The 57,671-nt window shown below is 37.9% G+C and carries 54 protein-coding genes (1 of these 54 running past the window's edge); 32 read left to right on the top strand and 22 right to left on the bottom strand.

The genetic code is table 11. From position 1 onward, the window contains the following. The 4 genes from EHQ58_RS16460 to EHQ58_RS16445 form a co-directional block, all read right to left on the bottom strand. Positions 1–554 carry the start of an MATE family efflux transporter gene (locus EHQ58_RS16460; RefSeq protein WP_135625466.1) on the bottom strand. 838 nt of this gene lie to the left of the window's left edge, so only the first 554 of its 1,392 coding nucleotides appear in the window; it begins with the start codon at positions 552–554; its stop codon lies beyond the left edge, outside the window. A gap of 11 nt (positions 555–565) precedes the next feature. Continuing rightward, the gene (locus EHQ58_RS16455) at positions 566–1,582 is read right to left on the bottom strand and encodes a sensor domain-containing diguanylate cyclase (protein WP_135625009.1); all 1,017 of its coding nucleotides are present in this window, start codon (positions 1,580–1,582) and stop codon (positions 566–568) included. A gap of 89 nt (positions 1,583–1,671) precedes the next feature. After that, positions 1,672–2,277 (bottom strand): adhesin Lsa19, encoded by a 606-nt coding sequence (gene lsa19 / locus EHQ58_RS16450; RefSeq protein WP_135625008.1) that lies wholly within the window; start codon positions 2,275–2,277, stop codon positions 1,672–1,674. A gap of 78 nt (positions 2,278–2,355) precedes the next feature. Beyond that, positions 2,356–2,988, bottom strand: coding sequence for an ankyrin repeat domain-containing protein (locus EHQ58_RS16445; RefSeq protein ID WP_135625007.1), 633 nt, complete (start codon positions 2,986–2,988; stop codon positions 2,356–2,358). Positions 2,989–3,171: 183 nt separating this feature from the next. On the opposite strand from EHQ58_RS16445, the gene EHQ58_RS16440 reads away from it, so the two are divergent. The 4 genes from EHQ58_RS16440 (at position 3,172) to EHQ58_RS18780 (ending at position 8,304) form a co-directional block, all read left to right on the top strand. Beyond that, complete coding sequence (locus EHQ58_RS16440) at positions 3,172–5,814, top strand: PAS domain S-box protein (RefSeq protein WP_135625006.1); 2,643 nt, start codon at positions 3,172–3,174, stop codon at positions 5,812–5,814. Between the two features lie 67 nt (positions 5,815–5,881). After that, entirely contained in the window at positions 5,882–7,723 is a 1,842-nt protein-coding gene (locus EHQ58_RS16435; protein ID WP_135625005.1) for a carbamoyltransferase family protein, read from the top strand. An 8-nt stretch (positions 7,724–7,731) separates the two neighbouring features. Beyond that, entirely contained in the window at positions 7,732–8,139 is a 408-nt protein-coding gene (locus EHQ58_RS16430; RefSeq protein WP_135625004.1) for an SxtJ family membrane protein, read from the top strand. Positions 8,140–8,151: 12 nt separating this feature from the next. After that, positions 8,152–8,304: a DUF5989 family protein gene (locus tag EHQ58_RS18780; protein WP_167883667.1), complete on the top strand. Its 153-nt coding sequence runs from the start codon at positions 8,152–8,154 to the stop codon at positions 8,302–8,304. A gap of 4 nt (positions 8,305–8,308) precedes the next feature. Here the strand turns inward: EHQ58_RS18780 and EHQ58_RS16425 are convergent, their stop codons facing one another. Genes EHQ58_RS16425 through EHQ58_RS16415 form a run of 3 tightly spaced genes read right to left on the bottom strand, consistent with a single transcriptional unit; the run spans position 8,309 to position 12,047 of the window. After that, positions 8,309–9,466, bottom strand: a complete 1,158-nt coding sequence (locus EHQ58_RS16425) for an SGNH/GDSL hydrolase family protein (protein ID WP_135625003.1) — start codon at positions 9,464–9,466, stop codon at positions 8,309–8,311. Between the two features lie 35 nt (positions 9,467–9,501). After that, on the bottom strand, positions 9,502–10,437 hold the full coding sequence (locus EHQ58_RS16420) for a response regulator (RefSeq protein WP_246047405.1): 936 nt from the start codon (positions 10,435–10,437) through the stop codon (positions 9,502–9,504). Then, a complete protein-coding gene (locus EHQ58_RS16415) occupies positions 10,434–12,047 on the bottom strand; it encodes a sensor histidine kinase (protein ID WP_135625002.1) in 1,614 nt (537 codons plus the stop codon). Before EHQ58_RS16415 ends, EHQ58_RS16420 begins: the two co-directional genes overlap by 4 nt. 101 nt (positions 12,048–12,148) lie before the next feature. On the opposite strand from EHQ58_RS16415, the gene EHQ58_RS16410 reads away from it, so the two are divergent. Then, positions 12,149–13,219 (top strand): quinone-dependent dihydroorotate dehydrogenase, encoded by a 1,071-nt coding sequence (locus tag EHQ58_RS16410; protein ID WP_135625464.1) that lies wholly within the window; start codon positions 12,149–12,151, stop codon positions 13,217–13,219. Further along, positions 13,220–14,398, top strand: a complete 1,179-nt coding sequence (gene rlmD / locus EHQ58_RS16405) for a 23S rRNA (uracil(1939)-C(5))-methyltransferase RlmD (RefSeq protein WP_135625001.1) — start codon at positions 13,220–13,222, stop codon at positions 14,396–14,398. On the opposite strand, the gene EHQ58_RS16400 is transcribed toward rlmD, so the two are convergent. Next, positions 14,395–15,351, bottom strand: a complete 957-nt coding sequence (locus EHQ58_RS16400; protein WP_135625000.1) for a carbon-nitrogen hydrolase family protein — start codon at positions 15,349–15,351, stop codon at positions 14,395–14,397. The two genes, rlmD and EHQ58_RS16400, sit on opposite strands and share 4 nt — an antisense overlap. Positions 15,352–15,504: 153 nt before the next feature. Between EHQ58_RS16400 and EHQ58_RS16395 the strand changes: the two genes are divergently transcribed. From EHQ58_RS16395 to EHQ58_RS16370, 6 genes are read left to right on the top strand one after another with little or no spacing between them, the layout of a single operon-like run. Then, on the top strand, positions 15,505–16,713 hold the full coding sequence (locus EHQ58_RS16395) for an argininosuccinate synthase (RefSeq protein ID WP_135624999.1): 1,209 nt from the start codon (positions 15,505–15,507) through the stop codon (positions 16,711–16,713). A 2-nt stretch (positions 16,714–16,715) separates the two neighbouring features. Next, entirely contained in the window at positions 16,716–17,201 is a 486-nt protein-coding gene (gene coaD / locus EHQ58_RS16390; protein ID WP_135624998.1) for a pantetheine-phosphate adenylyltransferase, read from the top strand. 16 nt (positions 17,202–17,217) lie between these two features. Beyond that, the gene (locus EHQ58_RS16385) at positions 17,218–19,326 is read left to right on the top strand and encodes a cation:proton antiporter domain-containing protein (RefSeq protein ID WP_135624997.1); all 2,109 of its coding nucleotides are present in this window, start codon (positions 17,218–17,220) and stop codon (positions 19,324–19,326) included. Positions 19,327–19,368: 42 nt separating this feature from the next. Then, complete coding sequence (locus EHQ58_RS16380) at positions 19,369–19,782, top strand: nucleoside-diphosphate kinase (protein ID WP_135624996.1); 414 nt, start codon at positions 19,369–19,371, stop codon at positions 19,780–19,782. A 44-nt stretch (positions 19,783–19,826) separates the two neighbouring features. Next, positions 19,827–20,771 (top strand): polyprenyl synthetase family protein, encoded by a 945-nt coding sequence (locus EHQ58_RS16375; RefSeq protein WP_135624995.1) that lies wholly within the window; start codon positions 19,827–19,829, stop codon positions 20,769–20,771. Further along, a complete protein-coding gene (locus EHQ58_RS16370; RefSeq protein WP_135624994.1) occupies positions 20,752–21,522 on the top strand; it encodes a TlyA family RNA methyltransferase in 771 nt (256 codons plus the stop codon). The genes EHQ58_RS16375 and EHQ58_RS16370 overlap by 20 nt, the downstream gene beginning before the upstream one ends. Here EHQ58_RS16370 and EHQ58_RS16365 read toward each other — a convergent pair. Both EHQ58_RS16365 and EHQ58_RS16360 read right to left on the bottom strand, forming a co-directional pair. Beyond that, on the bottom strand, positions 21,515–21,880 hold the full coding sequence (locus EHQ58_RS16365; RefSeq protein WP_135624993.1) for a response regulator: 366 nt from the start codon (positions 21,878–21,880) through the stop codon (positions 21,515–21,517). The two genes, EHQ58_RS16370 and EHQ58_RS16365, sit on opposite strands and share 8 nt — an antisense overlap. A 110-nt stretch (positions 21,881–21,990) precedes the next feature. Next, positions 21,991–22,860 carry an alpha/beta fold hydrolase gene (locus EHQ58_RS16360; RefSeq protein ID WP_246047404.1) on the bottom strand — a complete coding sequence of 290 codons (870 nt, stop codon included), beginning with the start codon at positions 22,858–22,860 and terminating at the stop codon, positions 21,991–21,993. A gap of 25 nt (positions 22,861–22,885) precedes the next feature. On the opposite strand from EHQ58_RS16360, the gene EHQ58_RS16355 reads away from it, so the two are divergent. From EHQ58_RS16355 to EHQ58_RS16340, 4 genes are read left to right on the top strand one after another with little or no spacing between them, the layout of a single operon-like run. After that, positions 22,886–24,367 (top strand): two-component system sensor histidine kinase NtrB, encoded by a 1,482-nt coding sequence (locus EHQ58_RS16355; protein WP_135624992.1) that lies wholly within the window; start codon positions 22,886–22,888, stop codon positions 24,365–24,367. Further along, positions 24,360–25,868, top strand: a complete 1,509-nt coding sequence (locus EHQ58_RS16350) for a hybrid sensor histidine kinase/response regulator (RefSeq protein WP_135624991.1) — start codon at positions 24,360–24,362, stop codon at positions 25,866–25,868. Before EHQ58_RS16355 ends, EHQ58_RS16350 begins: the two co-directional genes overlap by 8 nt. Beyond that, positions 25,862–26,857 carry an aminoglycoside phosphotransferase family protein gene (locus EHQ58_RS16345; RefSeq protein WP_135624990.1) on the top strand — a complete coding sequence of 332 codons (996 nt, stop codon included), beginning with the start codon at positions 25,862–25,864 and terminating at the stop codon, positions 26,855–26,857. The genes EHQ58_RS16350 and EHQ58_RS16345 overlap by 7 nt, the downstream gene beginning before the upstream one ends. Next, positions 26,854–27,573: an NTP transferase domain-containing protein gene (locus tag EHQ58_RS16340; protein ID WP_135624989.1), complete on the top strand. Its 720-nt coding sequence runs from the start codon at positions 26,854–26,856 to the stop codon at positions 27,571–27,573. The genes EHQ58_RS16345 and EHQ58_RS16340 overlap by 4 nt, the downstream gene beginning before the upstream one ends. 6 nt (positions 27,574–27,579) lie before the next feature. On the opposite strand, the gene EHQ58_RS16335 is transcribed toward EHQ58_RS16340, so the two are convergent. Then, positions 27,580–28,926: a glucose-6-phosphate isomerase gene (locus EHQ58_RS16335; protein ID WP_135624988.1), complete on the bottom strand. Its 1,347-nt coding sequence runs from the start codon at positions 28,924–28,926 to the stop codon at positions 27,580–27,582. Between the two features lie 87 nt (positions 28,927–29,013). On the opposite strand from EHQ58_RS16335, the gene galK reads away from it, so the two are divergent. Both galK and EHQ58_RS16325 read left to right on the top strand, forming a co-directional pair. Further along, positions 29,014–30,168, top strand: a complete 1,155-nt coding sequence (galK, locus tag EHQ58_RS16330; RefSeq protein WP_135624987.1) for a galactokinase — start codon at positions 29,014–29,016, stop codon at positions 30,166–30,168. 1 nt (position 30,169) lies between these two features. Next, positions 30,170–30,559, top strand: coding sequence for an STAS domain-containing protein (locus tag EHQ58_RS16325; protein WP_135624986.1), 390 nt, complete (start codon positions 30,170–30,172; stop codon positions 30,557–30,559). A 105-nt stretch (positions 30,560–30,664) separates the two neighbouring features. Here the strand turns inward: EHQ58_RS16325 and mtnP are convergent, their stop codons facing one another. Then, the gene (gene mtnP, locus EHQ58_RS16320) at positions 30,665–31,528 is read right to left on the bottom strand and encodes an S-methyl-5'-thioadenosine phosphorylase (protein WP_135624985.1); all 864 of its coding nucleotides are present in this window, start codon (positions 31,526–31,528) and stop codon (positions 30,665–30,667) included. Positions 31,529–31,628: 100 nt separating this feature from the next. Here mtnP and EHQ58_RS16315 point away from each other — a divergent pair, with 100 nt between their 5' ends. Beyond that, complete coding sequence (locus tag EHQ58_RS16315) at positions 31,629–33,056, top strand: DUF4139 domain-containing protein (protein ID WP_425460493.1); 1,428 nt, start codon at positions 31,629–31,631, stop codon at positions 33,054–33,056. A gap of 69 nt (positions 33,057–33,125) precedes the next feature. Continuing rightward, complete coding sequence (locus EHQ58_RS16310; RefSeq protein WP_135624983.1) at positions 33,126–33,581, top strand: MarR family winged helix-turn-helix transcriptional regulator; 456 nt, start codon at positions 33,126–33,128, stop codon at positions 33,579–33,581. Here the strand turns inward: EHQ58_RS16310 and EHQ58_RS16305 are convergent. After that, on the bottom strand, positions 33,578–34,849 hold the full coding sequence (locus EHQ58_RS16305) for a formylglycine-generating enzyme family protein (RefSeq protein WP_135624982.1): 1,272 nt from the start codon (positions 34,847–34,849) through the stop codon (positions 33,578–33,580). The two genes, EHQ58_RS16310 and EHQ58_RS16305, sit on opposite strands and share 4 nt — an antisense overlap. A 95-nt stretch (positions 34,850–34,944) precedes the next feature. On the opposite strand from EHQ58_RS16305, the gene EHQ58_RS16300 reads away from it, so the two are divergent. Then, positions 34,945–35,556 (top strand): ACT domain-containing protein, encoded by a 612-nt coding sequence (locus tag EHQ58_RS16300; protein ID WP_135624981.1) that lies wholly within the window; start codon positions 34,945–34,947, stop codon positions 35,554–35,556. Here the strand turns inward: EHQ58_RS16300 and EHQ58_RS16295 are convergent. Then, positions 35,553–36,182 carry an Lcl C-terminal domain-containing protein gene (locus EHQ58_RS16295; protein ID WP_135624980.1) on the bottom strand — a complete coding sequence of 210 codons (630 nt, stop codon included), beginning with the start codon at positions 36,180–36,182 and terminating at the stop codon, positions 35,553–35,555. The genes EHQ58_RS16300 and EHQ58_RS16295 overlap by 4 nt on opposite strands. A gap of 143 nt (positions 36,183–36,325) precedes the next feature. Between EHQ58_RS16295 and EHQ58_RS16290 the strand changes: the two genes are divergently transcribed. Both EHQ58_RS16290 and EHQ58_RS16285 read left to right on the top strand, forming a co-directional pair. Continuing rightward, complete coding sequence (locus EHQ58_RS16290) at positions 36,326–37,606, top strand: homoserine dehydrogenase (RefSeq protein ID WP_135624979.1); 1,281 nt, start codon at positions 36,326–36,328, stop codon at positions 37,604–37,606. A 10-nt stretch (positions 37,607–37,616) separates the two neighbouring features. Next, entirely contained in the window at positions 37,617–37,988 is a 372-nt protein-coding gene (locus EHQ58_RS16285; RefSeq protein WP_135624978.1) for an STAS domain-containing protein, read from the top strand. 3 nt (positions 37,989–37,991) lie between these two features. Here EHQ58_RS16285 and hflX read toward each other — a convergent pair whose 3' ends face one another. Continuing rightward, a complete protein-coding gene (gene hflX / locus EHQ58_RS16280; RefSeq protein ID WP_135624977.1) occupies positions 37,992–39,587 on the bottom strand; it encodes a GTPase HflX in 1,596 nt (531 codons plus the stop codon). Between the two features lie 68 nt (positions 39,588–39,655). Between hflX and EHQ58_RS16275 the strand changes: the two genes are divergently transcribed. Beyond that, positions 39,656–41,560 (top strand): HEAT repeat domain-containing protein, encoded by a 1,905-nt coding sequence (locus tag EHQ58_RS16275; protein ID WP_246047403.1) that lies wholly within the window; start codon positions 39,656–39,658, stop codon positions 41,558–41,560. Here the strand turns inward: EHQ58_RS16275 and EHQ58_RS16270 are convergent. The 4 genes from EHQ58_RS16270 to EHQ58_RS16255 are packed head-to-tail and all read right to left on the bottom strand — an operon-like array spanning position 41,557 to position 45,601. Beyond that, entirely contained in the window at positions 41,557–41,958 is a 402-nt protein-coding gene (locus tag EHQ58_RS16270) for a response regulator (protein ID WP_135624976.1), read from the bottom strand. The genes EHQ58_RS16275 and EHQ58_RS16270 overlap by 4 nt on opposite strands. Next, positions 41,955–43,850 (bottom strand): ABC transporter ATP-binding protein, encoded by a 1,896-nt coding sequence (locus EHQ58_RS16265; protein WP_135624975.1) that lies wholly within the window; start codon positions 43,848–43,850, stop codon positions 41,955–41,957. Before EHQ58_RS16265 ends, EHQ58_RS16270 begins: the two co-directional genes overlap by 4 nt. Beyond that, positions 43,851–44,411: an anthranilate synthase component II gene (locus EHQ58_RS16260; RefSeq protein WP_135624974.1), complete on the bottom strand. Its 561-nt coding sequence runs from the start codon at positions 44,409–44,411 to the stop codon at positions 43,851–43,853. A gap of 23 nt (positions 44,412–44,434) precedes the next feature. Beyond that, the gene (locus EHQ58_RS16255) at positions 44,435–45,601 is read right to left on the bottom strand and encodes an acyl-CoA dehydrogenase family protein (protein WP_135624973.1); all 1,167 of its coding nucleotides are present in this window, start codon (positions 45,599–45,601) and stop codon (positions 44,435–44,437) included. Positions 45,602–45,727: 126 nt separating this feature from the next. Here EHQ58_RS16255 and EHQ58_RS16250 point away from each other — a divergent pair, with 126 nt between their 5' ends. The 5 genes from EHQ58_RS16250 to EHQ58_RS16230 all read left to right on the top strand — a co-directional run bounded on the left by EHQ58_RS16250 (position 45,728) and on the right by EHQ58_RS16230 (position 51,631). Then, on the top strand, positions 45,728–46,471 hold the full coding sequence (locus EHQ58_RS16250; protein WP_135624972.1) for a YebC/PmpR family DNA-binding transcriptional regulator: 744 nt from the start codon (positions 45,728–45,730) through the stop codon (positions 46,469–46,471). A gap of 157 nt (positions 46,472–46,628) precedes the next feature. Further along, a complete protein-coding gene (locus EHQ58_RS16245; RefSeq protein WP_210412845.1) occupies positions 46,629–47,939 on the top strand; it encodes an EAL domain-containing protein in 1,311 nt (436 codons plus the stop codon). Between the two features lie 26 nt (positions 47,940–47,965). Next, positions 47,966–48,850 carry a response regulator gene (locus tag EHQ58_RS16240; protein WP_135624970.1) on the top strand — a complete coding sequence of 295 codons (885 nt, stop codon included), beginning with the start codon at positions 47,966–47,968 and terminating at the stop codon, positions 48,848–48,850. Between the two features lies 1 nt (position 48,851). Next, positions 48,852–49,634 (top strand): enoyl-CoA hydratase/isomerase family protein, encoded by a 783-nt coding sequence (locus EHQ58_RS16235; protein WP_135624969.1) that lies wholly within the window; start codon positions 48,852–48,854, stop codon positions 49,632–49,634. Between the two features lie 53 nt (positions 49,635–49,687). Then, a complete protein-coding gene (locus EHQ58_RS16230; RefSeq protein ID WP_135624968.1) occupies positions 49,688–51,631 on the top strand; it encodes a M23 family metallopeptidase in 1,944 nt (647 codons plus the stop codon). Here the strand turns inward: EHQ58_RS16230 and EHQ58_RS16225 are convergent. Beyond that, positions 51,618–52,385, bottom strand: a complete 768-nt coding sequence (locus EHQ58_RS16225) for a glucose 1-dehydrogenase (protein ID WP_135624967.1) — start codon at positions 52,383–52,385, stop codon at positions 51,618–51,620. The two genes, EHQ58_RS16230 and EHQ58_RS16225, sit on opposite strands and share 14 nt — an antisense overlap. Positions 52,386–52,496: 111 nt before the next feature. On the opposite strand from EHQ58_RS16225, the gene purB reads away from it, so the two are divergent. The 3 genes from purB (at position 52,497) to EHQ58_RS16210 (ending at position 56,059) form a co-directional block, all read left to right on the top strand. Next, positions 52,497–53,798 (top strand): adenylosuccinate lyase, encoded by a 1,302-nt coding sequence (gene purB / locus EHQ58_RS16220; protein WP_135624966.1) that lies wholly within the window; start codon positions 52,497–52,499, stop codon positions 53,796–53,798. Positions 53,799–54,354: 556 nt separating this feature from the next. After that, the gene (locus EHQ58_RS16215; RefSeq protein WP_135624965.1) at positions 54,355–55,152 is read left to right on the top strand and encodes a class I SAM-dependent methyltransferase; all 798 of its coding nucleotides are present in this window, start codon (positions 54,355–54,357) and stop codon (positions 55,150–55,152) included. Positions 55,153–55,270: 118 nt separating this feature from the next. Beyond that, positions 55,271–56,059, top strand: coding sequence for a ceramidase domain-containing protein (locus EHQ58_RS16210; RefSeq protein WP_135624964.1), 789 nt, complete (start codon positions 55,271–55,273; stop codon positions 56,057–56,059). A gap of 163 nt (positions 56,060–56,222) precedes the next feature. Here the strand turns inward: EHQ58_RS16210 and EHQ58_RS16205 are convergent, their stop codons facing one another. Together EHQ58_RS16205 and EHQ58_RS16200 are read right to left on the bottom strand one after the other, a co-directional pair. Next, positions 56,223–56,882 carry a hypothetical protein gene (locus EHQ58_RS16205; RefSeq protein WP_167883666.1) on the bottom strand — a complete coding sequence of 220 codons (660 nt, stop codon included), beginning with the start codon at positions 56,880–56,882 and terminating at the stop codon, positions 56,223–56,225. A gap of 8 nt (positions 56,883–56,890) precedes the next feature. Next, positions 56,891–57,574: a hypothetical protein gene (locus EHQ58_RS16200; protein ID WP_135624962.1), complete on the bottom strand. Its 684-nt coding sequence runs from the start codon at positions 57,572–57,574 to the stop codon at positions 56,891–56,893. Positions 57,575–57,671: the final 97 nt, after the last annotated feature.

The raw sequence follows: 57,671 nt of genomic DNA, 5'->3' as shown, positions 1-57,671 counted from the left end.
ATCCAAAGTACTTTCATAGCGATGGCTGCGTCTCCTGCTCCCCTAAAGACTGCATTTAACATAAACAAAAGTACGATTACCAGGTTTCCACCTAACATCCATTTCATATAATGGAAACCATTTTCCATTATCCATTGATCCGCACCCATTAAGGCTAGTAAGTCCTGGGCGAAAAAAATCCCGGCAATCGAAAACGGAATGGAGGCAATAATTCCAATGATGATCGCCTGAACAGCCGTTGTGGCTGCCTTTTCTTTTTCCTTTTCACCAATCCGCCGCGCGACAATCGCCGTGATTGAAAAAGTTAACCCCATGGCGATCGAGTACAGCAAAAAGAGATACGTTTCTGTCAGACCGACAGTCGCAACAGCAGAGGGGCCTAATTTGCCCACGAAAAATATATCTACAACTGCAAATACGGACTCAAGGACTAATTCTAAAACCATTGGCACAGAGAGTAAGAAGATCGCTTTGCGCATACTCACTTCCGTATAATCAGCCTCCGATCCGGAAAGCGCGTCTTTCAGTTCGGTCCATAGGGAGGCACCTGTAATATCAAAAATCTTCATTTAGTCCTCGCTTTTCTTTCCCGTTTATTTTTATACAATCGAGTGTCCGCAATTTCCATCAGATTTTCCGCCTCCACAGCGTCATCCGGGTAGATGGCAACTCCCGCACTGGCTCTCAGGCTCAACTTTGTTTTCTCAAAAGGTATATCCCCTTCTACTCGGTTGACTATCTCGAATATCTTTTCGTTTAGAGAATTGTCATGTGTCTGAGTTTTTAATAGAATAGCAAATTCATCTCCGCCTAATCTAGCTACTATGCAATCATTTCCTGCTTCGTTGTTAAGTCGTTCCGCAAATTTGGTTATGAAATAATCACCCGCGGCATGCCCGTATGTATCATTGACATACTTTAAACCATCAAGATCCGACATACCGACTGCGATTTTTAATTGTGAGCGTTCTGCTTTTGCAATGCAGATCCTAAGATTATCAAAGAAGGCAGATCGATTGAACAATCCAGTCATCGAGTCATGGCTAGCATGATAAGAAAGGGAATCAATTTGCATCTCCTTCTCCGCCCATCGGAAGGCATTATATAGAGTTGCGGCCATCGTTCCAGAAAAGAGTTTCAAATAGGAGGCAATATGTGCATCGAAGGCATCAATATTTGGAGAGAGAATTTTCAATACCCCTATGACTTCACCATCAAAAAATAAAGGTTGTACGATCATTGATCTCAAACCAACTCGCCTACATGCCATTAGGTTTACCCGAGGATCTGTTTCGGAATCGGAACAAATGAGTGTTTCCTTGGTTTCTATGCTTAATCCCGAAAAACTTCCCTTTCTGGGAATTCTTAAGCCAAGTTGAGATGTTGAAGATCCTGAGGTTGCCCTGTAAACTAAATCATCAGCTTCTAATAATTCAAGTACCACTCCTGCCGATCCTGTCAATTCTCGCGTTCGATCGGAGATTAACTGTATCAATGAGGCAACATCAGGTTTTGCTGAAGCAAACTCCGTTTGTAGATCGAGCAACTTCTCTAATTCAAGTGCGGAAAATTGTCCAGGCATAAAGGCAAATTTGGCAGAAACAAAATTATAAACAAGTAATATTGTTCATAATTTTGTTTCCTTAGGTTTACCGATTTGGAAAAAAGTTTTTATTTCATCTGATCAATTTGACTCATCGCATCAAGTTCGCCCTGTTTTGCAGGTCTTACCTTCCATTCCTTTGCTTTTGGATCGATATCTAAGGCCTGACCTTTTTCAATTAAAATCGCTACACCATCAGCCTTTCTCATAATTTCTACGGCACCATCTCTTACGGCAAAGGTTCCCAATTCTGATTCTTTATTCACTTGTCCCCAAAATTCCGTGCCGCGGACTGCAGCCACCACTGTTGGCGTTGAGACTCTCAATGTCTGACCCTTATTTAGTTTTGCCGCTTTTACTAAAATATTTCCATCAGATACATTGAACTCTAGATGGTCAGCAGAGACTTGAGAAAGTTTCACATTGGTACTTCCTAACATTCTCATGGTTCCTAAATCCGATGCCAAATCGAGTATCGCGTCCTTGGCGGTAGTCACTGTTTCTGATTCAGGAATTGTATCAAATGTCTTTAGTTTCGCCGTTGCACCAGAGCGCTCTGCTTCACCTTTTAAAAAAGCAACATTGAAGCTAAAAGTTTTCGCAGTCTGTTGCGAGCCACAATTCAATACCAAAGATAACAAGATTCCTAGACCTATTAATATTTTAAGTTTCATGATTCATTCTCCCATAGTTAGATGGAATTCAAATTCTTGAACCTAGTTCGTTTATCATTTATTATGCATTTTATTTTTTTATTTTGCGCCCGCAGCCTGAAGCAGATTCGCGATTTCAAAATGTCCTTCACTCGTTGCTTCTGTTAAAGCTGTTCCACCAAAATGATCGACACTATTTAAATTCGCTTTTGCCTGAATCAAAATTTTGACGATATCAAGATACCCATTGCTTGAGGCATACATTAGAGCAGTTGCACCCAACTTATCCTGAAAGTTTACATTTGCTTTTTGTTCTATCAAAATTTGTACAATGTCAGTATATCCATTAAACGAAGACCAAATGAGTGCCGTTTTATGATCCTCATTTTTTGCGTTGATATCAGCTTTTGCCTCTAATAACATTTTTACGATGGCTGTGTGGCCGTACATAGATGCATAGATCAAGGGCGTAGTACCGTCTTTACTTCTTTCATTGACATTTGCACGAGCCATGATTTGGGAATGGACTACGGGACCGTTTCCAAATATGGACGCGGAGAGCAGAGGCGTATTGCCTTCATTTAATTTCCCGGAGCTATCAATTGTCGAATCTGATATTTTAAAATCTGATTTGTTGTAGATTGGATCGGTTCGCTTCTTATTGGCTGGTTTCGTAACGCATGAGACGAAAAGCGAAAAAAACAATATGAGATATAAATCTAAAAATTTCATGCCAATTTAGAGCTTCGACATTTAATCTTTTTCTGTCCAACCGATCTTCAATAAAATCATTTATTTTTCTTTACTCACCAAAATCCTAGTTTAAGAATTAAATAAATTCTGATTCATTTGATTGAATTAATTTACGTGGAAGATAAGCTTTTTTGATCCGCACTAAAAAGGACAGGGAGAATTTTGGAAAATCAAAAAAAAAAGACAATTCTCCTCGTTGAAGATGAATCGCTTCTCGCGATGACCACTACAAAAATATTAAAATCCTTTGGCTACCATGTAACAGGAGCTATTTCAGGAGAAGAGGCAGTAGATAAAGCATCAAACGATAAATCCATAGACCTGATCCTAATGGATATCGATTTGGGGCCAGGGATTGATGGTTCCGAGGCTGCATCCATCATTCTTAAAAAACGACATTTACCCATTGTTTTTCTTACTTCCCACTCGGAAGAAGAGTACGTAAACAAAGTAAAAAAGATAACTCGGTATGGTTATGTTCTTAAAGGATCGAACGATTTTGTTTTACGTGAGTCCATACAAATGGCGTTTGAGCTATTTGATAAGTATGAAGAGTCCCTTCGTAGTGAACAGGCTTTAAAGTCCATTTCGCAAGGTGTTCTTATCGCAGGACTAGATCGTAAGATCATACAAGCTAACGATGCCTTCTTAACAATTACTGGATACGTGAGAGAAGAGGTTATTGGCAAAACCTGTCAATTCCTTCAGGGTCCGAAGAGCGATCCTATTACTATCTCACGAATTCGCAAATGTCTAAATGAGAACCAAGAGTTCTCTGGTGAAATTTTAAATTACAAAAGGAATGGTGAAATTTTTTGGAATGATCTTACTATTTCACCTGTCTTAAATGACCAAGGCGAGCTCATCAATTTTATTGGCGTAACTAGAGATGTTACGGATCGAAAAAAAATAATAGAAAGTTTTCAAATGCATGCAGAGAACTTTCTTTTTAATAATGTTTTCCAATTTGTTCCCTTCCCATTATCCCTTACTACTATTGAATTCGGAAATTTCCTCGCACTCAACAAAGCAGCCGAAGAAATTTTTGGATACAAACAAAGTGAAATTTTAGGCAAATCAGCAAACGAATTAATGATTTGGTACCATCCAGCAGACCGTGACAAAATCATAGATACAATAAAGACTCAGTCTTATATTAAAGATTTTGAAACTCAAATCAAAGATAGATCGGGCAATCTTCGTTGGATTTCCTTCTCTGGTCAATTTCTGGAGGTAAATGGCATATCTTGTCTATTATCTGGCTCCATTGATATCACATCCCGAAAGGCACAAGAAAGAGAAAGAGAGATCGAAACAAAGATACTCGAACACGTTGCCAAAGGGGGCAATCTCGATATGCTACTTAGTGAAATAGTCCTCTGTTACGAGGAATTGTTTCCTGATGCAATCGGGTCTGTTCTATTGCTTGATCCCACGGGAAAGTATTTAGTTCTCGGTTCCGCACCTAACTTACCAGATGAGTTTAATCGAAATATTAATGGTTCACCAATAGGTCCTTCCTCTGGTTCGTGCGGTACAGCAGCATACACAAAAAAGGTGACTATCGTCGCAGACATAGCAAATGATCCGTTATGGTTGGATTATAAACAATTTGCCTTGCCCCATAATCTTCTTTCCTGCTGGTCGGTTCCCATCATCGGAAGTAACGGTCTAGTCTTAGGAACTTTTGCTTTTTATTCGCATACGATCCGTATTGCGACAGAATTAGAAATATCAGCACTCGAAAGGGGCGCACACTTAGCAAGAATTGCCATCGAAAGAAATATTGCATCGGAAATTTTATTCGAGAATAAAAATAGATTCAAAACATTATTCGAACAAGCTGCTGTTGGCGTTGCTGAACTCGAAACGTTAACAGGAAAGTTTATTAGAATTAACAAAAAATATTGCGAAATACTTGGCTACAGCGAATCCGAGATGTTGCATCTAGATTTTATGAAAATTACTCACAAGGATACTCTACAAGCGGATCTAGATGGAATGAGTAAATTAATTTCCAATGAAATTAGGGAATACTCAGTGGAAAAACAATACATTCGGAAAGATCAAAAACTTTGTTGGGTTCATTTAACAGTTTCTGCCATGTGGGAGCCAGGAAGTAAGCCAGATTATCATATCGCAATCGTACAGGACATTACAGAGAGAAAAATTAATGAACAGAAAATCAATGACCTTCTCTCAGAAAAGGAAATTCTCATCAAAGAAATACATCATCGGATCAAAAACAACATGAGCGTCGTGCATAGTTTGCTTGATCTTCATGCCTCTAATTTGAAAGAGCCATCTGCTATAAACGCCTTAATGGACGCTAGTAGCAGAGTTCAATGTATGTCTATGTTATACGACAAATTATATAAATCGCCCGATTTTAAAACAATGTTTACAGAGGATTATATTTCAGAGTTGGTAGATGAAATCATAGGAAATTTTACGAATGGGAAATCCGTAAAAATTAGAAAACGGATACAAAACTTTGAGTTGAGTGCGGAAAAATTTCAACCTTTAGGGATCATCCTCAATGAGTTATTAACAAACACTCTAAAATATGCATTTCCCGGTGGAGGAGAAGGTCTTATCACCATCTCGCTCACGCTTGAAAATGGGACAGTTTCTCTTGAGGTTTCAGACAATGGGGTTGGTCTGCCGAATTCAGTTGATTTCTCTATTTCTACAGGTTTCGGGTTAAACTTAGTCAAAATGTTAAGTATCCAGCTCTATGGAAATCTAAATCTGGAGCGAAAAAAAGGCACTAGCATCCGAGTGACTTTCCCGTATGAACGATAGGTCAGCTCCAAATCTTGCACTTTATTAACATTGACATGAAGATTAAAATTTCGAACCTTATTTTATCATGTCTGACGAATACCTACTTGGCATTTCTGCCTATTACCATGACAGTGCTGCTTGCCTTCTAAAAAACGGAGAGGTATTTGCAGCCGCTCAAGAAGAACGATTTACTCGCAAAAAACACGATTCAAGATTTCCAAGCTCAGCGATTCAATACTGCCTTACTGAAGCAAATATTACCGTTGATGAACTAAGTAACGTTATCTTTTATGACAAACCTCTTGTTAAATTTGAAAGACTTCTAGAGACTTACTTGGCATATGCACCGAAAGGTCTGATATCTTTTTTTGCATCTATGCCCATTTGGCTCAAAGAGAAACTTTTTCTAAAAAGCACATTGCAAAAAGAATTAAAATTACTCTCTCCTACAAAATCCTTTCCGAAAATTTTATTTTCTGAACATCACCAAGCTCACGCAGCATCTACTTTTTTTGTAAGCCCATTTGAAAAGTCGATTGTCTTGTGTCTCGATGGAGTGGGAGAATGGGCGACCACCTCAGCCTGGATAGGTGATGGAAATAAACTAACACCTCTATGGGAAATAGATTTTCCTCATTCTATTGGCTTATTGTATTCCGCGTTCACTTACTATACTGGATTCAAAGTGAATTCAGGTGAATACAAAGTGATGGGGTTAGCACCCTATGGGGAACCTAAATACGTTGACCTAATCCTTAAACACATCCTTGATTTAAAAGAAGACGGAACCTTCCGATTGAATATGGAATATTTCAATTATGCGGCCGGTCTTACGATGACAACAGATAAGTTTCATAAATTATTTGGGGGTCCTCCTCGTAAAAGTGAATCAACATTAACGCAGAAGGAAATGGATTTAGCACGTTCGGTACAAGAAGTGACTGAAGAAGTCATGCTTCGCTTAGCTAAGTCGGCAAGAAAAGAAACAGGAATTGCAAATCTTTGTCTTTCGGGCGGAGTCGCGTTAAATTGTGTTGCCAATGGGAAAATTTTGAAAGCTGGAATCTTTGACGAAGTCTTCATCCAACCTGCAGCCGGCGATGCAGGTGGTGCCTTGGGTGCTGCTCTATGCGCGCATTATGAATATAAAAAACACCCAAGAGTCGTTAACAAATTAGATTCTATGAACGGTTCTTATCTTGGACCTGCATTTTCAAACGAATCCATTCAAACCTCCTTAGATAAATTAGGTGCTAAATATTCCAAACATACGAATGATACTTTAGATGAGAAACTTGCCAAAATTTTAGCTGAAGGTAATGTAGTTGGTTATTTCCAAGGTCGGATGGAATTCGGGCCACGAGCTTTGGGAGGACGTTCGATCATTGGAGATCCTCGAAATCAAAAAATGCAATCTGTGATGAATTTGAAAATTAAATACCGAGAAAGTTTCCGACCTTTTGCTCCAGCTGTGTTAGCTGAAAAAGTATCCGATTATTTCGATATCAAATCAAAAAGCCCTTATATGCTTATAGTTGCCGATGTTTTAAAAAAACATAGGATAGAAATGACACAGGAACAAGAGAAACTATTTGGTATCGAAAAGTTAAACGTTCCAAGATCCTCTCTTCCGGCTATCACTCACGTAGATTATTCGGCCAGGATTCAAACCGTCCATTCGGAAACGAATCCAAGATTCTATTCACTATTGACTAAGTTTGATCAGTTGACTGGCTGTCCGGTCCTTGTAAACACTTCCTTCAATGTAAGAGGGGAACCAATCGTTCATACCCCTGAAGATGCCTTCAGATGCTTTATGCGAACCGAGATGGATTTTCTCGTATTAGAGAATTTTATCTTAGATAAAAAAGAACAAACACCGATTGAAAAAGATGATTCTTGGAAAGACGAGTTTGAGTTGGATTAAAGGTACCTATGAAGAACGAAAAACATAACCCAAGCTCTCAGGATTTAAAAAAGTTTTCTTATATTGTGGGAGGAGTCCTTTCCGTTGTTTTTGGAGGATTCATACCATACTTAAATCGAGGCTCTTGGAATCCAATACTTGTTTCTATCGGATTGGGAATTCTATTAATAGGACTTGTCTTTCCAAAAGGTTTATTCTATCCGTATAAGCTTTGGATGTTGATCGGTGAAACCTTAGGTTGGATTAATACACGAATTATACTTTCTTTTATCTTTTTCTTTTTGTTTACACCGATAGGAATTATTAAAAAGATATTTGGAACTGATTCAATGAAAAGAAAATTGGAACCGAAAGCAGATACATATCGCATCGTTTGTTCCGAGCGACCGGCTGAACATATGGAAAGGCCATTTTAAAGGAAAATCAAAATGATAGAATTATTAAAAGATTTATGGGACTTCTTAAAAATCCGCAAAAAGTTTTGGCTTGCTCCCATCATTCTCATATTACTTTTGCTAGGTGCACTTTTAGTCCTAACACAGGGATCTGCGATCGCCCCTTTTATTTACACACTTTTTTAGAAAATTATTTCAAAGGGAAAGATTTTTGTATTTCTAGTGCAAAAATCTTTCCGAAAGTTTCATGCCCTTTCCGATTCCAATGCGCGTCATAAGGGAAGTATAAATCCTCAGGTTTTTTATCCCATAATAAACTAGTCGTATTAAGGCATGATATTTTATTAGTGTCACAGAATTTAGTTATGTTTTGAAAATGAGGATTGATAGACTCTAGATTTTTAATACTTTGATTTTTCTCCAATCCGAGTATCCCTCCTTTTGCAAAAAATTCTTTTGCAGGAATGTAAATAATGCCTAATTCAATTTGTTGGTCTTTCAAAAGATTATAGATTAAATTTAGGTAGTGAAGTTCTTTTTCCAGTCTCGTTTTCCATTGTTTTTCAGAGGGTTTCAGATAAAATTCAAACTGTCCGTTGTATTTTTTTGAAATTTCCTCACCGAGGGGAAGGAGAGTGCCATATTTAACCAAAGATTCCTGGTGTGAAAGCTGAGAAATCTTTGGTTCTCGACCTTCTTTAAAGTATAATATAGGTTCCACTCCTCCCTTAATGAATTTTGTGGCTCGTTTCAAAAGACGAAAGATGGAACTCTCTTTCACTTGGTTGTATAGATAAGTTCCCGCCATACGAGCAAAAACAGGTTTTTTGGGCGAAGGTCTTCCTTCATGAAGATTCATAAATGGCTCAAATTTTTCTATATCATCAAGATCATTATCAAACAATTGTAAAAATACTTTCTTAGGTTTAAAAAGGGTAATATATTTCTGTAGATGGATGTACATCAAGGAAGGACAGGATCCATGAACTCCCATGTTGCGGATCTGCATCTCTTCGCTTAACAATTTATTTGCGACGGAGGTAAATGTTTCTGATTCTTCTACTCCCCATCCTTCCGAAAACGAATCACCCATTAAGAGAATCGGGTAATTCTCAAAGGCAAGATTTTGCCGACCTCCAAATTCATTTGTCTGAACGGAAACTTTATATTCTTCAGAAATTACGATCCCCTTTTTATTTGGATACATAGTAAATAACATTTGGTCGTCATATGATTTTACGAAAACCTGCTCGGGATCAAAGGCAGATAATATTACTTCAGTTAAAATTAGGTATACAAGTGAGAGGACTAAGTAAGTGGTTATTTTTCTTGCAATTTTGTTTTTCATCGAAATTGTCCGGTTAGGATTGTTTAAATGCTAAATTAGGATTCTTGAAAGTCAGTTAATAGTTCACTACTATTTCCAGTTAACATGATCGTGATAATGGCTTTTGATCCTTCATCTTCATAGGTTAAATCATCAAACGAAAGTTTCCTTGCCATAAATATTCCGCGTCCATGTGTTTTGAAAGCATTTTTGGTCATAGCTTGTAAGGATAAATATTTCCGCCAATCAAATCCCTTACCCTGGTCTTTTATGATGATTTCAATTTTATCATGACTTTTCGTAAATAGGACTTGTACAAATTTTTCCTTATATTCAGGAAGATTCAATCTATGAAAGATTTCTTCCATTAACTTATCATTATTATGTAAGTCTGTTTTTTCTTGATAAGAAATACCTAGATTTCCATGTTCTATGGCATTGTTTAAGATTTCCATGATCCCCGTTAATACTCTTTCTGGATCGGGACATGCATTCGCTAAAATAGGTGCTAATTCGTGAGATTCTTTAATGGATTTAATGCGAAACTCTCCATTTACTAAATGTCTTAGAGCTCCCATCCCCTTATGAAGGTCTTCTTTTGCTTTGAGTAACTTTATATAATGCTCTACGGCAGTCTGGACAATAGTTACAAGTAATGCACGCGAATAAGGTTTCGTTAAATAATAGAAAGCTCCCGCATCGAGTCCGTCAGTCATGTCAGTCACGCCACTCATTGCCGTTTGAAAGATAACAGGTATATCTCGCCATTTTTCTGAGTGCTTAATCTTCCGGAGAAGCTCAATGCCGTCCATCTTTGGCATCAAACGATCGAGTATGATGGCAAAAAATAAAAACTCATTACGATTTAGAATGGCTAAAGCCTCTTCCCCATCTCTCGCCTTCACAATATTAAATCCTTTATCACTCAAAGATTCATCAATGATCATAAGATTTATAGATTCATCATCGACAGCTAATAAATTCATGGTCATATGAAATCTCCTTGTTTTATAGGAAGAATTAAAGTAAAAATTGCACCGCCTTCTTCGTGATTGTCTGCATACAGAAGCCCGTTATGGTCATTTACAATCTCTCTGGAAATTGAAAGTCCAAGACCAGTGCCTTTCGTACCAGCCTTCACTTGCCGTGATTGGATGAATTTTTCAAATATTTTGTCTAAATCTTCTGGAGGAATTCCTGGCCCGAAATCTCTAATTTGCAGACCTATCCCTTTAACATACTGAGTTTTCTTTAAGGGAATAAATTCGCTATTTATTTTTTTGATCTCAATACTGGTATTATCTGGGATGAATTTTAATGCGTTAGAGATAATGTTTCGCAGAACCTGCTGAATTCTCTCTAAATCAAATTCAGATTCCCAACGCTCCTCCGAATCATCAATTCGAACAAGGATATGTTTTTTGTTCATGATTACGGCCATTTCATTAATAACATACTTTAAGGTATCCTTTAGACAATTCTTTTCATATACATACCTCATTTTACCAGATTCTAGTTTGGCGAGATCTAATAAATTTTCAAGTAGGTCTAATAGTCTTTTACCAGAAGAATCAATGATTTGAAAATATTCTTGGATTTTTTCCGGATTGGCTGTAAATGCTTTTAAATTTCCTAATTCCGCATAACTTAAGATTGCATGGATCGGTGTTTTGAGTTCATGCGATATATTCGCTAAAAAAAGAGACTTCATATAGGATGCATCTTCTGCGACTTCCTTCGCTATCTTCAAATCAGAAGTTTGTTTTTCGACTAACTCTTCTAAATGATTTCTGTAATGAAATATCTCTTGTTCTTGAAGGCGCCTAACGGTAATGTCCCGTATAATACCTGTATACATAGTTCCAGAATTTGTTTTAAACTCTCCAATTGACAATTCACAAGAAAAAATTGTATCATCTTTTCTTCTTGCAACCAATTCTTTGGGAGCTTGATTTGAAAAAATTGAATCTGAAGAATAGTAATCTTTCGCTGTTGCATACTCTGCGTTTTCTGTTAAGGGCAAAATGAGTTCAATCGATTGATTCAAGACATCAGTTTGTTTATAGCCAAAAGCTTTTTCTGCTGCCTTGTTAAAAAACTGGATTTTGTCCTCGCTGTTAATGATTACTATGGAATCTGCTGCATTTTGAGCCATAGAAAGAAATCTTGATTCACTTTCTAAAAATGCAGCTTCAAGTCGTTTACGTTCTGTTATATCTCGATGTGTAGAGACAATAAATCCATCATAGAGGACAACAAATCTCGCCTCGGCATGTCTCGTTTCCTGTGAGGATATAAATTTATACTCGTTCCAAAAAACTTGGTTTTTTTTATTTTGTAAGTACCGAATTGCCTCTTCGGCTATGACACTTAAGTATCCAGGAAGACCTTCGCTATGATGTTTTCCGATAAATTCCGAGGGGTTTTTCTCAAAATTCAAATAGCGAGATGGTTTGTAGTCTACTATGATGCCATCGGTCGTAAACTTGAGCCAGAGATCTGGATTGGAACGCATTAAGTTTTCCAACTCGCGTAATACATCCTCTGGAGGAAAGACCTCAGGAGTTTGCCAAATTCTAGTATTAAGTGGATCTTGATTCATTCTTGAAAAATGGATTTGAAATCAGCTTACAATCTTTCCCGTATTTCGGAAAGAAATTGTAAGAAAACTATAAGAAAAAAGGCTGATCTTTGGAACATGACGTGATCTACCAAAGCCTGATTAAACCTATACTTTTTCAACTGGATCCCGAATCGGCGCATCATTTTGCAGCTTCCCTTTTAAATCTCTCTAGAAGGATTCCCTTTTTCTATTCTTCTCTCCAAACCATACTGGAATACCGCTCCCCCAGGCTTCGTCAATCTATATGGGGTTTAGAATTTGGAAATCCAGTGGGTGTTGCCGCGGGATTTGATAAAACAGGAGAACTTTATCCTTCACTGATCCATATGGGTTTTGGTTTCGTAGAGATTGGAACTGTTACTGCAAAGCAGCAGCCAGGGAATGAAGCACCTAGATTGTTCCGTTACCCAAATCAAATGGCGCTTATCAACCGTATGGGATTTAATAATCCTGGCGCTGACAAAGTAGAAGTTACCCTCCAGAAACAAAAAAAAACAGGCATTCGAGGGGTCAATGCGGGCAAATCAAAGGTTACTCCCATGGAGGAAGCCATTCAAGACTATAATTATACACTCAAAAAACTTACGCCATATGCAGATTATGCGGTAATCAATGTCAGCTCACCAAATACTCCTGGATTGAGAAATCTACAGAATAAGAATGCACTCATAGGACTGATTGATGGGATTCAAAAGGAGTTCGGACCCAAATTCCCAATTCCATTATTTTTTAAATTTGCCCCTGACCTTACTCTTCAAGAATTGAAAGAAAATCTCGAAGTATGTCTTCACTATCGCATTGATGGAGTGATCTTAACAAATACTACCTTAAATAAAGAATCTTTGGGGCCAGGCCCACATCCTGAAGGCGGACTTTCAGGAAATCCATTATTCGAACGCGCATTAGAATTTGTAACCGAAGCATACAAGATTGTAGGCGGAAAGATACCGATAGTAGGAGTAGGCGGGATCGATTCTGGTGAAAAAGCTTTAAAGATGATGTTAGCTGGCGCAAGTTTACTTCAAATATACACAAGTTATATTTTCCAAGGTCCCTTTTTGCCTTCAGAAATATGTTCTTATCTAGACAAATACCTCCGCTCAAATAAGTTTAAGCATATCTCTGAAATCATAGGACTCGATCACAAATAAATGAATAAAATCCATTGTACGCACTTTGGTCTTTGCGGAGGATGCACTTCTCTCAACTTAGAGTATGGTAAAGAGTTAAGGAAAAAAGAAACCCTAGTAAGAGAAATGTTCGCCGATCTTCGGCATCTTCAATTTCGCCCGATATTAGCCAGTCCAAAGTCGGAACTGTATAGATATAAACTACAATTACCCTTTGGTCGAAGAGTCATTGGAAAAAAAGTGATTACAACCATTGGACTTTTCAACCAAGAATCTACTTTTATCGTAGACCAAACGGAATGTTTGATTCAAGAGCCCGCGCTTTCCGAAATTACTCAGGCTGTCAAACTTTGGGCAAGAAAAGAAGCTCTACCTCCCTATAATGAAAAATCTCGAAAAGGGATTTTGAAGTATTTAGTTGCTCGTAAATCTTTTTCAACGAATGAAATCTTAGTGGGCATTGTTACCAACCAAGAGGAAATACCGTATCCGAAGGATCTATCAAAAAGACTTCACAATCACATAACGGATCGTATAGGTAAATCTGGCAAATTTGGCAAGCTCGTCGGAATTGTTCAAAACATTAACACTCGTCATACTAGCATGGCACTTGGCAAGGACGAAAATTTGTTATGGGGCAGACCATATATAAATGAATTTATTGGAAAGTTTAAGTTTCGAGTGGGACTTTCCACATTTTTACAAGTAAATCCTGCCCAAACACCGAGTCTTTATAACCTCATTCTTGATGAAATTTCTCCAGGAGATCGAGTGATTGATGCTTACTCTGGTATAGGAACGATCGCACTGTGGATATCTGGCGTTGCTCGGGAGGTTTTAGGATTAGAAGATAATCCAAATTCACATAAGACTGCCATCGAAGCCTTGAAAGTGAATCATATTCGAAATGTAAGGTATAGGCGAGGCCGCGTGAATGAAACACTGCCAAGTATAATTAACAAGGATTTTAACGTAATCGTTATCGATCCGCCTCGAACTGGTATCGGAGAAGAAGTCGCTAATATCATATCTGACTCTAACATTCAAAAAATTATTTACGTTTCCTGTGATCCTCTAACGCTTCGTGAAGATACAAGATTTCTTTCTCGAAATTTTTTCTTAACATCTTTACAGCCTGTAGATATGTTTCCAAGAACTGACCATTTAGAAACCGTTGCGGTATTTACAAAAAAAAGCTAAATGCCTAAGGCATAGATCATTCCAGATCCGTTTTCCTTTATTCGCTTAACATTTATTTGTTTTTCTCTATATTGAATTTCTGCGGTTCCGTATGTCTTGATTTCCCAGAAATTACCGTTTAAAAAGACTCGAATCACATAGGGAATTTGTGATATTTTTGATTTTCCTGCCCGTGTTGGCCTAGAAGCAAACGCCGGTTTAGCGAATAATTCTACTTCTTTTTCAATAGCCGTTTTAATCTCATCTGATCTTCCTAAATCCGATGATAGCAATGTATATAATCGACCCAAAGGAGTTTTGATGATCGGATTTTTGGTATGATTTGCCCCGAATACTAAATCCTTCTCCTCTTCCGAGGGAATTTTTTTACGAGTTACTTCCGGATCAATCGTACCATTTGAATGAAAGTAGAAGCTTACATTTTGCAAGGGCCCGTCAGTCATTGTTATTTTTCCTTCCACGACTTTGGGCTCAGGTAAGACAATCGAACCGGCAACAATCTCCACACGAAATTCCTGTGCCAATTTTGAAAAAACATTCTGATAGATTTCCGCCATTTGCCAGGCTTTCATTCGAAAGACGGATTCTTTAGTTCTATCCTCGCTGTAATTTTTTTCGAAAAGATATACTAAAATAAATCTACCTAGATGTTCAAACTTTATCTCTTTGATAGCGTTCGAAAAAGTAGATTGAGAAAAAACAGTATCAGATTCCCCACTTGCTACAAGCCAATACCCGATATTTTCTGGAAATACAATTACGGTCCTTCCAGAGGCAATCACTTCTTCCCTCTTCGCATAATCGAAGTAAGCCTTCAGTGCGAGGTAGAAAGCGTCTTCACTTCGATAATCCTCCTTTGTCAAATAAGGCTGCATTCCCAGGAAAAAACCCTTTTGTGCTCTGCCTTCGATTTGAATTTCAATTATTGGATTTCGCTCCGAACTTAACTTCACTTCTCCCGATGTCGCGCTTCCATGACAAGACAGGAATAATGATAGAATAAACGGTAAACACCTTGGACGCATGCAAATCATTCTCCAGCCAGAGGAAAAGTTACAATATTTTATTGTCTTCCTTCTTTTTTCTTTTACTTTGACTCATAACCTATGAAAGAGAAAACTCCTCCTAAAAAAATCGTATTAGCTTACTCGGGCGGTTTAGATACTTCCGTGATCCTTGCTTGGCTGAAGGACACCTACGGCTGTGAAGTCGTAGCATTTTGTGCGGACGTGGGTCAAAAAGAAGAGTTAGCAGGACTCGAAGAAAAAGGAAAAAATACTGGTGCTTCTAAAGTATATATCCAAGACCTAAGATTAGAATTTGCACGTGATTTTATTTATCCTGCCATCAGAGGATCTGCAATTTATGAAATGAGATACCTGCTCGGTACGTCTTTAGCGCGGCCATTGATTGCAAAGGCGATGGCTGATGTTGCCAGAAAAGAATCTGCAGATGCTTTCTCTCACGGAGCAACTGGAAAAGGAAATGACCAGGTTCGTTTCGAACTTACATTTAAAGCGCTCTCCCCCGAATTACAAATCATTGCTCCATGGCGAATTTGGGAATTTGGAGGGAGAGCAGATCTAATCGCATATGCAAAGAAAAAAGGGATTCCGGTTCCCGTAACGGCCGCTAAGCCTTATTCTATGGATAGAAATCTAATGCATCTTTCTTTTGAAGGAGGTATCCTAGAAGATCCATACAATGAGCCGAAGGAAGATATGTTTATATTGACGGTCTCTCCCGAAAACGCACCCGATAAACCTACGTATGTTGAACTTGGTTTTGAAAACGGAGATTGTGTCTCAATAGACGGCAAAAAAATGAATCCATTGGAAGTAATGGAATCATTAAATGAAGTCGGTGGAAAAAATGGCATCGGACGAGTTGACATCGTTGAAAATAGGTTAGTTGGTATTAAATCTAGAGGTGTATATGAAACCCCAGGCGGAACAATTTTACATATTGCCCATCGTGATTTAGAATCAATCACTTTAGATAGAGATACCCAACATAAAAAAGATGAACTTTCTCATGAATTTGCAAGATACATATATAATGGTCAATGGTATTCAAACCAAATGAATGCTATGCGAGCCTACATTGACTTTACGCAATCTGTTGTCTCAGGTGTTGTCCGTGTAAAATTATATAAAGGTAATTGTTCAGTCGTCGGTCGAAAATCGGATAAATCACTCTATAATGCCGGACTATCCACCTTTGAAAAAGAAGAACTATATAATCAAAAGGATGCTGAAGGATTTATAAATTTGTTTGGATTGCCGATGAAAGAGTGGGCAAGAGTTAGGAAATGAATATGAGATCCATTGCGGTATATCCTGGCTCTTTCGATCCGTTTACCAATGGTCATCTCGATATCATTCGTCGTGCCCATCCACTATTTGAGAAGATCATCATTGCCGTGGCGGTGAATTCTAAAAAATCTTCACTTTTTTCTCCAGAGGAAAGAGTGGAGCAAATTGGAAAGGTATTCAAAGGTTGGGATAAGATTGAAATCGACACTTTTGAGGGATTGACAGTAGATTATTGCAAACAGCAAAATTCCCATGTCATTCTGAGAGGTCTTCGCGCTGTAACCGATTTCGATTACGAATATGCGATTTCATTAATGAATAAGAAATTAGCTCCAGATATAGAAACTTTTTTCCTCATGGCAGATAACGAGTACTCCTTTGTATCCTCTACTATAGTCAAAGAAGTAGCGCGTCACGGTCGTGCAGTATCCAATCAAGTACCTGATATTGTAAATGATGCACTACTTAAGAAATTTAGAGACGGTTAAAGAAACACTAACATAAATGAAAACCAAACCATCAGTATTTTATTTTGTTACGCTTATAGTCTTTTTACTTTTAGCATATATAATTCTTAGACTTGGTGCCTCACTTGAACCAACAAGTTTAGCTAATATTGTCTCCACAAGTGAAGATTTAACATTTGATATACTTGCGATCATCAAAAAACCCATCCCCCTTCTCTTTCTTCAAATCATTATCGTCTGCGCCTTTGCACGTTTTTTGGGTTATATATTTTCTCGGAAATTAAATCAACCTAGTGTAATGGGGGAGATCGTCGCAGGTATTATGCTTGGGCCATCTCTACTTGGTCACTATTTTCCCGAAGCAATGGGTACATTGTTCCCTCCTTCAAGTCTTCCCAATCTTTTTACATTTAGTCAGATCGGTTTGGTTCTTTTCATGTTTATCATCGGAATGGAATTAGATGTTAAAATTCTAAAGAACAAAGCTCATTCAGCGCTCATCATCAGCCATGCTAGTATCATTTTCCCTTTTTTATTAGGTATGTTACTGGCATACTTTTTTTATCGCGACTATGCACCCGCAAATATAAACTTTTTATCATTCGCACTCTTTTTGGGAATTGCGATGAGCATTACAGCGTTTCCCGTTCTCGCAAGAATTCTTCAAGAAAGAAATCTCACCAGAACTCCATTAGGTGCCATGGTCTTAACATGCGCCGCTGCTGATGACATTACTGCTTGGATCCTCCTCGCGATCATTGTTACGATTGCGAAAGCCGGTAATTTCGGAAGTGCTATTTTTACAATTGGGCTTTCCTTCACCTATATCTTGGGTATGATATTTTTAGTGGCACCGTTTCTGAAACGATTGGGAACTATCTATATTTCCAGAGAAAATTTAACACGTTCTGCTGTGGCGATGATCTTACTCATTCTCTTTGGATCTGCTTTTGTGACGGAATTGATAGGGATTCATGCATTATTCGGTGCCTTTTTAGCTGGTGTAGTCATGCCAACAGAAGGAAATTTAAAGAAACTCATAGCAGAAAAAATCGAAGACTTGGCTGTTATTTTGTTTCTTCCCATTTTCTTCGTCATCACGGGATTACGGACGGAAGTTACTTTATTAAATGAACCGAAGTTATGGGGTGTTTTAGGACTCGTCATTTTAGTCGCGGTCGTCGGTAAATTTTTAGGAAGCGCTATTGCTGCGCGGATCTCAGGGTCCTCATGGGAAGACTCACTTTCCATTGGTGCACTTATGAATACGAGGGGATTAATGGAACTCGTAGTATTGAACATTGGTTATGATTTGGGAATTCTTAGTCCTGAAATCTTTGCCGTCTTTGTTCTTATGGCTTTGATCACCACTCTTTCTACAGGGCCTTCTCTTGATGGCATTCAAAGATGGTTTGCTAAAAATACATCCAATTCAATGGTTCCGAAAATTGCCGACAACCAACTCAGAGTCGTTGTGGCTTTTGCACAAGAAAAGATGGGGAAAAGTTTGGTTCGTTTTGCTTATGCACTATCTGGAAATCAGAAGAAAAATGTTGATATAACCGCATTGCACATTTCACCCAATGATACTCTAACAAATGAGGAGATAAAAAGATATAGAGAATCAAGTTTCCAAGCAATTAGAGATACCGGAAAAGAATTTAATATGTCTGTTAAAACAGAATATCGAGTCACAGATAATATTACATACGAAATCGTCAATTTTGCAAAACAAAATCATAGCAACTTATTATTGATAGGTGCAGCAAAACCTTTATTTTCTAGAAGTTATACGGGCGGTAAGATAAAAAGTATATTAAATTACACACCTGCGACTGTTGGCGTTCTTATCGACAATGGACTTGAGTCATATGATAAAGTGGGTATTCTTTACCATACGGAGAAGGATGCCATCCTAAATTTTTCCGAAAAATTAACGACGCTCAAGGGAATGAAATCTTCAAAGATTAAGATTTCCGATGTAATCCAACCCGAAACAGATTTAAATCCCTTTCCTATTTCCGTTTCCAAACTTTCGCCATATTCCCTTTTGCTCATTGATTTGAATGCATGGGAGGAGATGGAATTTGAAAAACTGGAAATATTGCCAACTTCCTTTCTTCTAGTTCGCTTTCTACAGACATAAAGATTCGATTGCTTTTTTGGCTTCCTGAGGGCATCTGGACTTATGGAAAGAACTTTCATTATGCTAAAGCCGGATGCTGTAAAAAACAAGCACATCGGTGACATTCTACAGAGAATCGAAAAAGAAGGATTCAAAATTCTAGGACTTAAGTCCTTAAAACTCAGCTTAGAAGACGCGAAACAGTTTTATAAAGTACACGCTGCTCGTCCCTTCTATAATGATCTATGCAATTATATGGCGTCGGGTCCCATTGTGGCTGCTGCACTCGAAAGAGAAAATGCTGTCTTGCATTGGAGAGATGTCATTGGAGCAACAGATCCAAAAGAAGCAGCCGCTGGCACGATTCGTGCCTTATTTGCGGAAAGCAAAGAAGCAAATGCGGTTCACGGATCTGATTCCGTAGATAACGCATTGCAAGAAATTGCTTTTTTCTTTAAAGGTTACGAACTAAACTAAGCGATGTTACCGACTTGTAAAAGCAAGTCGGTAATCCTTTTTGTATGGATGCCTTTAAAAAATCCTTAGAGCAAGCAAAGCTCTTATTTGATTCCTATTTCTTACCGCAGATTTCTACTTATTTTCAATCTTTTCCCAGTTCTAGAGTTTCTGAAGCAGCCATGTATAGCCTCGGCGCAGGAGGAAAGCGGATTCGTCCCATTATTGCGATTAATAGCTATTATGCGAACCAAAATTTTGATTCGGTTTACCTCAAAACACAAGATCAGTTAAATATCTTACTCATAAGTGCCGCTTTAGAATGTTTGCATACATACTCACTTATACATGATGACTTGCCCTCCATGGATAACGATGATTTGAGAAGAGGCCTTCCAACAAATCATGTAAAATTCGATGAGGTGACTGCGATATTAGCAGGTGATGCTCTCAATTCTTTCGGCTTTTATCTGTTAAGTGAATTGAATGTATCGTCGAAGGAACTAAAAGATTGTTTCCAGATTTTACATGATGGCGTCGGACTTCCAGGAATGATCACTGGCCAAATGGAAGATCTGATCGAGGAAGGAAAATCCGTTCCATCCGAAACCAATTTAGGGATTGATCCGATGAAAAGATTGTATTCCATTCATTCCAAAAAAACTGGTGCTTTGATCATAGCGAGTTTTCTACTGGGAAATCGATTGAGACCGGATCATGCGGATCGCAAAAATGATCTCAAAATCTATGGGGAACAAATCGGTCTGCTTTTCCAAATTACCGATGATATATTAGATGTGGAAGGTGACTCAAACACCATCGGAAAAACTCCAGGAAAAGACCAAAACTCAGGCAAATTGACCTTTCCAACGCTGTTTGGATTAGACGAAACCAAAAGACTTAGGGACATCACGAAAGATAATGCTTTAGCAATCGCTAATAAACTAGATACGAAAACAGATTCTTTTTTTATGGGATTTCCGACTTACCTTGCTGAACGAAAAAATTAGATTAGATCAATACTTGCTCCAATCTGATTTAATCAAGGATAAGAATCAGATTCTCTCGACTATCATGTCTGGTTCTGTTTTGGTGAACGATCGACCAATTACGAAAGCAGGGACACTCATCAAGATAACAGATCAGGTAAGAATACGCACAAGAATCAAAGAGTATGTGTCGCGAGGAGCATACAAATTATTGGGAGCTTTTGATTGTTTTCGTGATCTTAACGTCCAGGATATCGTTTGCTTCGATCTAGGAGCCTCTACAGGCGGCTTCAGTCAGGTCTTACTTGAGAAGGGAGCCTTTCATGTATATGCAGTGGATGTTGGTTATGGATTGCTTGCACAGAAAATCGCAAACGACAAAAGAGTTACTGTCCTAGATCGAACACATGTTAAAGATTTGAATCTGAAAGACATGGAGAATCTCACGAGAAAAATCTTTTTCTCTATGGATTTAAGTTTTATCTCTTTAACTCAAATTTTTCCTTATATATCAAATTTAGCAAAAGATAATCCGACAAAAGATTTTTTTGGAATCTCTCTTATTAAACCACAATTTGAACTTCCTTCTTCTGCGCTCGAAAAAGGTATTGTGAGAAACAGAGTTCACCAACTAACTGCCATTCGCAATGTTTGGAGAACGATTAAAAAAACAAATGCAAGATTTGTTTTTGAAGGTCTTGCAGAATCACCAATTCAAGGCGCTGACGGGAATCATGAATTCCTTCTCAAGTGGAGAATGAACGCTAAATGAAGAAAGAAGAGATCGATTCTCGAAGTTGGTCTGTCGTAAATGGTTTTAGAAGGTAATGGTAGGTGGGGACTTGTGCAATTTTATTTTGATGGGCTTCTGCTAAAAAACCCGTTAAGAATAGAATCGGTACTGAAAATTGATCCTTCAGGGAATCTGCTGTTTCCATCCCGCTTAGGGATCCTTCCAAGTTTATATCCATAAGAATCAGGTCAGGAACTTTCTCCGCAACCACCTGAAATGCTTCATCGCCTGATGGGACAACGGCAATCACATGGTGCCCGAAAGACTCAATTTTTTGCTTAATATTTAGCCCAAGAAAGGGTTCATCCTCTACAACAAGGATGTTAATTTTGGTCATCTTGGGTCAATTTTATATGGGCAGGTCTGTAAAATAGTAAAAATATTTTATCGATGACAAAACCGAAATGCTAACATTGTTCTTTTAGGGAATTCGAGCACGCAACGAGATTACCTATGTGTAAATTTGAGGATTTGCTGCGCGATTTCCTTCGGTCTTTCCAAATGAATTGCATGCCTTGCCCCTTCTAGCCAAACAAGTTTACTACGTTTGATCCATCGGTTCATTTGATTCATCATCGAAGGTGGTGTTATCTCATCCAAACTTCCTGCAAGGATGAGAGTCGGAATTTTGATATCTCCGACGCGCTTTCCATGAAATATTTCATCTTCTCTTTCCAGTGTATTTTCCTGCAGAAAATGATTCTCCCATCCATTCCAAACAGTAACTAAAGTTTTACGCATTAGGTAACCTGGCTCAGGTGCCTCATCTCCGTACAAATGGTGCAATAAAGCGACGACACTTTTCTCGGTTTTAGGAAATAGTAATTCACGTATTTCCTCTCTTTTCGGATGGGGCATACCGCCAGGCGCCAAGAGGACTAATTTGGAAATACGTTTTTCTTTATCCTTCAAAACTAAATGTTGCGAGACCAATCCTCCCATCGAGTGTCCTACTAGATGAATGTCTTTCAGTCCGAGCGTCTTAAAAGACGCAAGCAGAAGATCAGCCCATACATCGATTTGAAAAAGGTATTTAATTTTAGGCAATTTACTCCTTCCGTAACCAGGCAAATCGAAAACAAGAATGTGTTTTCGATCTCCTAACAATTCCCGTACGATTCTTCTGTTGCTAAAACCTTCGTCCAAAAGACCGTGAAGGAAAATAATAGGCTTTGCATGCTCAGCATTGAATTCCCAATAAAATATAGAATGACCTCCGAGATCCACGTATCTTGGTATTCCGCCCATATTTTTCATTGATTTACTTCGTTGGTACTGATAGAGTCGATAGAGAGAATTGAAAAAAAATGAGAACATATTTTTAACCTGAAATTATAAGATAATGAACGATTCTCTTAGATCTTTCTTAAGTCAAATATTCTCCTCCTTTGAACCTGGATTCTTAATCTTTGATTCATTATCCTCTAAAATTGAATACGCCGATGAAAGCTGTCTCTCTTTTTTAGGATATGAAAAAGATATTGTAACCACTCTTCCTCTTGAAAGAATTTTTTCGAACCCTTCTGAGCTTACTGGCTCTACACAAAATAAGATTTCCACGAAGGTAATCTTAAAAGATGGATCTATACAGGAACGCGTTCTCAACATCAATCGTGTTACAAATCCTTTCCAAGAAAATGAAATCTTATACATAGTAAACTTCTATAACATTATTCCTTTCATTCCAGACAATCGAGATAAAGAATCAAAAGAAACTGAGATCAAATTAAGAAATTCTGAGGAAAGACTTAGAACCATCTTTGCCTCGATGAATAACGGAATTGTCATGGTAGACTCGGAAGGCATCATACAAGAGATTGCGCCCATTTTCAAATTCCTATTATTCCAATATATACCCTTAGAAAAAGGGGATTTCATTTTTTCTTTTCTTGAGGAAGAACTTCGGATTTCGTTTCTTGAAACTTTACAGGAAGTTGCTCAATCCTTAATATCAAAAAGTAAAGAATTTCATTATGAAATATTAAATGTTGAATATACTTTTGAAGTTAGATTTTTACCCATACGCCACTACAAAGAATTAGAAAATATCCTTATGCTGGTGTTCACCGATCGATCAGAAGCTAAACGGTTAGATCGTCAATTGATAGAATCCATGAAATTTGCTAGCATCGGTGAGATCGCAGCCGGGCTAGCTCATGAAATCAATAATCCCTTGCAAAGTGCCCTACTCTATCTCGATGATCTAATCATTGCCGGGGAAGAAGACCCTGTTGAAAGAAAAATGATTCTCAAAAAAATCGAATCAGCAAATCTCAGAATCAGAGATTTAGTGAGATCCTTACTGGATCTTGGAAGGGCTGAGAGTCAAACTCGAGACTTAGTATCGCCTTATTATATTCTTGTAAGATCAAGTGAATTGGTTGAGGCGAGTTGTAAAAAAAAGGGGATCATCTTTAATCGCCATGCTGGTCCCAATCTCCCTGGAATCATTGTTCGTTGGCAGGAAATTGAACAGGTACTTATCAATTGCGTAGTTAATTCTATCAATGCTTTATCCGAAATGTTACCTCCGAGAGAAAATCCAAAAATAGAAATTGGTATTGATTTGATAAACTTAAACAAAAAAGATTGGGTTGTATTCTCTATCGAGGATAACGGTCCAGGAATGAGTGAAGATATAATTGAGAAAGCTTTCTTACCGCTTTTTACCACACGACGTGAGATGCAAGGCACTGGCCTCGGACTATCAATTTCTAAGAAGATTATTAATGATCACGAAGGAGAGATCAATATAAAATCAAAGATAGGTAACGGGACAAAGATTGAGATACTCCTTCCTGCTCAAGTGGAAAAGAATGATTAGAATCTTAATAGTTGATGATGAAGAAGATATCAGAATTGCTCTTAAACGAGTATTGAATAGAGAGGGCTATGAAGTGTTACTTTCAGATTCAGTTGAGTCTGCCCTAGAACTTATTAACTCTGGAGCTACGTTTGATTTAGTCATTTCAGATATTTTAATGAAAGGATTGAGCGGTATTGATCTAATAAAACATATTTCAGATAAATTATTAAACCTTCCCGTGATACTTATTACAGGAAACCCTAATTTAAGTTCGGCTGAATCAGCCGTACGATATAAAGCATTTGAATACATCTCAAAACCCGTCGAAAGAAACCAACTATTAACAATTGTTAAAAAGGCCATAGATTCAAAACAACTTAAAGACATTGAAATAGAAAAACTCCATCAATCGGAAATTATGGAGAAGGTTCTCAGAACACAAAATCTTGATCTTAATAGACAAAATGCCGCTATTTTGAATGCAACCAGTGATGCCGTTATCACTCTTAATTCTAATGAAATAATCGTTTCGGCGAATCTAGCAACATTTGAAATGTTCAAATATAAGAACGTCAATGACTTTATTGGACAATCACTATCCATCTTATTCATTGAATCGAAATACGAAAAATATATGGCACAAGCAAAAAGTGTTATCAATCAAAGCACGGGAAAGAAAGCAATTCACCTACCGGATGTTACGCTAAAGCGTAGCGATGATTCGACCTTTCTTGCGGATATCGCAATCTGTACTTATATTCTAGATGGCGATGCCTATTATACGGGAGTTGTTCGAGATGTAACACAAAAGAAGATGATGGTTGAACAACTGATTGATTCCGAAAGAAGGGCTTTTTTATCAACAGTTGCCGCGAGTATTGGACATGAAATCAACAATTCTTTAACAGCCATTCAAGGTTTTACTGAAATGGCCATGAAGGAAAATGCTGACGTTAATTTAAAAAATCGGGCACTTCAAGTTACAATGAATCAGACTCAAAAATTACAAGCCTTAACTACTAATTTGCTCTTACTTGGAAAATCCTCTAAGATTCAATCCCACACAAATGTATCAATAGAAATCAACAATTCAATTTCAAACGTACTTGATGTTTTCAGCCAAACGGCAAGGCTAAAATATTGCCAGATCAATTGGACACCAATTGATAAAAAAATCTTTATATTGGTCAATGCAGATCAATTCAGCATTCTATTATCCAATCTACTATTGAATGCTGCCGATGCCACCTCCAATACTGGAACAATCACGCTATCTCTTAAGACTAATCTGGGCAAAGTCTATCTTCATATTACCGACGATGGAATCGGTATCCGTGAAGAAATCCAAAAGCAAATTTTTGAGCCTTATTTTACAACCAAGGAATTGGGTAAAGGAACTGGTCTTGGATTATTTGTAGTCAAACAGATCGCTGACACTTTTGGTATTAAAATAGAAATGGAATCAATTCCAAACCAAGGGACAACCTTCACTTTGATTTTTGAGGAAACCAATTGCTGACAAATAACAAATACCCTGATGAAACCATTCCTTTCCTTAAACAAAACTTTGGTGATTCGTATTCAATAAAACCGCTTCAAGAGGAAGCCTCGACAAGGAGGTATTTTGAAATCGAAGGTAAAGACAAAAAAAACGTCATCTGCTTCGATCAAAATATCAATGAAGACTTTGTTCTTTTAGCAAGATTCCTTTCGGAAAATGGAATTAGAGTACCTCAAGTGATTGATGTAGAAAGAAGTCTAGGGCTTCTGGTGCTTACCTGGGAAGGCAAATATGATCTTAGTAGCCTACCAATAGAGCAGTATAAGAAAAGACTGCCAGAGGCAATTGAACTTCTCTTATGCATTCAGAAACTGGAACCGCCAGATCTTGTACGAAATCGTAAGTTTGATCTAGAAAAACTTTCATTCGAAATAAACCTAACAAAAGAGAAATATATTTCATTCCAGAATATGTTTACTTTGGAATCATCTCTCACGAATGAGGTGATTGCATTTTTAGAAGAAACGATCGGATACTTGGACAAACATCCTATTAATGTTTTTACACATAGAGATTTTCATTCTAGGAATATTTTGATTAATGAAGATGGTGGCTTATCTCTCATTGACTTCCAAGATGCTAGAATGGGAGTTCCTCAGTATGATCTAGCGAGCATTCTCTATGATGCCTACTATCCTTTGCCTAGAGAGTTTAGATTAGAAATACTTTCCTATTTTCAAAAGAAGACGATCGGAGGAAATGTAAAATTCAAGGAAGCATTTTATCTTCAAGCCTTACAAAGATCCTTTAAAGCACTAGGTACGTATTTTCGAATGGTAGTAGATGAAAAGAAAAATAAATTTAAACCTTCAATCCTTTCTTGTCTTGAACAATTAGAAGAGATAGTACAAATAGGAATGTTTGCAGATTCAATATATATTTTCATTCGTTCCTTACGAAATGAATTATCGAAACATCCATCTTTTAAATCAGATCATTTAGAATGAATCGGTTTTTCTTTCTCGCGGCTGGCTTTGGTAAACGTATGGGTAATTGGACACGAGAGATTCCAAAACCATTGTTAAAAATCGATGGTATTTCCTTTCTGGATTATTCTTTGTATCTGGCAAACAAATGGGGTGCAGAAGAAGCCTGGATTAACGTACATTACCTGGGAAATCAGATCACACATCATCTAGGTAAGTTTACTGCCTTTCCGATAAAAATATCTATTGAAAAAAATATTTTAGGAACAGCCGGCGGAATTAGGACGGCACTCGAAAGTGCAGATTTTGTCGGACCGATAGTTCTTTATAATCCTGACACTTTACTTTTTCCCAGTCCTCTTTTTAAACTAAGAGAGAGTTTACCGGAAAATTCAAAAATCCATCTTTATTTATCTCGATTAAATAATAATGATGCCTATACAAAAATTTCAATCAATGAAAACCAAAGGATCAAATTTGGTAAAGGCGATCTGTTTTACATAGGGCTTGCTATCCTCGATCCATCTATTCTACTCACCATTTCACCTAACGAATATTTTGACCTTTCAGCTATTTTTAAGTCGTTGGCAGAGAAAGGAGAGATAACAGGAGAAATTTTTGATGGCGAGACTTTAGATTTAGGTGAAAAGGAATTATACGAATCTTATTCAAACAAGAATGTATTTGGAGAAACAAAATCCAAAATTTTAGATTTTGTTTCTCAATACAGTACTTAAATTTTATTATTTTAAGTGCGCAAGAATCTGTTTTTTTCTTTCTTCGAATCCATTTTTTCCAAGTAAGGCAAACATATTATTTTTATAATCTTCAACACCTGGCTGATCAAATGGATTTACGCCTAACATGTAACCAGATATTCCGCATGTAAACTCAAAGAAATAGAGCAGTTGTCCTAGTATTTCCTCATTCAATCCACTCACGTTCAATTCGAGGCATGGAACATTTCCGTCGCTGTGAGCAACGAGTGTTCCAAGTATGGCCTGTTTGGTGACATCTAGCAATTTTTTTCCTGCAAGATAGTTTAATCCGTCACTATCATCCGGTTTTTCTGTAAGATAAACATCTGCCTTTGCGGAATCTACTTGTATGACAGTTTCGAAAATGGTTCTTTCACCATCCTGAAGGTATTGGCCCATGGAATGAAGATCGGTTGTAAATTGGACAGAAGCTGGAAAGATACCTTTGCCTCCCTTTCCTTCACTTTCGCCGAATAGCTGCTTCCACCACTCCATCACAAAACTCAAATTTGGTTGGTAACTAACCATTACTTCAGTTTTTTTGCCCAAAAAATAAAGTGCGTTTCGATAACTCGCATAACGGCATGCTAAATTATCTTCAGGTTTAACATTAGCTTTCAGATTTTTTTCCATTGTTTTCGCACCATCAACAAGTTGGTTGATAGAAAAACCTGCTGCTGCGATAGGCAATAATCCAACAGGTGTTAAAAAGGAATATCTGCCACCGACATCATCAGGAATCGTAAATGTTTCGAAACCATATTCGTCCGATAATTTTTTTAGAGCTCCTTTAGCGCGATCGGTTGTTGAAAAGACTCGGTTTTTAAGACCTTGTTTGCCGTATTTTCTTTCAAGGAGCGAGAGCAATAATCGAAACGCGATTGCAGGTTCGGTGGTTGTTCCTGATTTCGAAATTACATTGATAGAGAAGTTTTTATTCTCTAGAAAAGCTAAGAGTTTTGCATGATAATCAGAATCTAAATGGTGTCCTGCATATAGGATCGTTACACCTTTTTTTGATGGCTCAAGGTGTTGAAAGGGAGATGATAAAGCTTCGATGATGGCTCTCGCACCCAAATAGGATCCACCAATTCCGATTACCACTAAATACTCAGAGTGTTTTTGAATGCTTTCTGCGGCTTCTCTGACTCGTTGCAACTCCTCTGATGTGATTTGTGAGGGAAGGTCGACCCAGCCTAAGAATTCATTGCCAGCACCTGATTTTGTGAGTAAGGTTTGCATCGCCTTCGCGGACTCTGATAATTTTTCCTGCAATAGATTTTCTGGAACAAATCTTTTTGCGAATCGATCATTGAATGTCAAATTGGTCATCTATTGCTCACCTTGTGTCAGAGTTGGTTTTTATTTTTATAAAAATGAAGTGTATTTCGTCTACTGTAAAGGAATTTTGTCCTCGAAATGAATGAAACGCATATTCTTTTTTCAAAATTCAATTCCGTGTTTGGAAAGAACTCCACTCCGATACGTCATTTCAGTGCGCCAGCAAGAATCAACATCATCGGTGAACACGTAGATTACGTTGGGGGAATCGTCCTACCTGCAGCTATCAATTTTTCAATCCAAGTCCTTATCCAAAGGAACGATACCGATGATTTTATACTCTATTCAGAAGATTTTCAGCAATCAACAAAGGTCGGTAGACCATTTCAAAATTCAAAAGAATATCCATGGTCAGATTATATCGTAGGAGTGATCAGTGAGCTAGAAAAGAAAGGGCATAAAATTCCAGGATTTAATCTGCTAATCAATGGAAATATTCCACAAGGAGCGGGATTATCTTCATCAGCGGCTCTGGAAGTAGTAGTTGGTTATGCGATTGCGAATTTATTCTCTCTAAATCTTTCTAGGGAGGATATTGCTTTGATCGGCCAAGCAGCAGAAAATCATTTTGTTGGGACAAACTGTGGTATCATGGACCAATTCATCATTGCTACTGGAAAAAAAGATTTCTGCATCTCTCTCAATACGAATAGCCTGAAATACCAATACCATAAGTTTGAGTTGGGAGAATTTGAATTCTATCTTATCAATTCAAATGTTAAGCATAGTTTGAAAGATAGTGCTTACAACCAACGTAGACAAGAATGTGAGTCAGCCTTATCGAAAATTCAGAAGCTCAACTCTGAAGTTCAAAATCTTTATTCTTTTGATATAGACACAAAAGATCTATATCCTTTTTCAAATGATGAAATGAAGAGAATTCAGCATATCACAAGTGAACGAAAACGTACAGATACGATCATTACATCTTTGACCAATGGTGATTTTGCCAAAGTCGGCACATTGTTATTTGAATGTCACTGGTCACTCTCCAAAGATTATGAAGTATCTTGCGAGGAAACAGATTTCATTGTTTCCTTTTTGCAAAATAAGGGTGCCCTAGGTGCGCGCATGATAGGTGGAGGATTTGGTGGTTGCGTATTAGTGTTAGATAAGAAGGAAAATTTTTCTGTGATCGGCTCCGAATTGGAAAAAAATTACAAGCAAAAGTTTGGACATGGTGTAAGCTATTACCAGTTTACGATATCTGACGGAGTGAAAGAATTAATCTAATATGGAGGACAATTGGGAATCATTTTCCATAGAATCAGGGGAGTTTCAAATGCAGGTAATTCCAAATCCTCCCGTGGCACTTCCGGTAACGGCCCTTCTTTTTGATCTTTCAGGTGAAGTAAACTTATACAATTCACAAGCAATCAGAGAAAATCTTGAAATTTTGATTTCGAAAGGTTATCTGCACTTTTTTCTAGATCTCGAACAAGTCTCTTATATTGATTCCTCCGGACTCGGAGTTTTTCTGGGAACTCATTCAAAATTAATGAAACAAGCTGGTTACATTCGTTTAGTCTCACCATCTGAAAAAGTTCGTTACGTACTCGAACTCACAAAACTGAAGAGCTTACTACAGATTTTTGAGACAGTGGAAGACGCCGCTCGGTCCTAAAAGGCGATTTTCTTTTTCGGGCTGAAGCACTCTTACCGATTTGATTTCTCGATAAGAATGAGATGTTTTGGCCTTATCCCGATCCTGTCTCTAGATCACCACGAATCAGAAATAGGTGGGAAACAAATATTTCAATTTTTCAACTTGCTGTTTGTTTCTCTTTTCGGGTGCAGTTACGATCGAATATTGTGTGCTACCTTTCAAAGAGGTATCATCTGACATTCCGAGGAAATCAATGAGGGAGGATAAGAGCTGTTTTGCTGTCTCTGCATTTTTACTTAGGTTACTTAAGACCATCTCTAAAGTAACATGCGCTTCATCTTCTTTCCAACAATCATAGTCTGTGGACATACAAACCATTTGGTAAAGGATTTCAGCTTCTCTTGCTAACTTGGCTTCTGGAAGAACCGTCATGTTGATAATGTCTGCGCCAAAGGAACGATACATATGAGATTCAGCGCGTGTGGAAAATAGTGGACCTTCCATACAAACCAATGTCTTATTCTTGTGAATTTTTAATCCGATGGCGGCTGCGGCCTTCTCCACTTTCTCAGCAAGACCATTTGAGAAAGGATCCGCAAATGGGGCATGCGCGACCACACCATTCTCAAAATATGTTGCCTGTCTAGATTTTGTGCGGTCAATGATTTGTGATGGGATTACGAAATCGCGTGGATGTATTTCTTCCCGTAGACTTCCGACAGAGCTGAAGGCAATGATTTCTTCCACTCCAAGGCTTTTTAAGGCTGCGATGTTTGCTTGTGCGGGAACTTCACTCGGATTTAAAAAATGTCCTCGTCCATGGCGAGGTAAAAATGCAATTCCTTTCCCCTTAAATTTTCCAATGGTAATCGAATCTGATGGCTTTCCCCATGGTGTGTCTGGAAAAACTTCTCCTTTGATTTCCATGCCATCCAAAGAATATAATCCTGTTCCACCAATAACGCCAATTTTTACAGGTTCAGTCATCGTTTACCTCGCTAGATGCAACTTTTCATATCTGTTTTTTGTTGCATTCGTTTTTTTATAAACGAAAATAGACGTTGTCCTAGGAGTTGTTTATATTTATATGAAGAATCTTACGCTTGTTTGCCTTAGTCTTGTCGCATTTCTCTCTGTCGGATCCATCGCGGATTCAAGTTTTAATTCTTCATCAGAAAGTGACAGAAAGTCCGTGAGTGTTACCATTTATAATGCAGGTATCGGTCTAGTCAGGGAAACAAGATCCATCCTACTTCCTAAGGGCATTCGCATGTTACGTTTCGAGGATGTCGCCTCAGAAATACTGCCTCAAACAGTTCGAGTTAAGGGAGAGGATCCGAAAAAATTAACCGTTTATGAGCAAAATTACGAATATGATTTGATCTCTCACGATAGGCTTCTTGAGAAATACGTGGGGAAAGAAGTTACGATCTATAGAGATGAAAAAGACAAATCCATCGGTACAAAGGCAACACTTATATCAAACAATGGAAATCCCGTTTATAAAATTGGAGATCAAATTTCATTAGGATACGACGGTCGAGTTACTATACCTACCCTTCCAGACAATCTTTTCGCTAAACCAACATTAGTTTGGAAACTTAAAAACGAGGAAGAAAAAGAACAAATCCTTGAGGTCTCGTACCAAACGAACGGAATGAATTGGTCAGCGGACTACATCTTGATCTTAGACAAAGAGGAAGATTCTGCTGACTTAAATTCATGGGTTACATTGACCAATACCTCAGGTACGAGATTTTCGAATGCTACCCTTCAACTGGTAGCCGGAAAGATCCAATTGGTGAACAAACAGCCATTTCAACAAGTACCAACAACAAAAGTTTATAAACGCACAATGGAAATGGAATCATCTGATTATGCTGCTCCCCAGTTCGATCAGGAGAATTTATCCGAGTATTATTTATATACTCTTGATCAACCCACGACCATCGGTTACAACCAAACCAAACAGGTACAATTATTTCAAACGGAAGGTATCTCCATTAAGAAATATTTTGTTTTTGAAAACTTACCAATGTATGAGGGGAATGAGAAAAGGTTTAATAACGCGGCTGTTAAATATATCTTTAAGAATACCAAAAAAAACAGTCTCGGTAGACCACTTCCAGCGGGGACCGTTCGCGTTTTTAAGGCGGACTCTAAAGGAAGGCAACAGCTATTAGGCGAAGATACCATAGACCATACACCAGAAAATGAAGATATAAAATTAAAGACAGGAGAGGCATTCGATGTTGTTGCTAATGGCAGGCGAACATCTTTCGAAGTATTTAAAATATCCAACGGAAACAAAACTTCTTACTCGGCAGAGATTCGAAACCGCAAAAAAGAAGATATCGAAGTGCGGTTTTACGCGACTTTAGGAGGGGACTGGAACATTACTAAATCCACACATAAATTCATCAAAGAATCCTCGACAAAAACATATACAGATGTGCCGATAAAGGCTGGGGAAACAGTCTCTGTTGAATATACGGTCGAAACTAAGTATTGGTGATTCTGCACTAAATTTGAACATCTTCTGGTTGACATACAATTTAAGATAAGGTAGTTTGATATTAAACTAATGGGAACAAAATTTAAAGGCAGCAAAAAAGAGATTCAGGCACTCGATTCTTTTATCAAACTGAAGAGAGCGACCGAATCGTTATCTTCACGGGTAACCTCTGAATTCTCGAAATTGAATATTTCAGAAAGCCAATTTGGGGTTCTGGAATCGCTCTATCACTTGGGCCCGCTCTGCCAAAAAAGTCTCGGTGATAAAATACTAAAAAGTACCGGAAATATAACTCTCGTCATAGATAATTTAGAAAAGAGAGAACTTGTGGAAAGAGTCCGAGACAACGAGGATCGAAGATTCATCACAATTTATCTTACAGATGGTGGGAAAAAATTAATCGAATCGATTTTTCCCGATCATGTAAAACGAATCACCAATGAGTTTTCCGTTTTGACATCTGATGAACAGGAAGTCTTAGGCAAGATCTGTAAAAAGCTTGGGAAAAGAGAAGAAAAAGCCTAATCTCTGTAATCTGTTACCAGACGAAACCCTGCTCGTCTGTCCTCCGCTAGATTGGGAACTCCGCCATAAGAACGTGCAAGGCCGGTAGTGTTTTTTGCGTTCTCGGAAAAGGAGCCACCTCGCACTACTTTGTAAATTTTCCCGAATGAAAAACTCTTTAAATGATGCCCAGGATAGGGCTCATACCAACTCGAAGTCCATTCAGGTGCGTTTCCACACATTCCGATGATACCGTATGGACTTGCCCCTTCATGTGAGAGTTCATAGACGGAAATCGTTTTGCCTTTTTTACTTTCTCGGGAATTGCAGAGAAGAGAATCAAAGTCATCACCAAACGGATATCGAAGAGTCGTAATTTGATACACGATACTTTCATCTCTGTTTGTGTATGGAATCACACCACCGCCCCTTGCTGCCTTTTCCCATTCAAATTCTGATGGGATTCTTTTTCCTGCCCATCTCGCATATTTTTCCACTTCGCGGTAGGTTAAATTTACAACGGGATGATTTTGTTCCCCTTCTGGAAATTTTCCACCGATCCAATGTACTGGTGCCGCACTGTTCGTTTGTTGTAAAAAATATTGATACTCCGCATTCGTAACCTCATATTTATCCATATAAAATGAAGGTATCTCCTTAAGAGTAGCCAATGTAGGCTCGTTAAAGTATGGATTAAAATTATCTTCCGATGCGTCATTTCCTTGGCCGTAAATAAACAATCCCCGTGAAATGAGCATCATTTCTTTTCGGTCCTTTGGATGAATGACTGACTTTCTTGGTGATGTATAACGACCCTTAAAGTAATTATTGGGCTCGACATAGAAATCTTCTTCCGTATAACTAGCGATATATGTATCGGTGGTGATCGAAGAGATCCTCGACTCTTTAGCGGGAAGATAATCGCCAATTAAAACGACCTCAAAATGCTTATCTTTGGGATGTAGATTTTTTTCTTCCAGAATGGCTTCTCGCATGAGAAAAGATCCTACAGGCAAATCGGTTTCTTTCTGATAAACTGGATAATCTTTTTTCTCTTGGAAAAGGCTCTTCAATTTTTCCAGGTTGTACTTTGCAATTTTCTGGTTCCGGTAAACTCTAATCTTAATCCAAACTCTATTCTTATAAACACCAACGACATCACCCTTCCAAATTTGGACTTTTTTCTTTGTTGTGGAAAACGGGGACGATTCCTCATTCTCATCAACTTCTTGGGAATGGGGAGAAGCAAAAAATAGGAGAAAAATAATAATAACAAGTAATCGGGACATGATCTCTTTCTTGATTATCGACCTATTTCCCAAAACCTTTTGATTGAATTTTTTTTGTTACCCTGTATACTTGCGTTCGAAGGAAAGCGAAAACATTGTTAGAATTTCAGTACAAACGAGAAAAAAACAACATCCTGATTTCTCTAAAAACTGATTCCACCCAGTTTGGTACATTTCACCGCATAGCGACTATTATTTATGCCTTAAAACTAGACATCTTATCTGGAGAATTGGGCACTAAGAGAGAAAATGGCAATGAATACACTGTCGACTCCTTCATTCTCCAGGCAGATGAAAACAACCTTACCCAAGCGGCTTTCCAGCTCGGAGTTATGATGGATTCATTATTCTCGAAAAATGCAAAATTTGAAGAAATCTTATCAAAATTACAGATTCAGGAACCTGCCGTCGCAACTTTCTTCAAAGAGAATCCGGAGTTTATTTTTACAGATTTATCGGAAAAGGGGGAAACCTGTCTCTATCTAGAATCAAGTTCTGGTCGAGGATTATTGTACTACGTATCTAGGATTCTTATGGAAAATAAAATAGATATCGTATCGGCCACGATTGAGACGGATCCAAAGACGGGGAGAGCAAAAGACAGCTTTTATCTTCGAACAGCGGATGGCGAAATGTTCGCATCCTCTCCGTTAGCGGAGAAGATACGAAACCAAATTCTGGCTCCGATAAAAACTGCTTCTAACTAGTTTTTACAAAGAACTTTGTGTTTTTCAGATTTAGGAGTCACAATCGACTTGCCATCTTTAAAACTAACTACAAATCCATTGCTAGCCTTCTTAGCAGACGTGTTCATAGCCCAAAACATTTCTTTGGTCTTTAAATCTTCCGGAGCGTCCTTAGAGAAATCAGCCAATTCCTGTTTCGTTGGTAATTTAGCGCCTAACTTTTCACAATAAGAAACTGCCTCATCCCATTTTTTTCCAGATTCGATTTTTTCAACCGCGAATTTTGCACTCACTGCTTTCGCTGCTTCTTCTGGTGCCGTAGTCGGAACAATCGCCTTTTCTTCTACTTTCACAACTGGTGCTTCTGCTTTTTTGCTATTGTATTTCGCATAACCGAGATAACCAATAGCTGCAACTCCAGCCAGTACTAGGAAAAGGTAGATACCATTTCCAGATTCATTTTTTTCATTTGAACTTGTCGATGCCGCTGAATGAAGAGAAGCTTGAGCAGAATCTTCGTTTGCGTAAAGCGCTGCTGATTCCTCTATAACTGTTGGTCTTTTAACCGAGGTTGATTTCTTCTTAGCTGCTTGCTTTTTTGGTGCAGCCTTTTTCTTAGCGGCAGAAGATGATTTTTTCGTTGCCATATAGAATATCCTTATTGCCGAGACAATGCTTATAATAGTTATCTCAATGAATTCAAAAAAGCTTAAGAAGTTCTTCTAAATTTTGATTTTTTTTGAATTTTTTTTAACTGTCCAAAGCTTTCCTAATCGAAAACATGCAATAGATGAAACAAATTCGAATCGGCCTGGTCGGAGCTGGTGTTGTAGGTTCAAATCTCCTCCAACTTTTAGAAAAAAATAGACAAACGATCCAAACTCGCAACCAGCTGGATCTTCAGGTAGTGGCGATTGCCACAAGAACACCATCGAAAATTCAACATTTGACTCAGATTCCCATTTCGACGGACGCAAAATCCATAGCTTCGCGCGAGGATGTGGACATCGTCGTAGAATTGGTTGGTGGTACGGAAATTGCCTCCGAAGTCGTTCATTCTGCACTTAAAAATAAGAAGGCAGTAGTTACTGCAAACAAAGCACTTCTTTCCGAGAAAGGAGATGAGTTGTTTCAATTGGCCTTTGAAAATGGCGTCGAAATCGGTTATGAAGCAGCCGTAGCGGGATCGATACCCATTATCCGAACTTTACGTGATGGCCTTTCCTCATGCGAATTCGAAGTCATTTGTGGCATTCTCAATGGCACGACAAACTTTATCTTAACAAAGATGGAAGAGGAAGATTGGGATTATGGAACAGCACTAAAAGTGGCACAAGATCTAGGCTTTGCTGAGTCCGATCCTACCTTCGACGTAGAAGGCATCGATGCGGCTCATAAAATTTCACTCTTAGCCTCACTTGCCTATAGGTCAAAAGTGCCATTCTCTAATCTGAAAGTAGAAGGGATTAGTAAATTAAAATCTATAGATATACAAGCTAGCAAATCTTTGGGATACCGCATTAAACTCTTGGGAATTTCAAAAATCACGAATGGAGGAATCTTGACAAAAGTTCATCCAACTTTGGTTCCCTTAAATCATCCTTTAGCAAATGTTATGAATGAATCCAATGCTGTTTTTTATAAAACGGTCGAAGCTGGAGCTGGTATGGTAACAGGGAAAGGTGCTGGCGGCCTACCCACAGCAAGTGCCGTTCTCGCCGATCTAATCTATTATGGTTCTCGAATCAGAATACAGGATAAAATTTTAGAAAATAATTCGTATCCGATCTCCAAGAAGTCTCGTGAGCAAGAAAACAAGGTTCGTAATTATTTGAGATTTAGTACACTCGATAAACCGGGTGTCCTCTCCGAAATCGCAAGGATCCTTGGGAAAAATGATATATCTATCGCTTCGGTACAGCAAAAAGAATCCGAAAAGGAGCCTGTAAATGTAATCGTTGTTACTCATGAATCAAATGAGGGAAATTTTGCTCAATCGCTATCAGAAATTGACAAGGCCAGCTTTATTAAAGAAAAAACGGTAGCCATACGTCTTCTAGAGAACTTATGATTAGAAATTAATGGGAATTCTAGAATTTTCTTCGCTTACCATAAAACTTGAGAATGTTAGGGTTTCTCAAGATGAAATACTGATCCTCTCCTTTCATGGTCAAATTTCAAATACAAATGCCTACGAGATAAATGCAAAAATTTCAGAAATCATTATTGATAGTATAAACAATATTATTATCGATTTAACTGAGCTACAGTATATTAACAGCATTGGGGTCGCCACCATACTAAGTATGATCCGAACAGTAGAACAAAAAAATGGTAAAATTGCAATCGGTGGACTGAATCACTTTTTAGAAAATGTGATCAAGCTGATGGATCTTCCCAAACAAATAAAAATATTTTCTACTAGAGCATTGGCTATTACTAACTGGACGTAACCATTAGGTTTTTACTCTAATTTCTTTCCAAATTTTTGATTCAATGATTTCTAGTAAATTTTCCAAACCTATTTTTTTTGCCGCAGACACAAGTATCCCTCCATTCAACTCCAAAGAGTCTCGGTTTTCGGAATCTAATTGATCAACTTTATTATAAATTACCAATCTGGGGATTTCGTGCAAATTTAAACTATTTAGAATGCTATCTACAGCATCCATTTGTTCCGTAAAATTTGGATTTGATACATCAACCACATGTAAAAGCAGATCCGCATCACCCAATTCTTCTAAAGTCGCCTTAAATGCTTGAGATAAATCAGGAGGTAAATCATAGATAAAGCCCACTGTATCCGAGATAATGATTTCACGTTCTTCTGGAAATCGTATGCGTCTTGTTGTGGGATCTAATGTCGCAAACAATTTGTCTTCCGCTACCACCTCAGAATTCGTGAGGGCGTTAAGTAACGTAGACTTGCCTGCATTTGTATAACCTACGATTGCGACAATCGGAATTTCGTTTTTTGCCCTGGCCTTTCGATTTAACTCTCTGCGTTTTTTTAGAGACTCTAACTCAATTTCCAATCTCGTGATTTTCTCTTCCACGCGTCGATTTCCGATTTCAAGTTTTGTTTCACCTGGCCCTCTTCCACCTATACCACCCGTTAGTCGAGACATATTATCATCTAACTCAGACAAACGATTTTTTAAATATTTAAGCTGTGCCAATTCGACCTGAAGTTTACCATCTCGTGATTTTGCATTCTTCGAAAATATGTCGAGAATCAGTTGCGTGCGATCTATGATTTTTAAATCGCTAATATCAGATATCTTTTTGGCTTGAGAGGGAGCTAATTCGAGATCAAAGATTAAAAGTTCTATATCTTTATGGACTGATTTCAAAATGATTTCTTGTAACTTACCTTTCCCTACAACCGTCGATGAATCTGCTGGTTTCTTTTGAACATAAACATCGACAACATGGATGCCTGCCGTTTTACATAGTTCTTTTAATTCGTCCATAGAATGCTCGGGACTTCGTTTCATCTTTCTCGTATCGTAGACTCCGACTAGAAAAGCTCGATTCACCAACTGGGATGTTTTGAGATTAGAATTTCTTTTAGTGAATTCTGATTCTAAATTTAGAATATCTTCCGCATAACCTTCTTTGATTTGACCCGAATTTATACGTTTTTCTAAAATCCATGGTTCCGCAGCATCAGGGTCGGGATTTATATAAGCCGAAAAAAAATATTTCGGAATCCCTTCTTTATCTAATATGGCGGCAGTAATCGAATCGAATCGATTTAAAACCAAGTCCATCAAGTCTTCTTGGTTCAGAGCTTCCTCTTTTAAGTGCGTATGGAAGAGCCTGAGACCTCTTAATCTGGATTGAGCGACTCGTATTCTGTCTAGATGTGGAATATCAATGGATTGGTCGTTACCGACGATCAGGTGAGTGACATAACCCGATCTATCTATTAGCACGCCAATTTGTCGCTTAATTTCTACAGAAAGCTCTCCAGTAGCACGTGCAAATTCCTGAGTGACGATAGAATCGCTACGAAGTCGCCTCTCGGAAAGAGATTTTAACTTTTTTATTTGATTTGGCTTGAGCCCGGCCAGATTGCCGCTAATTTTACTTATAGGAGAATACCGATAAACATAATATGGAAATAGGCTCTCAAAAATCTAAACTGGGTCAAGACATAATTTCGTATCTCGGCTTCATGGTTTTTATTCTCTCAATTTGCAATTGTACGACATCAAAGCCGTTTCAACTAACAGACGCTTCACCCAAGTATAAAGAATTCCAAGGAAGTGAATTAGATCCGACAAAAAAGAATCTAGTGGCAATACCTATAACGAATAATAAGATCTATGATGATTTTATCTTAAAGGCAAATAGGGCAATCTCGACTCTTGAATTCGCAGAAACAGTGGCCATCCAAGCAGATGCAAAAAAGACAACTGGTCTAGCCATTCAGGCTGAAATGTCCGCCGCGAGTTTACTTGTCGAAGATTTACCACCAATCATTTCAAGTTTACCGACATTACAAAAAAAGAGTTTAGAACTTATAGATTCTGCACCTAACGATTTCGATGGTCCGTCTCTGGGTAAGGTAAGTAACGAACTTGGAAAGATAGATGAAAAACTTGCTACTTACCTTCCAAAAGCAGAAAAAATAAATCAGTCCATCAAAAATTTAAGAGCAGATGGCTCAAATTATTCAAACTCAAAAGAAGCGAAGGATTTATTGGTTGAAAATATCCAAGAACCAAAAAACGATCCGGTCATTCTTAAACCCGAAGTTGCAGAATTGCCAAAGAAAGAAACTATTTCTAAACCAATAGAATCAAAAAAGAATTCACAAATCAAAATTAGTCGACTTCCGAAAAAAAATAAAGTTACTGGTTCGGCAAAAGAATTATTTAAAGAAGAAATCAAAGCTGCGGAAGATGAGTTGTCTGAAGATGAAAGAAGAGAAAAGGAATATACTGAAAAAATTCGTGCGGGGCTTGTTGAAGTATTCAAATGGGAATATTATAAAAAACCAAAAAATCTCGAAAAGATTCTTTTAACCAATCCTATTCCACGTGTTAGATCTGCTGCAGCCTTAGCACTCGGACGCCTCAAAGCTGGTAGGAATGCATTACACCACGCGATCGATAAAGATGGATACCAAGTTCGCCCCTCCGCTTTTAAGGCTCTCTCCGAATTAGGCGACAAGAAATCCTTACCATACTTTATATCTGGAACAAAAGCAGAAGAAATTGAAGTGATTGCGGCAAGTTACGAAGGTTTAGGAAAAACGAGAGATCCTGCCGGTAGGGAGATGATCATTTCTGCGGGACTAAATTCTGAGTATATCATTGTTGTTGCAAGTTCACTCCGAGGCCTCGCTTATAACAAGATACCCGCAGATGTTTCTCTGATCGAAAAATTTTTAAAATCCTCTGAGGAACTTGAGATCAAGGAGGCAGCCGTAGAAGCATTGTCTATTCATGGTAGCCGAGAGGCCTTACGTGTCTTGGAAGAAAATGTCAAGAACCAACCAGAATTAGCAGTGAAGATCTTGGATGCCATTGGAAAAAATAATAGTCTTTCTGCAACTTTCTCACTTATCAGATTAAATGAATCCTTAGAAGATGAAAAACTCTCAACAAGAATTGGTGAACATTTGCTTCGTAAAAAAGCCTTTGGAAAATATGCTTTCGTACTCGTCGAAGATGATTTCCTCAGACAAGAGCCTAATGAAAGATCAAAACCTTTATCCTATATAAAAGCAAAGGAAGTGGGACTAGTCGTTGGAGAATCGAATCAAGAATTCGCGGTACGCATGGGAGAAGATATCATCACGGATAGATATATAAAATTAAAATTGGAATCCACATTGCCAGGTAGTCGAAATCAATTTGTGACCGGTTGGATTTTTTATCCTAAAATTGAGATAATCGAAGTGAAAAAGTTAGGTGAATCTAAGGATGGAAAATATACAAATTTAAAAACTGGAAAACACCAGAATATATTTAATCCTGAAAATAAACAGAAATCAGATTCAAAAACTGATTAAAAAGGACTTTTCAAATTTGTGGTTTTCCAAGTTGGAAACCACAAAACTTCCCCTTTTTTTAAAGGAACTTTTGGTATCATCCAATTTAATCCGCAAAACCAAGCTAAAAAAAATTTTGAAAAGGGCATAACCCCCCAAACATCAAACCCAGTTGAAGCAATCACCATAGTGCCTGTATAACCAGATTTATAAATTTTTCTCATCATCCAAAGACCAGATGTTTGAGTTTCCATCGTAATATCGGAAACGATCATATCATAGGATTTATTTTGGTTATATAAATCTAGACCTTGTTTCGCATCAACGGCACGATCGGAAGATATTCCCATTTGATCAAAATAATTTTTTAGATTTATAGCATACTTATCATTATCATCAACAATCAAAACCTTTTTCACATCTGTACCTCTGCATCTAAGAATTGACTGTCGTATAATTTTTTATAAATTCCATTCTGAGCGAGAAGTGAGTCATGATCGCCCATCTCTTTGATTTCGCCTTCTTCAATGACTACAATATTTTTCACACGTCTTATCGTAGATAATCTATGCGCAATAATGAAAGTAGTTCGATTTTTAAATAATCTTTCCAGAGCACGTGTAACAAGTCGTTCGGATTCCGCATCCAGTGCGCTCGTGGCTTCATCTAGAATCATAATCTCGGGATTTCTAAGCAGAGCCCTAGCGATTACAAGCCTTTGCCTTTGCCCACCGCTCAGATCCAGACCTCGAACCCCTATCAATGAATCGTAGCCATTTTCCATCTTTCTTATGAAATCATGCGCATTTGCGAGCCTTGCTGCACGAATAATATCACGTCGCTTAGAAACTTGAGTACCATAAGCAATGTTATCTGCAATGGTGCCATGAAATAGAAAAATTTCCTGCGTCACGATTCCGATTTTACTTCGTAACGACTTGAGCGTTATATCCCTGATATCAATGTTATCGATTGTAATCTTTCCTTGAGTTGGATCGAAGAATCTCGGTATTAAATCCATCAATGTAGATTTTCCGCTTCCACTGGTACCAACAAACGCATAGGTTTCGCCCAATTTTACATCCAGATTGATTCCTTTCAAAATTTCTTGATTGGTACCTGGGTAGGCAAAATGCAAATTATCGAATACGATTCCCTCTTTCATTTGCTCAATACTTATTTTGCCTGCTTGCTCTTCGATTTCAGAATCTCTATCTATAATTTCGAAAATTCTTTTACCGGCTGAATTTGCTTGGGTAATTTTACCAACCATCTGAGAGAGCTGTGTCAATGGCCTTAGTAAGAATAATAATATCAATAGGAAAGTCATGAATTCACCTTGTGAAAACTTCCCTGCATAAATAAATTTTGCACCTAATGCAAAATATCCGAGCACAACGATAGATGATGTTAACTCCACTAGACTTGGAGCCAATTGTAAATAGAATTGACCTTTAAAATTTCGACGGAAAACCTTATGATTTATATTTTTGAATTTAACAATCTCGGCTTTCTCTTGTCTGAACGTTCGAATTACTTTTATGCCTGAAATAAATTCTTGGATATGACCATTCAAATCAGCCAATCTTTCTTGGAGACGAGTTGTGGCACTTGATATTTTGCGAGTAAAAAGAGTAACAGGCAAAATTACAACAGGAATCATAATGCATGCAAGAATCAGAAGTTCCGTATTCATGTAGATTAAGATCAGCAAATGTGTGATCACGTAAAAAAAATTAATTAAGGCATCTCTAAAGTTACTGGATATAACGGCTGCTACTATTTCCGCATCATTTATAACACGACTCATAATGAGTCCCGTTTTTTCCTTATAAAAATAAGTCAATGGAAGTCGTTGAACTTTTTGAAACAATTCTTGGCGAATGTCTCGAACAGCCATATATCCAGACGTTGCGATACAATAGACAGAGATCAGATAAGTTAACATTTTCAAAAGATAGATTGGAAAGACGGCTATGCAAACAGTCCAGACAACCTCGCGAGGTTCCATATCTTTTGTAAATTCATTGAGTTGAAGCTTTAATGATATAATGACACGCTTTATACGATCTAAACCATCGAGAAACTCCGGACCCATATAAATTTCTTCTACTAGAATTGTTTTTTCTGGGTTCGTTAATTCAAAATGTAACCGTTTTGATGATTCTCCACCTAATGAATCAAATAAAGGAACAAGTGATGTTAAAGAGATACCGTTAAGCAAAGCTGTTAGTAAAGCGAAGACAAGTCCCAATAAAAATCGATTCTTATATCGAAACGAATAGGACATCAATCTCAAAAAGTATTTCATTTATCTAGAAATCTCACAAAAATTTCGAATGATATCATGCCCAAATTCTGTTAAAATAGACTCTGGATGGAATTGAACACCAAAAGTATTCTGATGGATTTTGGACATGATTCCCATAACTACACCATCTTTGGTTTTGGCTGTCACTTCCAATTCTTCTGGCAGATTTTCAGTAGAGACAACCCAGGAATGGTACCTATTGGCTTTAAAATGATTAGGAACATCTTTATAAAGAGCTCTTGAGTCATGGACAATTTCGGAAACTCTGCCGTGAAAAATTTCCGGGGCTTTCATTAATTTTGCACCGTAGTATTCTGCTAATGCTTGGTGTCCCAAACACACGCCTAACATCGGAAATTGGCCGATCAGAGTATCGATGCTCATCATTAAATTTCCTGAACTCTTAGGTTTACCAGGTCCAGGAGAGATAACTACTGATTTTATTAATTTCAGATCAGGCAATGGTTCGTCATTTTTGATCACTATTACCTCATCCCATTCCTTTAAATATTGGTAAAGGATGAAGGTAAAAGAATCGTAATTATCAATGAGTAAAATCACTTAAGCAGGGTTATATGCCCGCCTTAAAGATTTGGACTCTCAATACCCACGCCATCATTTAAGAATTTAGAAATGATTACCCTTTGGATTTGAGAAGTTCCTTCGTAAATTTGAAAAATTTTCGCGTCTCTCATCAATTTTTCTACTGGGTATTCTTCATTGAAACCGTAACCACCAAAAACCTGTACGGCATCAGTGCATATTCGCATCGCCATATCTGCACAGAATACTTTTGCGATTGATGCCTGGTAAGTATTTCTCATCTTATTGTCAATAAGCCAAGCCGATTGCCAGCATAACAAGCGTCCTGCTTCAATGTCCCGTGCCATTTCAGCGAGAATAAACGATATACCTTGGTTTACGGAGATTGGTTTCCCAAATGCATTTCTAGTGTTCGCATAACGAATCGAATGATCCATTGCGGCGCGCGCTACGCCGACTGCACCAATGGCGACGGCTGGTCTTGTTTGGTCGAAAGCGCCCATCGCAATTTTGAAACCTTCGCCTTCTTTACCGATAATATGTGATTTATGGACTTTTACATCTTCGAAGGTCATACCTCTTGTATCAGAACAACGTTGGCCCATATTCTTTTCTTTTTTACCAAGAATGATGCCAGGAGTCTTAGCATCCACGATGAAGCCTGTCATACCTTTATGGCCTGCCGTCGGATCGGTTTTAGCTAAAACAAAAAACCAATCTGCGTGACCTGCGTTTGTAATCCACATCTTTGATCCGTTGATTACATAATCATCGCCCACACGTTTTGCAACTGTGCGAATGCCCGCTACGTCCGAACCAGCACCGGGTTCTGTCACGGCATATGCTGCAAGTGTGAAGGTGTCATTCATCGGTTGGATGAATTTTTTCATCATTTCATCACTTGCACCTAACAATACCGGAGCAAGGGCCAGATTATTTGCTAGGATGGCAGTTGCCATCCCAGAACATGCATAAAATAATTCTTCGGAGGCAATGAGTTCATCTAAAACACCGAGGCCTGCACCGCCGTATTCAGCGGGAATGTGCATATTCATTAGGCCGACATCGAATGCCTTTTTCAGAATTTCCTTTGGAAACTCTCCAGTATGATCATGGTGCTCTGCGCGTGGAGCCATTTCATTTTTTGCGAAATCTCGAGCTAGATCTCGAAGTGCTTTTTGTTCATCGGTTATGGAAAAGTCGATCATGGCGTGCCTTAATTCGGTTTTTTTTACAGTACTTTCGATTTTTCCTCTAACGTCAAGAAACTCGATTAAAAGGGAAATCTGTTGAAAAATCTCTGATTTTAAAAAAAATAGCTTTGGGAGCAAACTATGTCAGGACATTCGAAATGGGCAACGATACGAAGGAAAAAAGGGGCAATAGATGCCAAAAGAGGTGCCATCTTTACCCGAATCGCCAAAGAGATTTCAGTAGCTGCGAAAGAAAGTGGTGGTGATGTAGAAGGAAATCCAAGACTTCGAATGGCGGTCACAAAAGCGAAAGCGGCCAATATGCCAAAAGACAATATTGAGCGTGCCATTAAAAAAGGTGCCGGTGGTCTCGAGGGAATGGTCTACGAAGAATGTTTGTACGAATGTTATGCTCCAGGTGGCGTCGCCATTATGGTAGATGTACTAACAGATAAGAAATCACGAACCACTCCGGAAATAAAGAGCATCCTTACCAAATTGGGAGGATCTTTGGCCAATGCAGGAGCGGTTTCCCGATTGTTTGAGCGAAAGGGAGTCCTTACTTTAAAGGTAGATCAGATTTCTGAGGAAACCCTGTTCGACTTGGCTTTAGGAGCGGGTGCTGATGACATCCAAATCGAAGAGGGCATCTATACTGTTACCACTCCCCCAAGCGAATACGAGGCTGTGCAATCTGCATTAACTTCCAAAGGGTTAAATATGGAAGAATCCGAAATCAAATATGTACCTATGACCACCGTCGAAGTCAATGATAAGGAAACTGCAGAGAAAATCATGAAACTGATTGATAACTTAGAGGGCAATGACGATGTCCAAAGCGTCAGTTCAAATTTTGAACCAGGTGAAGGTATCGAACTAGACTGAGGTCAAAGCGCAGTTGAAAAAACTTCTGCGCGAATCGCTATCCTTCTTGCCTTCTTCTTGCTTCTAAATTAGAATCGAATAGCCCATTGTCATTATCAAATCTTAACGAAGGCATGCATTGAAAAACCAGATATTCTCAGGTCCTTATTACTATGGTATGAAAGACCTCGATGTTTTTAAGAAAACCTTTATCAGCGAAAATCGAGGGAAGCCCCTTTTTCTAATCAGGTTTGAAAACATTACAGGGATCGAAGTCATTCCATTTCTAGACTTACTTAGAGGGGATTTCTATGCGTGCCTCGATTTAGAAGACATCTCTTTCGGATTTCATTATTTTGAAAAGAAAGGAATCCTCCTCATGGGCATTGCCCCTCTTTTTGAATGGAATATCGAAAAGTTTCCTAACATTGAAAATGCGGTTGGAAAATTTCAGAATGAAACCTTACGCGGAAAAGTAGCCTCCTTTCATTTCGGTGTCTCGCGTACGCAGTCAAATTTCATTTCTACAAATGATGAAATTTTTGATGAATTATTTAAATCCTCAGAAAAAAACTTAAATGATAATTTAATACGTTGGAGTTGGACGTATTACAATAAAGCTAACACATATATATCGGGCTCGGTCCATGAAGCAATGATCCAGCCTACAGTGATTTTTAATCCGAAACAAAAAACTTTTTCTGTTAAAGGCGGTGAGGTTTTTGTTGGTGGTGGTGCATATATTGGTTATAAAGATTTAATCAATGATATTCCTGCCGACCAGGATCTTAATCGAATTGAACTTCTGATTTTAGAGAAATTGATCGTCGCATGTGACAATGCTCCAGGTCTGTTAAAATTTAATATATCTCCGCAATCCTTAATCGATACTTTCTCGAGCAAAGAAAAGGTAGATAAACTAAATAAGCTCATTAATAACAAGAATCTTTCTCCTGAAAATGTTAGATTTGAATTGGTAGAAAAACCTTATGATGATTCTGAGTATCCACTTAAAGATGTGTGTCAGGCGTTTTATGATCACGGGTTGAGTTTTGCTGCGGACGACTTTGGTGTTAAAAGTCAATCTCATCAGATTGTTTTAGATTTAGGTATCATGATCAAAGAATTTAAATTAGATCCTATTAGTTTTAAGTTTAAAATAGAAGAAGATCAAATTAAATTCTTGGATAATCTTGCCTTCATCGATTATTGCAAGCGACTTGCAGATAACAGGGAAGCCGTCATTACTGCAGAAGCAGTCGAAGACCTTGATACTTTACGATTTCTAATGGAACACCAAATCTATCAATTTCAGGCAAATATTCTCTTCGGAAAAATGTCTATTACAGAGTACAAACGAGATTTCGAACTTTTACATTCTATACCTGATGACGTTGTGAAAGAGGTATTGACTGACAAAATCCTGGCAGAAAAACAAAGGAGAGTTGGAAATGTTTTCCGCGTTGCCGTCGAAGCGGGACTCATTTAAAGTAAGCTACAAACATGCATTTTATAATGGCGATAGAAAACGACCCCATCGCGTCTTCAGAACTTGAGACAATATTTCAAGGTTTAAGACAGCGGGTAGTCATCACAAAATTTACCCAGACCGTAAAGGAATATGTCAAATCCTCAAATCCCGATATTATACTGATGGGATTAACGTTTCGAGACAAAAAAGAATTGGAATTTGTTTTAGAACTTCGTCGAGATGTGATCACTCAATCCATTCCTATATTAGCATTAATTCCGAAAGAAGACCCCACCTTTAAATCAAATCTAAAGGCACTGGGCTTTACAGATTTTATGGTGAAACCTCTTTTTAAACAAACATTACTCGATAGAATTCAGAGTCTCATCGAAGAATATAAATTTAGCGAAAGCAGCAAAACACGCGATAACGTATCCTTTGTCATTATTGATCGTGAACATGGAAAAGTCTTATTTCAATGTCGTGCCAACTTAAAACGATATGTATTTCCTGAGTTCAAAAAAATCTTCACTCCAAATTTTCTTAAATCCCTGCAAGGTGAATATGTAGGATTCGATATCCGAGCTGTACCCGACGTTGGCAAAGAAGAAGTCGAAGTTTTTGAAAGGGTTGTTAAAATATTTGTCGGTATGGATAGAATTTCCATTATCGCAGGAAGACATATGGGTGCTTTCATCGAACATGCGCAAGAAGATGAAAGAATCATAGTATTCATGGCACCGACAGAATTTGACGATTACATGAAAGTCGAAGAACAAAGAAAAGAAGACCTTCGAAAGAAAAGTAAAAAAGAAAAAACGATCCCAGCTGGTGCAACCGTTACTGAAAAAGAACAACCAGAAACGACACCAGTACCTGAAGTTGAAAACAAAGAAGTCGTAGAAACTAAAAAAGAAGAGAACGGTTAACATGAATTATAGAAGAGAAGAAATCGCAGTAAGTGGTGGTAAGGCAGAGATCATTCATATGCAAATGAATGATCAGAATTCCTTAACGGGCGCCAACATGAAGGAGCTTGGCAAAATATTAGCAGAAATAAACAAAGATCCTGCTAAGAAAGGCGTCATCATTACCTCAGACCATGAAAAATTCTTTTGCAATGGATTGGATGCTGACAATTTACTTTCAGCTTCGAGGGAAAATTTGTTAAATGAAGTCGGTGGAATTGTGATTTTGTTTGGGGAAATTGTAAAATTTGATAAACCTCTAATCGCGGAAGTAACAGGACATGCGATGGGCGGTGGAGCTGTCATTACGGTTGGATGTGATTTTAAATACATGTTAGATGGAAAAGGTCGAATTGGATTCACAGAGGTGAATGTTGGTTTGCCTCTCCCTGGTAGTTTCATAGATAAAATTAAAATGTGTGTGAGTGCAAGATATTGGTCCGAAGTCTGTTTGGAAGGCAAAACCTTTAAGGGAGCAGAAGCTAAGTCTATTGGATTAGTAGACGATATTGCACCATCACGTGAAGAACTTCGAAAGGTGACACTAAAAAAATTAGACTCCCTTTCGAAGATTCCAATTACGGCTTATCGCTCTACAAAAAACATGCTGAACTCTATGTTGATTGATAAATTAGAAGTTTACGAGAAAGAAACAATCAAAGCATTCGAACAACCAGGTGTGATCGAAAATCTCCTTGAGGCGATGACGGCATTGAAGGAAAAGCGACGACCAAATTTAAAATGATTAGAACTCGATAAGTCTTGCAGAATCTAAAGCCGAATTAATTCTGAAATTGAATGTCTCGGCTTTCTTTTTTACTTTTAATCCTACTTACATTCAATGCAGGACCTGCGCAAGCCCTAGATTTTCCCCCAGGATTTGTACTCACTGAAAATTATGCATGGCCAGTAAAAGGCTTCAATCAAATTACGGGGACTTTCGGTGAATATCGTACGGGTCATTTCCACATGGGACAAGACTTTTCTACAGGTGGTCGGATAGGTATACCGATTATAGCTGTCGCGAAAGGACAAGTAACACGCGTACAACGAAGATGGAGTTCAATAGGATATGCTGTCTTTGTCCAACATGAAGACGGTATGACTTCTCGCTATGGCCATCTGCACAAATTTGCGCCAAAGGTTGTGAAGCAGATACTTAAATCGAAGCAAGCAAGAAGATTTAAAGATCGTGTTGATTTTGACATTGTTTTACCTGAGCCATTGACTGTATCAAAAGGCGAACTCATTGCTTTTTCGGGAGACACTGGTGTCGGACCACCGCATCTCCATTTTGAATTGTACAAAGATAATATTTATTACAATCCAATGCATTTTGGATTAGGATATACAGAAGCAGAATCCGTAATTTTTGACTCTCTACGTATAACACCTCAAACCTCCAGAAGCTTTATTAATGGTAAAAATGAGCCCCTTGATATACCTTTTTATAATGTCGGAAACAATAAATTTGAGTTAGCTGAATCACCCACACTTTTCATCCAAGGGAAAGTCGGTTTACAAATTTCTATACATCAGAAATCAAATGCCAACCGACTTGGCATCTTAGCTATGAGTATGAATTTTGGAGAACAGATCTTACAAGGATTTCAACTTTCAAAGATTTTGAAAAATCATTCTAGAAAGAATGTTCTCCTTTATGATAGCAGTATCAGTCGTCCAGATGGAAATCCTTTCTCTTATTTTTTGCATACCAGAGATGGAAATGATTTACTTGGAATGTATAAACCTGACAGAGAACAAGGTCTTATCGATAGCGATACCCTTAAACTTAATGAGCCTAAGGAAGTCACAGTTAAAGCCAAAGGACAAGGTAGCCAAGAAGCGATTGCATCTTTCTTTTTGATTCGAGACGGGAATGATTATAAAAATATCATCACAAAAGAATGGGTATACAATGTTCAATTTGATCGGTATACCACTTTCAAATCGAAGGATACAAAGGTTGAGTTATTCTTTCCAGTAAATGCCGTTTACTCAAAAGGGTATTTTGAAATCGCGGCTAAGGATGAAATAAAAATAAAAACCAATGGATTGAACCAACTATCATCCGTTTACGAAATCGGACCTGATTTTAGAGATTTCAATTTAGGATATGATCTATATGTAAAAGTACCGAAAACTCAGGATATCAATTCTGCCGATTTATATGAGGTTTTTCCTGATGGATCAGTTAAAAAAATTAAAGGTTCTTCCTTTAGTTCCTGGGGGCAATTTTTTAAGGTGAGACTTCGAAAGACCGGCCTTTTTGTGGTACTCTCAGATCAAACACCTCCAAACATGTATTTGCATGAATCGATGACTAAATCAGTATATCCTAGAGAGGATTTCGTTCTTCTTCTTAAAGCAAAAGATCTTGGCTCTGGAATCATGCCTGAAGGATTCGATATCCTTGTAGATGGTATTAGAGGAAAGGCGGAATACTTTCCGAAAGATGGTAGAGTAGAAATTTTTGAACCGGAAAGTTTATACCTTCCAGGACCTCATACGGTACTTGCCAGCGTTAGAGATTATGCGGGTAACTGGAGTTCAACGGTAAGATATGATTATGAGATCGAAAGTCCCCCTGCTCCTATAGAAGAAAAGCCTGTCGTGAAGGAAACGATTCCGATAACAGTCCCAAAATCAGAAACAAAAACGCGAAAAGAAAAAGATCGGGAACCGAAGGCGACCAAACAAAAGTCGCCTAAGGCTAAAAAGGCGATTTCTACATCCCGATAGCTGCTCCACCGTCAACTCGTAAATAAGTTCCAGTGATATAAGACGCATCGTCACTTAAGAAGAATTTTACCGCTGAAGCAATCTCTTCTTGTTTACCTGGTCTTTTAAGTGGAATCACTGCTGCATCTGTAAGCTTATCTTGTACTTCTTTCGAGAGAGTGCCTGTCATCTCTGTTTGCACGTATCCAGGGCATACGGCATTGACGAGTACGTTTCTTCCCGAAAATTCGCGGGCCGAGACTTTCGTGAGTGCAATCACACCCGCTTTCGAAGTTGAGTAATTTGCTTGGCCAGGTTGGCCTGTAAGTCCAGATACTGATGAAATATTTACAATTCGACCCGCAGGCGCTTTCAATAGCAATTTACTCGCGGATTTTGTCATAAGGAATACTCCCTTACAATTAACATCCATTACAAAATCATACTCTTGCTCTGTCATACGAATGAGCAAATTATCCTTAAGCACGCCCGCGTTATTGACTAGAAAATCTAATTTTCCATATACTTCTTTTGTTTTTGCGATGGCTGCATCGCAATCGGCTGGAATCGTTACGTTGCAGGCAACACCAATCGCCTTAACACCATATTTCGCTTCAACTTCTTTGGCGGCTTGGTCTATTTTTTCTTGGTTTAGGTCAACGAGCACGAGACTAGCGCCGTGTGATGCAATACGATTGGCAATGGCTCTTCCCAATCCTATGGGAGATGCGGCACCTGTGACGAGTGCTACTTTACCTTCAAATTCTTTGGACATATTTTCCTCATTATTTATGGATACTTTGCAACAAATAAAGATCAAAGAACATCGTTCGGCAACTGTAAAATTCACGGTTGAATTGAATGTTTGTCATGAAACCTTGCCCTTATGATCGATCGTTATAGCCATCCAGAAATTTCTGCCATTTGGGAATTAGAGAACAAATTTAAGATTTGGACAGACATTGAAATTTATGCGTGTGAAATCCGAGCGGAAAGAGGTGAAATTCCCAGGGCTGATCTTGAGACCATCAAAGCAAAAGCAAAATTCAATGTGGAGGAGATCCTCGAGATTGAAGCCAAAGTTCACCACGATGTCATTGCCTATCTCACAAATTTAAACTCCTACATTGGACCCGCAGGAAGACATGTCCATTTTGGACTTACATCCTCTGATGTTGGTGATACAGCTCTCTGTGTCCAAATGGTTCAGGCGATGGATCTCCTCATCAAACGCGCGAAAGAACTACTCGAATCTACCAAACAGAAAGCCATTGAATACAAAGACTTACCATGCATCGGTCGCTCGCACGGCATCCATGCGGAACCTATGACCCTTGGTTTAAAGTTTGCTCTCTTTTACTCGGAAATGACGCGAAACATTGAGCGCATGGAAGATGCGAAAAAACAAATTGCCGTCGGGAAATTATCCGGTGCGGTTGGAACCTATTCCAATATCGATCCAGACATTGAGGAATATGTTCTGAACCAACTAGGTCTTGCCGTTGATCCTATCGCGACACAGGTGATCTCCAGAGATAGGCATGCATTTTATGTTTCGGTCTTAGGGATCGTGGCTGCCAGTTTAGATCGAATGGCCACAGAAATTCGCCTCTTACAAAAAACAGAAGGTCGTGAAGTGGAAGAACCCTTTGCCAAAGGACAAAAAGGCAGTTCAGCCATGCCTCATAAACGAAATCCGGTGGTTTGTGAAAGGATATCAGGAATTTCAAGAGTCATCAGAGCAAACGTAAACGTAGCATTACAAAATGTCGGCTTATGGCATGAAAGGGATATCTCTCATTCCTCGGCGGAGCGAATTGTTCTTCCTGATTCCACCATTGCACTCGATTATATCTTAGAAAAAATGAATTTTGTGATCAAAGGAATTCATGTTTATCCAGATGCCACAGAACGAACATTAAATGTGACACGTGGTCTTATCTTCTCTCAAAAGGTTTTGCTCTGGCTCATTGAAAAAGGTGGTATCTCAAGAGAAGATGCGTATGTCATTGTCCAAGACAATGCCATGGCTGTATGGGCAGATCAAAAAGAAAATCTAAGAGATAGATTGAAAAAGGATCCAAGATGTAGTTCTATCCTAAAAGATTCCGACTTAGAGGAAATTTTTCAGATAAAGCCTTATCTAGAAAGAATCCCTTTGATCTTCAAACGACTTGGTATTACATAATATCACATATTTTTAATGTAACAGGTTTTGAGAATCAATCTGCGCCTCATGCAACTGTCTCTGGTCTAGAATTGAACGCTTGAGTCTTCAAAGTTTCCCTGGCAGTAATTGACGCGATTCAAAGCAGGGAAAGTCAATTTCTAATTCCATTCGGTTTCGAAGATAATAATTTGTATGTAGTTTGCTCCGTCTAACATTGAACCTAAAAAAATAAAAAACTCCTTGAGCGAATATTTTAATATATTTTTCTCAGTTCATAAACCAATTGATCAAAGAAATGCGTTATAAGTAAACTTTGCCCTTGCAATTCTATCAACTCGACAAAAAATTTTAACATTTTTGTCTCTTTGTATACTATTCTCCAACAGTATTTTTCTCTGAGTCTTTTAGATAACTTTAAATTGGGACAAACTTTTCAAATTAACCCTCTTTTTAGCTGATATTTCTATGCAAATATAGCCTTATAGATTGATATTTTCTTGAAATTAAAACTGATAACTGCATACTACTTAATGTATTCTCAGCATTAGAGATTGCATCATTAATGATAAACTCAATGAAGATCATCTTACGGAATATTTTTGTAATTTTTTGGCGAAGTAACATCGTCAAAGATCTTATATATTTTCAGCACCATCTATTTCCTCTGCCGCTCCTTTTCTTTGATTGGCTGTTTTCAAATCCTCTGAGAGCAAAGCTCCTTGCTCCTTATGGTATGCATGTTTTCATGTCTAGTTATGAAAATAGATTGGATAATTTTTTATATTGGAATAGTAAGGAATCATTATATTGGCATTTATACCGACAGACAGATGTCAATAAAAACCTAATTTCAATCCTTCAACAAAATGAAAATTTTTCGGCTTTTTTACAAGATCCGAATCTCGAAATCGTTGAGCTTGGAATCGGAATTGGCAAAACAACTCGCTTCTTAACTGACAATCACCTACTAACCTACAAACATTTAATTGGAACAGATACGAATGAATTTGTTTGCAATTATCTTAATGAAAACAATCTCATCAAAAATGCTTCGGTCTACCAACTGAATGCTGAACAAATCATCGAACGGGAATTAAAAATGGATCTGCTGATGGCTCATGGAGGTGTATTCATGTATTTATCAGAAGAAATCGTTACAAAGATATTCCGATATTTGTATAAAGTAGGTTGTAAAGCCTTGTTCATTACCCAAGAAGGGATGTCAGGCAAGGATCATAAGCGAGAGGATAATACGACCATGTATGACTTTCGAAACCGACTGCGAGCAGTTGGATACTCAGAAGGCTTTGAGTTTATGGAGGTAAAAGGGGATTATTCATTGGATCTATTTGCAATGTACCCAAAGAAATAATTTTTCTAAATTTTCAGTACTTTTTTCCTACAGATTTCTTTTCTTAGTTTAACGCGCAGACTTAATCGATAAATATAACGGAAACAGACAAATACAGAGACTGGTCGTTTCGATTTCGATGAAACAAATTTTTCCATTCATTTTCACATCTCTTACCTATTTTTTACTAAATTATTTATTAGAACGCAACCTTCTTTCTAATGATGCACCCGCTACTTGTCTGCCGAATCATTGCTTTTGCGAAAGTACTGTCCTTGGATTAATTAAACAAAGAAGTAATAGTATATCCTCGCTTGGCTTTTGTTATGTTAGTATCTGGATTCTAAGTGGCTTATTTTTTCAATCCATTGAGAGAAACAAAATCAAGAATAGTCGTAACAAAATTGTATTCCTTCCGACAATTTTTGCACTCGCCTTACTATCCATTGGGATCGGTAGTTTCCTTTACCATTCTACGTTAAGCTTCATAGGTCAATTTTTGGACGTGGCTGGTATGAACTTATTAGCAAATTTTATCCTACTCACACATCTAAAGTTTCGGATCAGGATGAGCAATGTTACATTCTTTTGTTTGTATTTATGCTTAAACATTCTCACATGCTATTTGATTTGGGACTTCCCTGAGGTAAGACGATTGCTTTTCGCAATGATCCTTTTGGTATCGATTCTATTTTTAGTTTTTTTTCGTACCCAACGAAAGCTCAAATCTACTGGCTATTTGTTCCTTGCCCTCGCTTTCCAATTAGCTGCCTTTTTGATTTGGAATTTGGATTTACAAAAGATCATTTGTTTCCCAAATTCGTGGTTCCAAGGACATGCCATTTGGCATATCCTAAGTGCGGGTGTTTGTTTCTTACTTTATCATTTCTATAGTAAAAATCACTTCGGACAAGAAACAGAGATCTAACTAGATTTAGCAAAAGTGTTTAGTATCTTTATTGTATTTCGAATAGATCGTATTGATTTTTTCATCCATCTCTAGACTCAAAGTTTCCATTTTATGAATCTTAAAATTTAGAAACCTTTGCATTTCACCTTTTCTTAAACAAGAATGTTTTTACGATTTACCATTATTCCATTTTCATTTTCCTAAGATCATATGTTAATCGATCAAAAACACGTGGATAAAGAAGAGTGGAAGTAAATTCTGCATCTGTTATACGATAAATCCCCCAAAAAAATGTCTGATATTCTAAGGCATCAGATATTTTTATTTCTTCCATAATTATGCCATTGCGATAAATAGTTAGGTTGAGAGTTAAACTAACTTTACCTGCTTTAGGTAAAAAAGGTAACATAGTCGAATATGGATATGTTGCAGGAATGATTCCAGGCCAGAATAACTGAGCTTCACCTTCTTTATCATTGAAAGGAAGGAAAAATATTCCAGTCAAATACGATGGATTCTTATAATAACTAAATTTCCAAGTATCTTCTACAAAAAAACTTATTTCTGCTTGGTCTTTGCTTAAACTATCTGACTCACTTTCAAAAATAATATTCGAGTATTTTCCAGAATTAACAATGGCAGCCTCGAAACATTTCTCTAGATTTTCCATAGAATCCGAACCCACTTCCATATTTTGATGATAGGAAAGAATCCGCACCGACATCTTACGGATGAGCAAATCGCGTACACTGCTACTCTTATTTTCAATTTTGTATCCAATGGTATTTCTCAAAGGATGAGATAAACAGGAAAGCGAACAAATCTGGAGAATTAAAATCAAAATTTTGATCAAAATCTTAGTCCAACTTGCAAAGAATAATTCAAAGGTATACCTGTAGACAACGGTAAGGCACTCAAGATTTGTCTATTGTATATCTCAAGTTCAAGTATACCGAGAGAAGATTTCGAGTCTAAATTGTATTCACTGTTAATTCTAAATTTTCTATTGAAAGCATTACCGCTACCAAATTCAAAACCAATAAAAATTGGAGAATCTGAAATAAGATAACGATAGCCGACCGTATAACCATAGTATAAACTTGGCAATTCATTTACAGTTGAATGAATACTCGCTCGCATATCAGGTAGAAGAATATTCGCTAAATAACTATCCGAACTAGTGATGACCGTACCAGCATCAATCCTGCCACCATGGATAGAAAAAAAGAGCGGGAAGTTTTTATCCAGGAAAGGATAAAACTGGAAAAAGAACGTTTTGGATGATACTGGTATTCCTACTTGATCACCTTGCGATACCCAAGATTGTCCGTTCGCGGTATAAGATGAAATTCCATATTGAGTGGCATTATAAACTGACTGACTCGCCTTATCATAGCCATTTCCACTCGGTAAATTAAGAAATTGGGAAACTCCAATAGTAAGAGTATGTGATAAGTTAAAAGAAAGAGATATAGCTTTTAAATCTATATCGGAGATATCTCCGCTTACATAATAATTCCATCTCGAGGACATTCTAAGTGATGCTTGAGAATTGGGTTCTAAACTATGGGTTGTCGACCGAGAAAATCATGAAATCAAAAATATCCCATTCGTAGAAACGGAAAGGTTC

Source organism: Leptospira ognonensis (assembly GCF_004770745.1).
Lineage (GTDB): Bacteria > Spirochaetota > Leptospiria > Leptospirales > Leptospiraceae > Leptospira_A > Leptospira_A ognonensis.
Note: the sequence above shows the minus strand (reverse complement) of the source record. Positions and strands in the feature narration are given on the sequence as shown.

Excerpts from the sequence above, each read along its gene's own strand:
- EHQ58_RS16455 (WP_135625009.1), bottom strand. The coding sequence starts at position 1,582 with ATGCCTGGACAATTTTCCGCACTTGAATTAGAGAAGTTGCTCGATCTA.
- lsa19 (WP_135625008.1), bottom strand. The coding sequence starts at position 2,277 with ATGAAACTTAAAATATTAATAGGTCTAGGAATCTTGTTATCTTTGGTA.
- EHQ58_RS16445 (WP_135625007.1), bottom strand. The coding sequence starts at position 2,988 with ATGAAATTTTTAGATTTATATCTCATATTGTTTTTTTCGCTTTTCGTC.
- EHQ58_RS16435 (WP_135625005.1), top strand. The coding sequence starts at position 5,882 with ATGTCTGACGAATACCTACTTGGCATTTCTGCCTATTACCATGACAGT.
- EHQ58_RS16430 (WP_135625004.1), top strand. The coding sequence starts at position 7,732 with ATGAAGAACGAAAAACATAACCCAAGCTCTCAGGATTTAAAAAAGTTT.
- EHQ58_RS18780 (WP_167883667.1), top strand. The coding sequence starts at position 8,152 with ATGATAGAATTATTAAAAGATTTATGGGACTTCTTAAAAATCCGCAAA.
- EHQ58_RS16425 (WP_135625003.1), bottom strand. The coding sequence starts at position 9,466 with ATGAAAAACAAAATTGCAAGAAAAATAACCACTTACTTAGTCCTCTCA.
- EHQ58_RS16420 (WP_246047405.1), bottom strand. The coding sequence starts at position 10,437 with ATGACCATGAATTTATTAGCTGTCGATGATGAATCTATAAATCTTATG.
- EHQ58_RS16415 (WP_135625002.1), bottom strand. The coding sequence starts at position 12,047 with ATGAATCAAGATCCACTTAATACTAGAATTTGGCAAACTCCTGAGGTC.
- rlmD (WP_135625001.1), top strand. The coding sequence starts at position 13,220 with ATGAATAAAATCCATTGTACGCACTTTGGTCTTTGCGGAGGATGCACT.
- EHQ58_RS16395 (WP_135624999.1), top strand. The coding sequence starts at position 15,505 with ATGAAAGAGAAAACTCCTCCTAAAAAAATCGTATTAGCTTACTCGGGC.
- coaD (WP_135624998.1), top strand. The coding sequence starts at position 16,716 with ATGAGATCCATTGCGGTATATCCTGGCTCTTTCGATCCGTTTACCAAT.
- EHQ58_RS16385 (WP_135624997.1), top strand. The coding sequence starts at position 17,218 with ATGAAAACCAAACCATCAGTATTTTATTTTGTTACGCTTATAGTCTTT.
- EHQ58_RS16380 (WP_135624996.1), top strand. The coding sequence starts at position 19,369 with ATGGAAAGAACTTTCATTATGCTAAAGCCGGATGCTGTAAAAAACAAG.
- EHQ58_RS16375 (WP_135624995.1), top strand. The coding sequence starts at position 19,827 with ATGGATGCCTTTAAAAAATCCTTAGAGCAAGCAAAGCTCTTATTTGAT.
- EHQ58_RS16365 (WP_135624993.1), bottom strand. The coding sequence starts at position 21,880 with ATGACCAAAATTAACATCCTTGTTGTAGAGGATGAACCCTTTCTTGGG.
- EHQ58_RS16360 (WP_246047404.1), bottom strand. The coding sequence starts at position 22,860 with ATGTTCTCATTTTTTTTCAATTCTCTCTATCGACTCTATCAGTACCAA.
- EHQ58_RS16355 (WP_135624992.1), top strand. The coding sequence starts at position 22,886 with ATGAACGATTCTCTTAGATCTTTCTTAAGTCAAATATTCTCCTCCTTT.
- EHQ58_RS16350 (WP_135624991.1), top strand. The coding sequence starts at position 24,360 with ATGATTAGAATCTTAATAGTTGATGATGAAGAAGATATCAGAATTGCT.
- EHQ58_RS16340 (WP_135624989.1), top strand. The coding sequence starts at position 26,854 with ATGAATCGGTTTTTCTTTCTCGCGGCTGGCTTTGGTAAACGTATGGGT.
- EHQ58_RS16335 (WP_135624988.1), bottom strand. The coding sequence starts at position 28,926 with ATGACCAATTTGACATTCAATGATCGATTCGCAAAAAGATTTGTTCCA.
- galK (WP_135624987.1), top strand. The coding sequence starts at position 29,014 with ATGAATGAAACGCATATTCTTTTTTCAAAATTCAATTCCGTGTTTGGA.
- EHQ58_RS16325 (WP_135624986.1), top strand. The coding sequence starts at position 30,170 with ATGGAGGACAATTGGGAATCATTTTCCATAGAATCAGGGGAGTTTCAA.
- mtnP (WP_135624985.1), bottom strand. The coding sequence starts at position 31,528 with ATGACTGAACCTGTAAAAATTGGCGTTATTGGTGGAACAGGATTATAT.
- EHQ58_RS16315 (WP_425460493.1), top strand. The coding sequence starts at position 31,629 with ATGAAGAATCTTACGCTTGTTTGCCTTAGTCTTGTCGCATTTCTCTCT.
- EHQ58_RS16310 (WP_135624983.1), top strand. The coding sequence starts at position 33,126 with ATGGGAACAAAATTTAAAGGCAGCAAAAAAGAGATTCAGGCACTCGAT.
- EHQ58_RS16305 (WP_135624982.1), bottom strand. The coding sequence starts at position 34,849 with ATGTCCCGATTACTTGTTATTATTATTTTTCTCCTATTTTTTGCTTCT.
- EHQ58_RS16295 (WP_135624980.1), bottom strand. The coding sequence starts at position 36,182 with ATGGCAACGAAAAAATCATCTTCTGCCGCTAAGAAAAAGGCTGCACCA.
- EHQ58_RS16290 (WP_135624979.1), top strand. The coding sequence starts at position 36,326 with ATGAAACAAATTCGAATCGGCCTGGTCGGAGCTGGTGTTGTAGGTTCA.
- EHQ58_RS16285 (WP_135624978.1), top strand. The coding sequence starts at position 37,617 with ATGGGAATTCTAGAATTTTCTTCGCTTACCATAAAACTTGAGAATGTT.
- EHQ58_RS16275 (WP_246047403.1), top strand. The coding sequence starts at position 39,656 with ATGGAAATAGGCTCTCAAAAATCTAAACTGGGTCAAGACATAATTTCG.
- EHQ58_RS16265 (WP_135624975.1), bottom strand. The coding sequence starts at position 43,850 with ATGAAATACTTTTTGAGATTGATGTCCTATTCGTTTCGATATAAGAAT.
- EHQ58_RS16255 (WP_135624973.1), bottom strand. The coding sequence starts at position 45,601 with ATGATCGACTTTTCCATAACCGATGAACAAAAAGCACTTCGAGATCTA.
- EHQ58_RS16250 (WP_135624972.1), top strand. The coding sequence starts at position 45,728 with ATGTCAGGACATTCGAAATGGGCAACGATACGAAGGAAAAAAGGGGCA.
- EHQ58_RS16245 (WP_210412845.1), top strand. The coding sequence starts at position 46,629 with ATGAAAGACCTCGATGTTTTTAAGAAAACCTTTATCAGCGAAAATCGA.
- EHQ58_RS16240 (WP_135624970.1), top strand. The coding sequence starts at position 47,966 with ATGGCGATAGAAAACGACCCCATCGCGTCTTCAGAACTTGAGACAATA.
- EHQ58_RS16235 (WP_135624969.1), top strand. The coding sequence starts at position 48,852 with ATGAATTATAGAAGAGAAGAAATCGCAGTAAGTGGTGGTAAGGCAGAG.
- EHQ58_RS16230 (WP_135624968.1), top strand. The coding sequence starts at position 49,688 with ATGTCTCGGCTTTCTTTTTTACTTTTAATCCTACTTACATTCAATGCA.
- EHQ58_RS16225 (WP_135624967.1), bottom strand. The coding sequence starts at position 52,385 with ATGTCCAAAGAATTTGAAGGTAAAGTAGCACTCGTCACAGGTGCCGCA.
- purB (WP_135624966.1), top strand. The coding sequence starts at position 52,497 with ATGATCGATCGTTATAGCCATCCAGAAATTTCTGCCATTTGGGAATTA.
- EHQ58_RS16215 (WP_135624965.1), top strand. The coding sequence starts at position 54,355 with ATGAAGATCATCTTACGGAATATTTTTGTAATTTTTTGGCGAAGTAAC.
- EHQ58_RS16210 (WP_135624964.1), top strand. The coding sequence starts at position 55,271 with ATGAAACAAATTTTTCCATTCATTTTCACATCTCTTACCTATTTTTTA.
- EHQ58_RS16200 (WP_135624962.1), bottom strand. The coding sequence starts at position 57,574 with ATGTCCTCGAGATGGAATTATTATGTAAGCGGAGATATCTCCGATATA.